The following is a 46,027-nucleotide window of genomic DNA, read 5'->3' on the forward strand; positions in this document are numbered from 1 at the left end:
GGTGCCGCCGAGCGTGAGCGCCTTGGCCAGCATCTCCTCGATGCCCTGGGCGCCGTTGAGCACCACCATGTGGTCGACGTTGCCGAACGCCTTGGAGCCGGCCTCCACGATCTGCGGCCAGTTCTCGGCGAGCTGCTGGGCGATGACGGCCTCCTGGTTCTCGCGCAGCGCCTCGGACCGGGCCCTGATCGCGTCGGCCTCGGCCAGACCCTTGGCCTTGGCGGCCTCCGCCTCCGCGAGACCCTTGGCCTTGGCCGCCTCGGCCTCCGCGAGACCCCGCGCCTTGGCGGCCTCCGCCTCGCCCAGACCGGTCGCCTTGGTCGCCGACGCGGCGGCCTCACCGCGCACCCGCACCGACTCGGCGTCGGCCGCCGCCGCCTGCTTCACCTGGGACGCCTGGGCCGCTGCGCGCAGCTCGGTCTCCCTGGCCTCCGCCTCGGCCTGGGCGATGCGCGCGTCGCGCTCGGCCTGGGACAGCGTGACGGTCTCGTACGCCTTGGCGTCGGCGGGCTTGCGAACCTGCGACTGGAGCCGCTGCTCGGCGAGCTGGGCCTCCAGCTCCGCTGCCCTGGTCTCCTGGACGACGACCTCCTGCCGCGCGGTGGCCTCCGACAGCGGTCCTGCCTGCCGGGCCTTGGCCGCCGCCTGGTCCACCTCCGCCTGGTATCCGGCCTGCTGGATCTGCGACTCGCGGACGGCGGCGGCCTTCTTGGCGGCCGCGACCTGCTCGGCCTCGGTGGCCTCCTGGTCGCGCTGGGCCTCGGCGATTCGGGCCGCCGCGGCGATCTTCGCGGCGTGCGGCTTGCCGAGGTTCGTGATGTAGCCGGTCTCGTCCTCGATCTCCTGGATCTGCAGCGAGTCGACCACCAGGCCGAGCTTGCTCATCTCGTCGGCCGCGGAGCTGCGGGTCTCGCTGGTGAGCCGCTCGCGGTTGAGGATGAGGTCCTCGACGGTCAGGTTGCCGATGATCGAGCGCAGGTGACCGGTGAACAGCTCGTGGATGGCGCCGTTCATCGAGTCCTGCTGGTCGAGGAAGCGCCGGGCGGCGTTCGCGATGCTGGTGAAGTCGTCGCCCACCTTGTAGATGATCACACCGCGCACCTGGACCGGGATGCCCTGCTGGGTCACGCAGTTGACCTGGAGGTTCGTGGCCCGGCTGTCGAGCCGCAGCCGCCGGGCCGTCTGGAAGCCGGGCAGCACGGCGGTGCCCTTGCCCGTCACGATCTTGAAGCCGAGGCTGTCGGCCAGCTCGTTCTTCGTGTGCGCACCGAGACCCGAGATGATCAGTGCCTCGTTCGGTTCGGCGACCCGCCAGATGGCCTTGAACAGGAGGATGAGGACGATGACGGCGACGACGGCCACACCGCCCACGACCAGGATCTCCGTTGACATGGGAGCCTCCGTGTGGTGGGGGGAAAGGAGTGGAGGAGGGAGCGAGTCAGACGACCGCGCGAGCGACATAGACGGTGCGCGGGGGCGAATACTCCACGACGACGACGATGGACCCCACCGGGATCTCCTCGTCCGGAATGCTCGGATAGGCGTAGAACGCCTCGACACCCCCGCGGATGGGCACCATCACCTCGCCGACAAGGCCGGGGCCGATCCTGCCCGTGACCCTGCCCTGTCTGCCGACCACCCGCGTCACCCCGTCGTTTTCACCGCTCCTGGCTGCACCGCGAATGCGCAGGTTACCCCGTATCACCGTGCCGTGACAGAGCCGTTTTCCGTTCCCAGCCCCGCCGGCCGCGCAATTCGCCCTACTTCGCACCATCACCTGGCAGAACGGGGAGATCACTCCAGAAGTTCCGTCAGGCGGGACGATCCGTACACGACTACTGGGCCGGCGCGGCGGGCTCCCTCTTCCCGGGCCGGCGGAGCCGGGTGAAGGCCCAGGAGACGTCGGGCTCCACCGCCCACCGGAACGCCCTGCGCACGGGGGACGTGCAGAGCAGGGCCGCGAGGACGATCCCGAGGACCGCCATGGCGGTCACGCCGAGCGGGTTGACGAGGACGTCGTGGAAGCGCTCGGCGACCTTCACGGCGAACCCGTGCAGCAGGTAGGCGTACATCGTGGCGCCGCCCAGGCCGGTGAACCAGGTGCGGCGGCTCGGCGCGACCGCCAGGAACGCCGCCACCAGCAGGGCGCCGGCCGCCAGCAGGGCGAGCCGGATCAGCGTGCCGGTCAGGTCGTCCACGCCGATCTGGTGGTTGGAGTGGCGCCAGCGGATCCACTCCGTCGGCACGAGCGTGTGCACGGCGAACGCGGCGGCGAGGGCCGCCGCCAGGACGGCCCCGCCCGCGATCCTCGCCCGGCGACCGCGCAGGAGGTCGAGGTGCTCCGGAGTGAGCATGAGGCCAAGCACGTAGAACGGCAGCAGGCCGAGGGTGCGGTTCATCGACAACTCGTCGGGCAGGGCGCTGGTGCCGGACAGCAGGCACAGCCCGACCGCGATCACCAGAGGGTGGCGCAACTGCTGCCAGACCGGCGTGGACAGCCGCCACAGGAACAGCGACATCAGGAACCAGGTCAGGTAGTACGGGTCGAGCAGGCTGATCTCGAGCTTGCCGTACAAGAAGAAGCGGGGCAGCGAATAGGCCACCTCGAAGATGACGTACGGCACCGCGAGGCCGCTGATGAGCTTGCGCGCCTTACCCGGAGAAAACGTGAAATTACGGGACAAATAGCCGCTGACGACGATGAAGAGCGGCATGTGGAAGAGGTAGACGAAGAAGTAGAGCGCATGCGCCGCGGGGACGTCCCGCAGATCCTCGACGAGATGCCCGGAAACGACGAGCACGATGGCCAGGAACTTGGCGTTGTCCAGCAGCGGGTCGCGGACGGCGGACCTGCCGGACGGGCGGGCGGGGGCGATCACGGTCATGCGGCCGGACCCTAGTCACCCGCCGTGAGCACCGGCGCAACCGCGGGCGAACACTCCCCGAACTCTTCCCATGCCCGCCCGGGCGGATCAGGCGGCGCGGTAGCGCGTGGCGAGCCGGTGACTCTGGCCGCCGAAGGCGGCGAGCTCGGCCCGGAAGACCGCGTCCAGGAGTCCGGCGTCCTCGACGCCGGGGGCGCAGACGGTCTCGCCCAGCTCCAGGCCGCGCAGGCTGGCCGTGACGACGTCGTCGGCGCTCATGCGGGGCACGGCGCTCAGGTCGAGGCCCTGACGCTCGTGGAACTCGGTGGCCACCACGCCGGGGCACAGCACCTGCACGGCGACTCCCGTGCCTTCGAGCTCCGCGCTCAGGGTCTGGGACATCGCGACGAGGTGGGCCAGGGTCCCGGCGTAGACGGCCCTGCGGGGCATCTGGGAGTGCGGCGCGGGACCGCTGAAGGCGATCATCCCGGCCACGTTGACCACCGCGCCCTCGCCCCGCTCCCGCATGCCCGCGACGGCGGCGCGGGTGAGCATCGTCGGGGCGACGACCTTGACGTGCACGAGTTCCCTGGCCTTGCCGGCGGGGAGCTCGTCGAGCGGCATGTAGTGCGACACCCCGGCGTTGTTCACGAGCGTGGTCAACGGCTCGGCCGCGCAGATCTCGGCGACCGTGTCGATGCCCTCGTCGGTCGACAGGTCGGCGGCCACCGTCCGCACCCCGACCTCGGGGTGCGAGGCGGCGAACTCCTCCAGGCGCTCCTTCCGCCGGCCCACGATCACCAGGTCGTGGCCGAGGGCCGCCAGCCGCTCGGCGAAGGCCCTGCCGATTCCCGAGGTGGCGCCGGTGACGAGTGCGAGCGTGCTCATGACTGCTGTTCCCTTTCCCTGCCCGGCCGCGGGGGCCGGAGTGCGGCTCTCGTGGAGCCGGGTCGTGTTCCGCATCCGTGACTCCAGGATGCGGAGACGACCGGGTGAGCAGCCAGATGACCCGTCTTCCTGGGACCGCCGATACCAGGCAGGGCGCGCTTGCGGGCGGGCAGCCGACGGCGCTTACGGGCGGACAGCCCGCCGGCGCTCCTTCAGGCGGACAGCCCGGTGGCCGCCAGGCTCGCGTCCCACAGGGCGGCGGCGAGGGCGGGGTCCGACATCCTCTCCGGCGCCCGTACGGGAGCGTTCTTGACGAAATACCGGCCCGGGTGATCGACGCCGTCGGCGTGGGTGGCGAGATGGACGATGCGCTCGGCTCCGGCCTGCGGCGGCTCGCCCATGCCCGGGAGGAGCCACACCAGCTTCATGAAGAACGTGCCCTCGGCGAACGAGGTCTTGAGCACCCCGGGGTGGAGACACGTGGCGGCCAGGCCCCGCTCGGCGAGCGACACGGTGAACAGCGCGTTGGCCTGCTTGGAGTCGCCATACTGCAGCCAGCCGTTCCAGCGCCGCCGCTCCCTCGACAGGTCGGCCGGGTCGAGGCGGCCCGTCTTCCCCGCCCGGGACGAGGTGGTGACGACCCTGGCGGACGACGCCGTGAGCCGGTCGAGCAGCAGGTTCGTCAGCAGGAACGGCGCCAGGTGGTTGACCTGCATCATCCACTCGTTGCCGTCCGCGGTGGTCCGGCGGTCGGGCGTCATCACGCCGGCGTTGTTGACCAGCACGTCTATGCGCTCGTACCGCGCCAGCAGCTCCGCCGCCAGCCCGCGCACCTCATCGAGGGAGGAGAAGTCCGCGAGGAGCGTGTCCGGACGGCTGCCGCCGGCCTGCTCCGCGCGGTCCGCGACGGCGCGGAGCTTCTCCGGGGTACGTCCGACGAGCACGATTTGGTGACCTCGCCGGGCGAGATCAAGGGCAGAAGCTGCACCGATTCCGGCACCAGCCCCAGTGATCACTGTAATCATCAGTTCCTCCCACTGCGCCAGAACTGTATCGGTGCTAGCCTTCTGTGCGATCTTCCGGAGGTGCATTCCCCCATAAATGCGGCGCGAGCCTCCAGCAATGCAGGAGTGGCTATGGGTTCGAGAAACCGGTCGATTCGGTTCAAGATCTTCTTGTTGCTGCTCCTGCCATTGCTCATGTTGAGTGCTATGTGGGGATTTGCCCTAAAACTCACGGTCGGGGACGGCCTCGTCCTCCTGAACTCCAAGACGCTGTACGACACCATTGGAGTGACCTCCACCGACCTGGGCACCCAGATCCAGGCCGAACGCGCGCTGACCGCCGGCGTCCTCAGCAGCGGCCAGACGACGTCGGCCGCGCTCACCGCCCAGCAGGCCAAGACCACCGCCGCCGCGGACAGGTTCAAGAAGTCCGCCGACGACAGGGCGACCCGCAACGCCATGAGCGACGAGCTCCTGGCGCCCATGGAGTCCCTGCTGTCCTCCCTCGAACGCCTGCCCACGATCCGGGAGGGCGTCTCGCTCGGCAGGACCGACAGGCTGACGGCCATCACCTCGTACAACACGATCATGGACGACCTGTTCGCGCTCTACGAGCGGCTCGTCTCGGTGCCCGACCTGGCCACCTTCCAGCAGGCCAGCGCCATGCAGGGGATGGGCAACGCCCACGAGATGATCACTCGTGAGGACGCCCTCGTACGCGGGGCGCTCGCCAGCGGCACGATGACGGGCGCCGAGCAGAACGCCTTCAGCGAGTGGGTCGCCACCCGGCGGTTCCTCTACGGCAAGAACCGGCCGGTCCTCAGCGGTGACATGCGGGCGCCGTACGAGCAGGTGCTCACCTCGCCGCTGTTCGAGCGGTTCACCGCCCTGGAGAACCAGATCGTCAACCAGGTGCGCTCCGGCGGCCCGCTCCCCGCGGACGCCGAGAAGTGGTCGCCGACCGTCGACCAGATGATCCTCCGGCTCGACTCGGCCCGGGTGAAGGCCTCGGACGCGCTCAACGTCTCCGCCACATCGGTCGCCACCGGGATCATGCTCCGCATCCTGGTCGCCGGCGGGCTCGGCCTCATAGTGATCGTCGCCACGATCATCTTCTCCGTCCGGTTCGGCCGCCGTCTCGCCCGCGACCTCGCCGGGCTGCGCGACGCCGCGCTCGAACTCGCCGTCTCACGGCTGCCGCAGGTCGTCGACAAGCTGCGGCGGGGCGAGGACGTCAACGTCGAGGCGGAGGCGCCCCCGATCAAGGCGACGGGCTCCAACGAGGTCGAGGACGTCGCGCGCGCGTTCAGCTCCGTCCAGCGCACGGCGGTGGAGGCCGCCGTCGGCCAGGCCGCCCTCCGCCGTGGCGTCAGCCATGTCTTCCTCAACCTGGCCCGCCGTAACCAGACCCTGCTGCACCGCCAGCTCACGCTCCTCGACACGATGCAGCGCCGTGCCGAGGACCCGGAGAGCCTGGAGGACCTCTTCCGGCTCGACCACCTGACCACCCGCATGCGCCGCCACGCGGAGAGCCTGATCATCCTGTCCGGCTCCGCGCCCGGACGGGCATGGCGCAAGCCGGTGCCGTTGATCGACGTGGTCCGCGCCGCGATCTCCGAGGTCGAGGACTACACCCGCGTCTCGACGGCCCCGATGCCGAACGTCGCCATCGCCGGCGCGACCGTGGCCGACGTGGTGCACCTGATCGCCGAGCTGCTGGAGAACGCCACGATCTTCTCGCCTCCGCAGACGAGGGTGGAGGTGCGCGGTGAGGTCGTCGCCAACGGGCTCGCGGTGGAGATCGAGGACCGCGGTCTCGGCCTGACGCCCGAGGAGTACGACGAGATCAACGCGCGGCTCGCCGACCCGCCGGAGTTCGACCTGGCGGACAGCGACCGGCTCGGGCTCTTCGTCGTCGGCCAGCTCGCCGCCCGGCACGAGATCGGGGTGGTCATGCGCGGCTCGCCGTACGGCGGGACGACCGCGATCGTGCTCATCCCCCGGACCCTGGTGGTGGAGGAAGGCTCGCCCGCGGCGCTGGCGGGTCCGCCCCCACGCGGCGCCCACGCGAAGCCCGCGCTGGCGGCCGGCGGTCACGACACCGACATCTCGCTCAACGACACGCTCCAGGCCGACCTCGGGCTGCGCGGCTCCGCCGCCGGTGAGCCCCGCGAAGGCCGCACGCTCGTCGGGGAGATCGCGAAGGACGTCCCCGACGGCGTCCTCGAAGGCGTCCCCGGAGACGCTCCCGGAGAGGCTTCCGGGAAGACGGAGGACCGGGAGGAGCGCACGGGCGCGTCCGAGCCGTCCCCGTTCTTCACGCCGGCCGCCCTGCGGACCGAGGCCGTGCCCTCCGCCACGCGCGACGACCTCTCCTCGCGGTCTCCCGGCTCCGGCTTCGAGAACCCGCGCCAGGCGGCCGTTCCCTCCGCTTCGCCCTCCGTCGTCCCGTCCGCCGAGCCGGCGACCGCCCCCACAGGGGTGGCGGCGAACGGCCTGGCGCAGCGGACGAGCAGACAACGGGCCAGAGGCCCCGTCTCCAACGGCACCCACGCCGGCCTGCCGCGCAGGGTTCGCCAGGCCAACATCGCCCCGCAGCTTCGCACCCAGTCCCAGGAGACGGGTCCGCAGACGCCGCCGCTGTCCGCCCCGACCGTGGAAGAGCGGTCGCCGGAGGAGGCCAGGGCGATGTTCAGCGCCTTCCAGCGCGGCGCGCTCAGAGGTCGGGAGGACTCCGATCAGCCGGGTGGGGCCGCACCCGGCGACCACGCACACAACATGCACGGCGAGAAGGGTGACGAATGACCGGCAAAGCGACGTCGACCGGCGAACTGAACTGGCTGCTCGACGATCTCATCGGCAGGGTCGCCGCCGTCCGCCAGGCGGTGATCCTCTCCACCGACGGTCTCGTCGTTGGGGCCTCCCAAGGGCTGAGCCGGGAGGACGCGGAGCACCTGTCCGCGGTTGCCGCCGGGTTCCAGAGCCTGGCGCGGGGGGCGGGACGACACTTCGGCGGAGGCGAGGTCAGGCAGACCATCGTGGAGATGGAGGCCGCCTTCCTGTTCGTCACGGCCGCCGGCCAGGGCACCTGCCTGGCCGTGCTGGCCGCCTCCGACGCCGACGTCGGGCACATCGCGTACGAGATGGCGATGCTGGTCAAGCGGGTGGGCCAGCACATCTCCACCAACCCGCGGCGGATCTCCCCATGAGATGGGTGGCCACATGACGGGACCCCAGTGGATGGACGAGGAGGCCGGGCCGTTGGTCCGGCCCTACGCGCTGACGGGGGGCCGGGCGCGGCACTCCGGGGCCAAGCTCGACCTGATCACCATGGTGACCAGCACGGGCTCACCGAGGGACGTCCCCGGCATTGGCCCCGAGCAGCGGCGGATCCTCGAGATCGCGCGCAGAGGCGCGTCGGTGGTGGACATCGCGTCCGACATCGACCTGCCGCTGGGCGTGGTCCGCGTCCTGATCGGGGATCTGCACGACCTCGGACTCGTCGACGTACGAGATCCGGGCAAGGTGGCGCCGCTGCCAAGCGAGCGCATTCTCAAGGAAGTGATCAATGGCCTTCGCGCCCTCTGAGGAGCCGGTCGCCCTCAAGATATTGGTGGCCGGCGGCTTCGGCGTCGGCAAGACCACGCTGGTCGGCGCGATCAGCGAGATTCGCCCCCTGCGCACCGAGGAGGTGCTGTCCGACCGCGGCGTCGACGTCGACGACATCGACGGCGTTGAAGGCAAGACGACCACGACGGTGGCCATGGACTTCGGCCGCATCACCATCAGGGAAGGACTCGTGGTCTACCTGTTCGGCACCCCCGGACAGGAGCGCTTCTGGTTCATGTGGGACGAGCTGTCCTACGGCGCGCTCGGGGCCGTCGTACTGGCCGACACCCGCAGGCTGACCGACTGCTTTCCGTCGATCGACTACTTCGAGCAGCGCGGCACGCCGTTCATCGTCGCGGTCAACTGCTTCGACGGCGCCGACCGGCACGAGCCCGAGGACGTGCGGATCGCCCTCGACCTCGACCCCGACGTCCCCGTCCTGCTCTGCGACGTACGGCGCCGCGCCTCGGCCAAGGTCGTGCTCGTCACGCTCGTGGAGCACGCGCTCAAGATGCTGACGGCCGCCCAGCGGTAGCGCCCCGCCCGGCCCTGGGGTAATCGGTGTAGCCCCGCGTGTCGCCGCCGTAGAACGTGGCGCTGTCGGCCTCGTTGACCGGGGCGTGGTTCTGCCAGCGCCACACCAGGTCGGGATTGGCGATGAAGGCCCGGCCCACGGCGACGAGGTCCGCCTGACCACTCCGCACGCGTCGGCGAGCGGTTTTCTCGTCCGTCACGGGCTCCCAGCCGTCGTTGACGATGAGCGGGCCGCCGAACCGCGTGCGGAGGTCTGCGAGCAGCAGGCTGGACGGATCGCCGATGGTGTGCAGGTACGCCAGGCCCAGCGGCGCGATCCCGTCGATCAGTGCCCCGTACGTCGCGGCCGTCTCGGCCGGATCGTCCTCGACGGCGCCGTGAAGGTTGGCCGCCGGGGAAATGCGGATCCCCACCCGCTCGCCGCCGATCGCCTCGGCCACGGCATGGGCCACCTCGATGACGAACCGGGCTCGTGCCGTGGCGGAGCCGCCGTACGCGTCGGTGCGCCGGTTGCTGGAGGGTGCGAGGAACTGGTGGAGCAGGTAGCCGTTGGCGGAGTGCAGTTCGACGCCGTCCAGGCCGGCCTCGACGGCCGAGCGCGCCGCATGCGCGTACTCGCCGATGACGGACGCCACCTCCGCCGTTTCCAGGGCGCGGGGCACCGGATGCGGCTTGAGGCCGCGCGCGGTGAAGATCTCGCCGGGCGCGGCGACGGCGCTGGGAGCGACGGTTTCGTGGCCGTCCTTGTTGTCCGGGTGGGCGATGCGCCCGGTGTGCATGATCTGGGCGACGATGCGGCCGCCTTCCTCGTGCACGGCGTCCGCGACCCTGCGCCATCCCTCGATCTGCCGGGACGTGTGCAGGCCGGGCGTGTTCAGGTAGCCCTGCCCGGCCGCGCTGGGCTGGACGCCCTCGGTGATGATCAGGCCCGCGGTCGCCCGCTGCCGATAGTAGGTCGCGGTGATGTCCCGCGGTACGCCCGCTGTCCCGGCCCGGTTGCGGGTCATGGGCGCCATGGCGATGCGGTTGTCCAGCGTCCACGTGCCGACGGTCACCGGCTCGAACAGGTCTGGCATCGAATTTTCTCCTTGTGAGTGGGATGGGTGCCGCGTAACGGGATGGACGAGCACGCGGCGAACCGAACGTCAACGGGTGGCGGAGGTACCGGTGGAGGGGACGGATCTCGTGACCATCACCGCGACGAGGACCAGGGCGAGAACGAAGAGCCCTCCCGCGGCCAGGAAGGCCGTCCGGTAGCCGTGCAGGTAACCGTCCATCGGGACGGCCTGGATCCACTGCCCGGATGCGGACCGCCGCCCGGCGAGGTAGCCGTTGAGCGCCGCGACATAGAGGGTGTTGAGCAGCGCCGGGCCGAGTGCTCCGCCGATCTGCTGGGTGGTGTTGATCGTGGCGCTGGCGACCCCGGCGTCCCGCGCCTCGACGCTGGACAGCACGATCGTGGGCAGGGCCAGGAAGAACAGGCCCAGGCCCAGGGCGGTCAGGATCTGGGGTCCCAGAACGCCGGTGAGGTAGGTCGAGGAACTGTTCAAGGTGGCCAGCCAGAGCATGCCGGCCGCGGCCACCGCGATGCCGCCCACCATCAGAGCCCTGGGACCCAGACGGGTCACCAATCCCGCCCCCAGCACCGAGGCGGCGACGATGCCGCCGCTGAAGGGGAGGAAGGCCAGTCCCGCCTGCAGCGGCGTATAGCCGAGGTCGACCTGGAGGTAGTAGGTCAGAAACAGCAGCATGCCGAACATGCCGGCGCCGGTCAACAGGGAGGCCAGGAGCGATCCCGCGCGGTCGCGGTGCCGTACGACCCGCAGGGGCAGCAGCGGGTGTGCGGCGCGCCGTTCGACGGCGACGAAGGCGGCCAGCAGGACGACCCCGGCCGCCGGCAGGGCCAGGACCGCTCCGATGTGCCGGCCCGCTCCCTCCGCGGCTTCGGTGAAGCCGTACACGAGAGCCACCAGACCACCCGTGACCAGGACGGCTCCCGGGATGTCGTAACGGCGCCGGCCCTCGGCCCGGCTCGCGCGGATGGCCGGCACCGCGGCGAGTGCCGCGACCAGGGCGATCGGAGTGTTGATGAACAGGCACCAGCGCCAGTCGGCGTACTGCGTCAACACACCGCCGAGGATCAGACCGGCCGCTCCGCCACCGCCCTGGAGGGCGCCGTAGACGCCGAACGCCTTCGCGCGCTCCCGGGGATCGGTGAAGGTCACGCTGATCAGTGACAACGCGGCCGGGGCGAGCAGGGCCGCGAACACTCCCTGAAGCGCGCGGGCGGCGAAGAGCGTCAGCCCGTTGGGGGCGAGGCCGCCGAGCACGGAGACGGCGGCGAAACCGACCAGCCCGATCAGGAAGACCCGCTTGCGGCCGGCGAAGTCCGCGATGCGGCCGCCGAGGAGCAGCAGTCCACCGAAGGCCAGCGTGTAGGCGGTGACCATCCACTGCCGGTCCGCGTCGGCGATGCCCAGCTCGCGCTGTGCGTGGGGCAGTGCGATGTTCACCACGGAGGCGTCCAGCACCACCATCAGCGTCGCCAGGGAGATCACCGTCAGGGCGGCCCAGCGGCGCGGATCGGAGTCGCGGGTGCCCGGCTGCTGCCGCGTACTACTGGAGTCGGTGGTCATCGAAAAGTCCTCACGAGTTACGGGATCGGGGCGGCTCCCGGGCCGCCTCGGCGCGAAGACCGGGCACGCAGACGGGAGCAGGCAGAGGCCCAGGGCGGCGGTCCGGCCGGCCCGCAGGCATGGTCGAGAGTGACCCGCCCCCTGCTCCCGTTGCAATTTCTCATGCCGTTTCGGCAAGCTGGTCGGCATGGACCAGCTCAAAGACGTCCTCGCCGCCGTCGGGCCGAAGCTGCGTGACCTGCGCAAACAGCGCGGTGTCACATTGGCCGACCTGTCACGGACCACCGGCATCTCGGAAAGCACGCTGTCGCGGCTGGAGAGCGGAAGCCGCCGGCCAAACCTGGAGCTACTGCTCCCCCTGGCCCACGCCTACGGCGTCCCCCTTGACGAGTTGGTCGGCGCCCCGCGCACCGGCGACCCGCGCGTGCATCTGCGCCCGGTGCACCGCCTCGGCATGACCTTCGTCCCGCTGACGCGCCGGGCCGGCGGCATGCAGGCGTACAAGCTGGTCATCCCAGCAGGTCACGACGAGGTCGAGCCCGACCTGAAGACGCACGAGGGCTATGAGTGGCTCTACGTCCTCGAAGGCCGGCTGCGACTGCTCCTCGACGACCGGGATCTGGTGCTCAAGCCCGGCGAGGTGGCCGAGTTCGACACCCACGTCCCCCACTGGCTGGGGTCGGCCGACGCGCGCCCCGTCGAACTGCTCGTCCTGTTCGGTCCGCAGGGCGAACGCGCCCACTTGCGTGCCCGTCCCGCCTGAAGCGACGTCGCGCACCGGCCGGCGCCCCGGACCGCCGCGCGCTCGATCACGGGTTTTCACCAGTGGCGGGCCTCTTGCACCAGCCGGTCCCGTACGAGGGTGACCTGGCGGCGTTCGGGCGCGCCCGCCCTCTGCGCGAGGAAGCCGGTGTTGATGGGCGGGTCGTCCGGGTCGAGGAGCGCCACGAGTTCACCGGCGCCGAGTTCGCCGGCACACAGATAGCGAGGCAGCACGGTGATCCCGGCTCCGGCGACGACGGCCGACAGCACACCGCGCAGATCGGGGACGACCACCGCGGGCGACCTGGTCAGGCGCGTACGGAAAACGTGGCGCCAATACCGGCGGAGGATGGGCACATCCTCGGCATAGGCGACCAGCGGGGCATCGTGCAGCGGCCCGGGGTCGTCGCAGCCGACAGGCCCGATCCGGTCCGCCCAGACAGGCGCGGCCACCAGCACGAACTCCTCGTCCATGAGCGGTACGGCTACCACGGTGCGGCCCCGTGGGCGGATCGCCGAGAGAACCAGGTCGAAACGCCCCGCGCGCAGGCCCTCCAGCAGGTCGTCGGCCAGCCCGGCCGTGACTCGCAGCCGCAGGCCCTGGTCGACCAGCGGTGCCAGGGCGGGCAGGACCCGCGCGCTCAGCACCTCGGCCGGACCCCCGAGATGCACCGGCTCGGAGGACTCGTCGCCGGAGCGGCCTCGTCCGGCCACCACCGCCAGTTGGTCCAGCGGGCCCGCGACCTGCGCGGCCAGTTCGTCGGCCACCGACGTGGCGGCCACTCCTCTCGGCAGCCGTTCGAACAACTGGCGATCGAGCTGTTCCTCCAGAGCGCGTACCTGACTCGTCACGGTCGGCTGGGACAGCCCCAGCAGCGCGCCCGCCGCGGTGAAGGAACCGGCGCGATACACGGCGAGGAACGTCCGCAGCAGCATCAGATCCAGGGGCCCACCTGCTGCCCGGCCTCCCACGACAGCGACTGAGGTATCGGCCTGCCTATGGCTCATAGAGCCGATGCTATTGGTTCGCTGATGTCTGCGCGGCCTACGATCCAGCTCGTTCCCGCTGACGGGCAGCAGAACACCGTCAGCTCACCCACCTCGCCTTCTGCGAGGACCGCGGAAAAGAGCACGAGTGATGGCGAAGATTCTTTTCGTGATGAGCGGTGCGCGCCACCTGACGCTGGCCGACGGCACCGAGCATCCGACCGGCTTCTGGGCCGAGGAGTTCGCGGCTCCATACCTGGCGTTCACCGCGGCCGGGCACGAGGTGATCGTCGCCACGCCCGGCGGTGTCGTGCCGACGGTCGACCAGGCGAGCCTCGCCCCCGAGGTCAACGGCGGCCAGGACGGCACGGACGCTATCGCCGCCACGCTCCGGTCCACCGAGGAGCTCCGGAGCCCGATCGCGCTGGAAGGCATCGATCCGGCCCGGTACGCCGCGGTGTTCTACCCCGGTGGGCACGGCCCGATGGAGGATCTGGCGGCCGACGCGGACTCGGCTCGCGTCCTGGCCGCCGCCATGGACGCGGACATGCCGGTGGGCCTGGTCTGCCACGGTCTGGCCGCCCTCCTGGCCACCGGGCGCCCGGACGGCACCTCGCCGTTCACCGGCTACCAGGTCACCGGCTTCACCAAGGAGGAGGAGACCCTGGCCGGGCTCGCCGACCGGGTGAAGTGGCTCCTGGAGGACCGCCTGGTCGCCCTGGGCGTGCGATTCTCCGCAGGCGAGCCCTGGGCGCCGCACGTGGTCGTCGACCGCAACGTATACACCGGGCAGAACCCCGCCTCGTCCGCGCCGCTGGCCGCCGAACTGCTCAAGACCCTCGGCTGACCCCTGCGCCGGTCCCTGCGCCGGCTCTCGTTCCGGTCCTCGGCCTCGGCGCGATGGTCGTCTCGATGATGCAGACGCTGACCGTGCCGATCCTCGGAGTCATCCGGCGAGAACCCGCGGAGCACCTCCCCACCCGGGCGTCCCCCCTGCCCGCCGAAGGCCGGTTCACGGTGTGCTTCGCCCTGGGCGCAGGCGCGTTCGTCCTCGTCGTGCTCGTGGCCCTGGCCGGGCTGACCAACGCCCGCGCCGTCGTCCGCCCACGGCACGGAACGCGACTACCAGAAAGGTGGAAGACATGGCACTGATTCTCATCACCGGCGCATCGGACGGGCTCGGCCGCGCGCTCGCCGAAGACCTCGCCGCCAGTGGGCACCGGCTGCTGCTGCACGGACGAGACGCCCGGCGGCTCGCCGAAGTGGCCGAGGCCACCGGCGGCGAGACGTTCACCGCCGACTTCTCCTCCCTCGCCGAGGTCCGGCGTCTCGCCGCGCGGATCGCCGAGGCCCACGACCGGCTGGACGTGCTCGTCAACAACGCCGGGATCGGGTTCCACGTCGAAGGGACATCCCGGCAGCTGTCGGCCGACGGGCATGAACTGCGCCTGGCGGTCAACTATCTCGCGCCGGTGCTGCTCACCCGGGAACTGCTTGGGCTGCTTCGCCGAGCCGCACCCTCCCGGGTCGTCAACGTCGCCTCGATCGGCCAGCAGCCGATCGACTTCGACGATCCGCAGCTCGAACGCGGATACACCGACGTCGCCGCCTACTGCCGCTCCAAACTCGCACTCATCTGCCACACCCGCGATCTGGCCGAGGAACTCGAGGGGAGCGGTGTCACGGTGAACAGCATTCACCCTGCCACGTACATGCCGACGGCCATGTCCAGGAGATCCGGCATGGAGGTCGTCGACGCGCTGGAGAAAGGGGTGGCCGCCACCCGGCGTCTGGTGGACGCGCCGGAACCGGCCGAGATCACCGGCCGTTACTTCGACGGCGAGAAGGAGGCGCGGGCCTCCGAAGAGGCGTACGACCCGGACTACCGCCGCCGCCTTCGCGAACTGACCCGGAAGATGGTGGCGGACGTCTGACACCCCGGCCGGACGCGCTCCTGCGGCGGCCGGGAACCGCCCCGGCGCCTCCGACGACCGCCGCTCACGATGGCGGCGGCCGCCCGGCGCCGAGCGACCCGGCGCGTTCCCGCTACTTCGCGCCGTCCTCGGACAGGGTGTGCGCGACGAGGGCGTTCGCATGACCGTGCCCCAGCCCATGCTCGGCCTTGAGCCAGGAGACGAGTTCCATGTGCTTGGTCAGCGGGGAGCTGCGGATCAGCTCCTTCCACTCGGCGATCGGCCGGCCGTACTTCTTCTCGATCGAGGGGAAATAGCTGGCGGGGCCCTTCACGGCTTCGGTCATACGATGTCCTGTCCGTCCTTAATCATGGTCAAATGCCGCGAGCGACAGTGTGCCAAACAGCGGCACGGACGGCGTACCCCCCGGAGGTCTGAGGTCGCCCGGGGAACGGCGATGACAGGAGGACGACCATGCCCGACGGATGGGCGGCCGAGGCCGTCGCCCGTTTGGACCGGGAGCGCGAAGACGCCGGCACGACGCCGCTTCGCGAGTTTCCGCTGCCTGGGGCGTGGGGCATGCGGCTGCGGCTGAAGGACGAGTCGGCGCAGCCCACCGGTGGGCTGAAGCACCGGCTGGCCCGCGCCCTGTTCGCCCAGGCGATCACCGACGGGCGGATCACCGAGGGGACCACCGTGGTCGACGCCACCGGCGGTCCCATGGCCGTCGCCGAGGCCTACTTCGCCCGGCTGCTCGGCCTGCCGTACATCGCGGTGATGCCGAAGAAGTCCTCCGGGGCGGGCGTCGAGCGGCTCGGCGGGACGTGCAGGTACGTCGACCCGCCGCTCGCGGTGTACGAGGAGGCCGCCCGCCTGTCCGGAGAGATCGGGGGTCACTACCTCGACCACTACCGGTCCGCCGCCGAGGTCGACTGGCGCGGCGCGAGCCTGGCCGACGAGCTGTTCAGGCAGCTCGGCGAGTGTCCCCGCTGGATCGTGGTCGGGGCGGGCACCGGAGCGACGTCCGCCGCGATCGGACGCCGCCTGCGGGCCGACGGCCTGGAGGGAAGGCTGGCCGTGGCCGATCCGGAGAACTCCGCCTACTTCCCCGGCTGGGCCACCGGCGCCCCCGACTACGCCACGGGCATGCCAAGCCGCATCGAGGGCGTCGGCCGGCCGCGGATGGAGCCCGCTTTCGACGCCGAGGTCGTCGACCTGGTCGTCCCCGTGCCCGACGCCGCGAGCGTGGCCGCCGCCCGGCGCGTACGGCAGGTGACCGGGCTCGCGGTCGGCGCCGCCACGGGGACGAACCTGTGGGCCGCTCTCGAACTGATCACCCGGATGCGCGACCGGGGCGAGCGCGGCGAGGTGGTCGGCGTGATCGGCGACGCGGGCGAGCGCCACCTCGCGACCTGTCACGACGACGCCTGGGCGGCGGCCAGGGGCCTCGACTGGCGGCCGTACGCCGAGCGCCTGCGCGACCTGCTCGGCGACCCCTGACACCCCCCGCGCCTGCCCGTCGGCCTCAGCGGGCGGCCCGACGGCAGAGGGGCCGCACGCCGGGCCGTGCGGCGCCCCCGCGCCCGCACGATCCGGCATGCGGCCCTTCCGGCCGGCGGTGAACACAGCTCGGCGGTGAACCCAGCTCAGTGGTGGACACAGCTCAGCGGTGGACACAGCTCAGCGGTGGACCAGGAAGTCGCGCGCGGCGCGCCGGCCACCGATCCGGCCGCCGATCCGCCCCCTGAGCGACGGCCCCCACGTGAGCTGCGCGAGCCGTACGGCGAGCACTCCGAGGACGGCCACCTCGGCGGTCAGCAGCAGCCGTTCCACCAGGCCGATCATGACGCCGTGACCGGGCAGGGCGACGTACGTGATGGCCGCCAGGCCGAGACCGGAGGCGAGCGTCAGCCACTCCAGCGGGCGGGCGGCGGCCTTCCACCGCTCGTCCCGTCCCAGGCGGCCCACCAACTGGATCGCGGCGATGGGCACGCTCACGAAGGCCGCCGCCGACAGGGCGCCGTGGATCTCCCCCTGCCAGACGGTGCCCGACGGGACCACGGCCGCGCCGATGAGCGAGACGCTCCACAGGCCGATCAGGCGGGCGGGCCAGCCGTGCACCGGGGCGTCGAGCGCGCGCATACCGGCCAGCAGCGCGAGCGAGGCCAGGCCGAGGACGGCCATGGCCGTCTCGATGACGCCGCCCTCGTCGTGGGCGGCGTACTGGCTGATCGTCATGGAGACGGGGTCCAGGGAGGAATCCCCGCTCACCTGCGCCGCCACCACGGTGACGACCGCGAGCAGGATGCCGCCGCCGGCGAGCAGGGGATAGAGCCTCTTGACCATAAGGTGAGGATCCCGCGTACAGCCCGTTTCTAACATCCGGGACAACGCGTAGATCCCCCCGAGAAGGGGTCAGGGTCGTCTCAGGGTGGGGCCCAGAATTTCGGGTGCGTCCCTTGGAGGACGCACCCGGGGCCCCACCTCTGACGTCTACTCCTGCGCGGCCTCGTGGTAGCGCTCGCGCAGGCCAGGCGTGGGGTCCGCCTCGTAGCGCTCGGTGGCGCCCGAGTCCCACAGCGGCGGCTCCGGCTCCCCCGACAGCAGCCAGGCGGCCTGCTTGGCCGCGCCGTCCGCGACGTACTCCCCGGGGGTGGGAACGAGCACCGGACGCCCGAAGACCGTCGGGGCGATGCGGCGCACCGCCTCCGACCGCGCACCGCCGCCGATGAGCAGCACCCGCTGCGGCTCGACCCCGAGAGCGTCCAGCGCGTCGGCGAGGCCGCAGAGCATGCCCTCGACCGCCGCTCTGGCCAGGTGCTCGGGGGTGGACGTGGCGAGCCTGAGCCCGTGCAGCGACCCCGTGGCGTCGGGACGGTTCGGGGTGCGCTCCCCCTCCAGGTAGGGCACGAGCACCAGCCCGTCCGCGCCCGAGGGGGCCCGCAGGGCCAGATCGCTCAGCTCCTGGGGCGTGACCCGGAGCATCCGGGCCGCCGCGTCCAGCACCCGTGCCGCGTTCAGCGTGGCGACCAGCGGCAGGTAGCGCCCGGTGGCGTCGGCGAAGCCGGCGACACCCCCGGAGGCGTCGGCGGACGGCGCCTCGGAGACGGCGAACGCCGTACCCGAGGTGCCGATGGACACGACCACGTCGCCGGGCCGCATGCCGACGCCGAGCGCCGCCCCCATGTTGTCGCCCGTGCCCGGCGCGAGCAGAGCGCCGCCCTGCTCGGCCGTCCCCGCCTGTTCCGCGGGACCGAGCACGCGGGGCAGCTCCGGCACCCTGCCCATGGCGAGTTCGAGCAGGTCGGTCCGGTATTCACCGGTCGCGGGCGACCAGTAACCGGTGCCGGAGGCGTCGCCCCGGTCCGTCGTGATCGTGTCCGGCCGGCCGGCCAGCCGCCAGGTGAGCCAGTCGTGCGGCAGGCACACCGACCGCGTACGGCCGGCGTTGTCCGGCTCGTTGCGGGCCAGCCAGCGGAGCTTGGTCACCGTGAAGGAGGCCACCGGGACGCTGCCGACGCCCTCGGCCCACGCCTTCGGGCCGCCCAGCTCGGCGACCAGGTCGGCCGCCGCCCCGGCCGAGCGGGTGTCGTTCCACAGCAGGGCCGGCCGGACCACCTCGCCGTCCTCGTCGAGGCAGACCATCCCGTGCTGCTGGGCCGCCACGCTCACCGCCGCGACGTCCGCCAGCCCTCCCGCCTGCTCGATCGCGCTCTGCAGCGCGGTCCACCAGTGCTCGGGATGGACCTCGGTGCCGTCGGGGTGGGAGGCGCGGCCCTCGCGCACGAGGGCCCCGCTCTCCGCGTCCCGGATGACGACCTTGCAGCTCTGGGTCGACGAGTCGACCCCAGCGACCAGCGTCACAGTCGTCCCTCCGCTCTCGTCGTACCGGTCAGCCGCGCACGCCGAGGAGGTGCTCCAGCGCGAGCTGGTTGAGCCGGGTGAAGTGGAAGCCGCGGGCGGCCACCTCGTCGACGTCGATCGACTCCGCGAGGAGGTCGTCGTAGGTCTCGCCCTCGGCCAGGGTCGGCTGGGCCAGCTCGGTGAGCTTGCTGGCGGCCAGCGCCTCCTGCACCTCGGGGTCGGCGCGGAAGGCCTTCGACTTCTCCTTGAGGATGAGGTAGGTCCGCATGTTCGCGGCCGCCGACTCCCAGACGTCTTCCTTGTCCTCGGTGCGCAGCGGCTTGTAGTCGAAGTGGCGCGGGCCGTCGTAGCCGCCGTTCTCCAGCAGGTCGACGAGGAAGAACGCGCTCTTCACGTCGCCGTGGCCGAAGACGAGGTCCTGGTCGTACTTCGGGCCGTGCTGGCCGTTGAGGTCGAGGTGGAACAGCTTGCCGTGCCACAGCGCCTGGGCGATGCCGTGGACGAAGTTCATCCCGGCCATCTGCTCGTGGCCGACCTCGGGGTTGAGGCCCACCATCTCGGGGTGCTCCAGCGAGTTGATGAAGGCCAGGGCGTGGCCGATCGTCGGCAGCAGGATGTCGCCGCGCGGCTCGTTCGGCTTGGGCTCGACGGCGAACCGGATGTCGTAACCCTTGTCGATCACGTACTGGCACAGGAGGTCGAAGCCCTCCTTGTAGCGGTCGAGCGCGACCCGCACGTCCTTGGCGGCGTCGGACTCGGCGCCCTCACGGCCGCCCCAGCACACGTACGTCGTGGCCCCGAGCTCGGCGGCGAGGTCGATGTTGCGAATGACCTTGCGAAGGGCGTACCGCCGGACGTCGCGGTCGTTGCTGGTGAACCCGCCGTCCTTGAAGATCGGGTGGGTGAACAGGTTGGTCGTGGCCATCGGCACCTTCATGCCGGTCTCACTGAGAGCCTTCTTGAAGCTCTCGATGGCCTTGGTCCGGTCCTGCTCCACCGCGAGGAGGTCGTCGTCGTGGAACGTCACACCGTACGCGCCGAGCTCAGCCAGGCGGTGCACGCTCTCGACCGGGTCCAGCGGGGCCCGGGTGGCGTCGCCGAACGGGTCGCGCGCCTGCCAGCCGACGGTCCACAGCCCGAACGTGAAACGGTCCTCGGGAGTGGGGGTGTACATGTCTCGCCTCCGATTTAGTCTACGTTGTGGACTAAATATCCGATGTGAGGAGCCGCATGGTCAAGGGGGTGTGTCCGTGTTCTCAACCACCGGCAGTGGAAGATGTGATGACACAGCCCGTCGGGCGTGAGGCGGGAGTCGCGTGGAGGGTGCGATGACGCGGGCGGAAACGGCGTGAGGCGGACCGCGCGCGTGCAGGAGCGCGAGAGCTGCGGGCGGTACGAGGTGGCGTGGAGGATGCGATGACGCAGGCCCTGCGGCATGACGCGATGCGCGCCCGGAACCTGGCGCTCGTCCTCGGCGCGGTCGGCGCCCGGGGATCGGTGACCCGGGCCGCCCTCGCCGAGATGACCGGCCTGACCAAGACGACCGTGTCCAAGCTCGTCGGCGACCTCATCGAGGGCGGGCTCGTGGTGGAGACCGGCGCCGTCCGGGACGGCGAGCGCGGCAGGCCCGGGGTCGAGATCCGGGTCAGCGGGCAGCACGTCGCCGCCCTCGGGCTGGAGATCAACGTCGACTACCTCGCCGTGTGCGTGGTCGACCTCGCCCGGACGGTACGGCTGCGCCGTACACAGGCTGTGGACAACCGGGCCGCGCCCCCTGTGGATGTGATCGCGCAACTTGCGGATTTGGCCTCCGCGGTTGTGGACGAATCTGTGGAGAAGGGCCTGCGGGTGGTCGGCGGCGTGCTGGCCGTGCCCGGCCCCGTGGACATGGCCAGCGGGGTCGTCCACAACGCGCCGAACCTCGGCTGGCGCGACGTGCCGCTGGCGTCGCTCCTGCGGCTCTCCTTCCCCGTACGTGTGGAGAACGAGGCCAACCTGGCCGCGCTCGGCGAGCTGTGGTTCGGGTCGGGGCTGCCGGACTTCCTGCACGTTTCGGGAGAGATCGGCATCGGGGCGGGCCTCGTGGTCCGCGGCCGGCTCTTCCGTGGTGCGCACGGCTTCGCCGGGGAGCTCGGGCACGTCGTCGTCTCCCCCGACGGCCCGCCGTGCCGCTGCGGCGGGCGGGGCTGCCTGGAACAGTACGCGGGCCAGGATGCCCTCCTGACCGCCGCCCGGGCCGCCGCCTCGATCCGTTCCGCCACCGACGCGCCCCCGGCTGCGGCGCCCGGGAGCGCACCGGCCAGGAGCGCACCGGCCAGGAGCGCACCGGCCGGGATGCCACACAAGGAGGTGTACGAATCGTCGTCTTCGTCCGAGATGCTCCTGCCCGCGCAGCAGGGCGTGTCATGGGTGCTGTCCCGGCTCCGGGAGGGTGACGAGAACGTGCGCGCCGCCTGCGAGCGGGCGGCCTGGGCGCTCGGCGTGGCTCTGTCGTCGGCGGTCAACCTCGTGGATCCCGACGCGATCGTCCTCGGCGGCATCTACGGGCCGCTCTTCCCCTGGATCGGCCACATGGTCGCCGACACGCTGAAGGACCGCCTCGGTCAGATGCGCGGCGCCGTGCCGCCCGTGGTCGTGTCGCGCCTCGGCGCCGAGGCGGCCGCCCTCGGTGCGGCCGGGCAGGTGATCGAGCAGGTCATGGCCGACCCCGCCGCGCTCCTGCACACCTGACACGAGCACCCCGGCCGGGCGCCAAAGGCCCGTAAGAACCTGTGCCGATCTTGTCCAGCCCAGGTCGCGGCCCTGCTCCGGCGGGGTATGAGGCCGCCGATCCACAGAACGGGACGGGCGACGTTCACCCTCGGCCGTCCAGCAGGAAGGCGTATCGCGATATGTCCCGCTACTGGACACGGCCCTCCGTCGACGCCGTGGTCCTCACGGCCCGGCGGCTGGCCCTGGCCGCGCTCGTGATCCCGGCGGCGGGAATCTGCGCCGCACGGCCCGCGACGGCACATGCCACCCCGCCGCCCGTACGCGAGAAGCTCGCGGCCTTCCGCGTCCACGAGCCGGGTGGAGGCGGAGGTCAGGTGATCAGAGGAGGGCGCGCGAGCGCCATCCAGAACAGGTCCGGCGCGGGCCTGTCCAACCAGAGCCTCACCGGGGCCGTCGCCCCCACCTTCATGAGGGGGCAGTCGCAGCTACCGGTGACCCAGATGCGTTCGCTCGACCTGCAGGCCGCCTTCTGCGGATCGCAGCCCACCACCTGTGTCGTGGGACAGAACAAGCCGATCCGCCGGAGGCACTGACACTTCCCCCGTCCGTGCCCCGCCATTCCGGCAGGGACCCGCTCCGCTGCCGCCGCGCTTGCCGGATGCCACCGGGCTCTCCAAAAGGCGCGTGCCGCCCGGGAGCCCACCGCGCTTCCCGGAAGGCCACCGCGCCGCCCGTGAGGCCACCGCGCCGCCCGTGAGGCCACCGCGCTTCCTGGGAGGCTTCCAGCGGGTGCTCCCCGGGAGACCGGGGCGGTCACGCACGCGGCGCTCAGCTGCTCACAGGCCCGAGGGGTCGCGGCCGAGGCTGATCTCCTCGGCGATGCGCCGCAGTTCGTCGGCGGCCAGCCGGGGTGTGCCGGGCAGTCCGGCGGCCAGCGCCGAGATCACCTGGTGATATGGCGCGCCGGCATGACGGACCGCGACCTCGTGCACCGCCCGGAACAGGACCAGGTTGTCCTCGTGCTCCCGCGTCGCCCTGTCCACGATCATGTCGTCCCCCTCCGCCGGACTCATCACCGGCACCGCTCCCCGGACCGCGCCTCGGACGGCGCCCTCCGACGCCGTGCGGTGCGCCGGTGGGCGGCTGCCCGGTGGTCACGGTACGACCTGCCACCGACAGTTTCCGGGAAACCCGCCGAGGTACAATTACTTGAGAGTTCAAGTTTTCGGGAGGACGTCATGCCGGTCCAGCGACTCAACCACGCCGTGTTGTACGTGCGGGACGTCTCCCGCAGCGTGGCCTTCTACCAGGAGGCCCTCGGGTTCCGCGTCGTCCAGGCGTTCCCCGGGGCGGCCTTCCTGCAGGCCGAGGGCTCCTCGAACGACCACGACCTCGGACTGTTCCAGATCGGGGCGCAGGCGGGGCCGTCGTCCGCCGGGCGCGCGACGGTCGGCCTCTACCACCTCGCCTGGGAGGTCGACACCCTCGCCGAGCTGCAGCGGATCGCGACCACGCTGACGGAGATGAACGCCCTGGTCGGCGCATCCGACCACTCCACCACCAAGGCCCTCTACGCCAAGGATCCGGACGGGCTGGAGTTCGAGGTGTCCTGGCTGGTGCCCGCCGACCTGCTCACCGAGGAGGTCCTCGACGGGCGCGCCCAGATCAAGCCGCTCGACCTCGCGAAGGAACTCGAGCGGTACGGCGCGCAGACGCGCGGCGGAATCGGCGTCAGCGTCTGATCCGGCACTCGTGGGCGGCCCTCTTCCCCGAGGCCGCCCACGAGTTCCGGCCGGACCCGCTGACCAGCCGTGCCCGCTGACCAGCCTTGTCCGCAGGCCCGCCTCCGGCGCTGACCGGCCTTTCGCGCCGGCCGGCTCGGCGCCGACCGGCCTCTGCCCGTCGGCCGGTCTTGCCCGCTGACCGACCTGTTCGCGCCATTTAGCGCAAACATCCTTCTCTGGACCCCCGGAAACCCATACCATGATCATGATCTGAACCGGTACAGCGAGGGACAGGACGGATCATGGCCGACAACGACCAGCACGCGGGCGACGGCCCGGCCGGACACGACCGGGCAGCTGCCAGGATCGACACGAGCAAACCGAGCGTCTCGCGGGTCTACGACGTCATGCTGGGCGGCAAGGACAACTACGCCGTCGACCGCCACGTGGCGGAGGCCGCCCTGCGGATCGCCCCCGACGCCCCGGCCGCCGCCAAGTCCAATCGGGCGTTCCTGCAGCGCGTGGTCCGCCACTTGGCGGCCGAGGCGGGCATCAGGCAGTTCCTCGACATCGGCTCGGGCCTGCCCACGCAGGGCAACGTGCACGAGGTCGCGCAGCAGGTCGCCCCGGAATCCCGGGTCGTCTACGTCGACAACGACCCCATCGTCCTGGTGCACGGCCGGGCGCTGCTGGCGAGGAACGGCAGCACCACGGTCGTCGAGGCCGACATCCGCGACCCGGAGGCGATCCTCGCCGACCCCGCCGTCACGGCGCTCATCGACTTCGGGCAACCCGTGGCCCTGCTGCTGCTCGGGATCCTCCACCACCTCAACGACCAGGAGAAGCCCGAGGACATCGCCGCCCGCCTCCGCGCGGCCCTGCCCTCCGGTAGCTACCTCGCGCTGTCCCACTTCCACAATCCCGGGCCGGCGATGCCCGAGGTGTCGGCACAGGCCGACTCGGCCGAGAAGCTGTTCAACGAGCACCTGGGCACGGGCCGGTGGCGCACCCGTGACGAGATCATGACCTTCTTCGGCGACCTGCCGCTCATCGAGCCCGGCCTGGTTCCGCTCCCCGAATGGCGGCCGAACCCCGGTGAGGTCTTCGAACCCGGCATCACTTACCACACGTTCGTCGGCGGCGTCGCGCGCAAGCCCTGAACGTTCTTGCTGCGATAAACGTGACTTGCGTCACCGCACAGCCGTACGACCGGGCGCGCATCGCCGCAGGCAGCGGGTAATACGACGGCGGAGCGGCGATCGGCCGTACGGCCACCCGGACGGTGGCCGGGTTGACATCGGTGAGCGGCGACGGTGATGCTCGGAGGTGGCTGCCCCTCTACAGGAAGGCGGCACCGACATGATGATCACCAACGGGTCGTTCGAATCGGCCCTGAGCAAGAAAACACTGCTCTACCTCGACAAGCAACTGGTCGTACGCTCCTCCGACGACGGCGACACAGGCGGCGTACGGCTGATCGGGCAGATCGACCTCACCAACGGCGACGCCATGGCCGACGCCCTGCACAAGAAGTGGGCGAGGCCGGGCACGGGAACCGTGGACGTCGCCGAGCTCCAGTTCATCGACCTCTACGGCCTGCGCGCCCTGGCCCTGCTGTCCGACGTCCCCCTGGGCCGGCCGATCCGGCTGCACAACGTCAGGCCCGGCCTGCGCAAGCTGCTCACCCTGCTCGACTGGCCCGCCTTCACCATCGGGTGACGACGCGGCCCGGCGCGGACCCCCCACCGCGCCGACCCGTGGGACCGGCGCGTTTCTCGCACTCACCCCCGCACTCCCGGGTCTCTCGCATTCCCCCCAGCACTCCCGGGTCTCTCGCACTCACCCCTGCACTCCCGGGTTCCTCAGGGTCACCTTCACACTCGCGCGTTTCTCGCAGTTACCCCCCCGCACTCGCGCGTTTCTCGCATTTCCGCGTTTCTCGCGCTCCGGATGGAGGAAAGGTATCCGAGGACGGTCACACGACCGTTCTGACCAGCGCCTGAGCCTTCGTATGGGTTCAGGCGCAATCCGTTCGTGAGTTCCCCCCGACTCGCACGAGGAGGGGTATGAGGTGTTTCCGGGCACTCCGGCAGCCCGCCACCGACGTCGGCGGCCATCCGCCGACGTGGCACAGCCGCCGCGCTCTCGCGCCGCGGTGACGAGGCGACCTGGCCCCCACCGGCTGACCCGCCGGTGCGGCCGCCCGCTCCACCCCGGACCCGGCGTCCGGGCTTCTGCCTGCTGGAGAGCCGAATGTTCCTGAACCAGGTGCTCACGACGTCCGCGGCCCTGCTGCGCGGCGTGCTGCCCGAGCCGTTCCGAGACCTGCTTCCCTGCCCGCGCGAGCTGCGTCTCTGCCCCGGCGGGCTGCACATCAACCTGCGCGGGATAGGCCGGCCCGGCTCCGAGGCGGCGGCCGGCCTGCTGGAGGAGCGGCTGGAGAGCATCCCCGGCGTCGAGCGGGCGGAGGTCAACGGCCGCATCGCCGCGGTCTTCGTCGCCTGCGCCCCCGACCAGGTCGACCAGGACAAGCTGCTGGCCGTCACGGCGGAGCTCGACGAGCAGGAGGAGCACGCCCACGAGAGCCCCGTCCGCCTCGTGGAGGAGCACCTGCTGGCGACCGTGCGGCTGACGGCCGGCGTCACCGGAATCGGGCTCATATTCCTGGGCAAGGCGATGCGGGCCCCTCAGCTCCCGGCGGCCGTGCCCGCGTTGCTGCAACTGGCCAACGGCACGCCGGCGATCCGCGAGCAGCTCGACCGCCGGCTGGGGCGCCGCCCCACCGAGGCCCTGTTCACCACCGCCAACCTCGTCACCCAGACCCTCACGCTCCGCCCCACCGCGCTGTTCGTGCAGGCCGTCGCGAACGTGGGCCGCTACATCGAGACCAGGGCCAGCCGGCACGCATGGGAGAGTCTGGAGGAGCGGCTGGCCACGTGTCCGGGGGCCTACCACCACATCAGGGCCGAGGCCCGGCGGCGGCCGGTCCCTCTGCCGCACGGGCCGATCGAGCGCTACGCCGACGTGGTCGCCCCGGTCAGCGCCGCCGCGTACGCGGTGACACGGGTGCTCGCCCGGGGCGAACGGGCCGTGTCCATCCTCGTCTCCACCACCCCGAGGGCCGCCGACCTCAGCCGGGAGGCGTTCGCGGGCGCGATCAGCCGCGCACTCGGCAAGCACGACACGGTCGTCTTCGACGCCGACTGCCTGCGCAAGATGGACCGCGTCGACACCGTCATCCTGCACGCCGACGCGCTGACGACCGGCTCGTGGACGATCGACCGGGTCGAGCCGCTGCGCGAGAAGGAGGACACCGGCGAGCTGTACTCCCGGCTCTACTCCCTCATCGACTTCTCCGACCCCGGCCGCACCGGGACCGTGGAGGGCTGGTCGGTCCGCCCGCTGCCGGACCCCGGTCCCCTGCTGTCGGACGCCGCCCTCTGGCGGTCACGCGGGCTGCGCGCGGTTGAGGTGTCCAGGGACGGTGTCCGGGTCGCCGTCGCCGGTCTCGCCCCGGAGATCGACGCCCTGGCCGTACCGGTCGTCGGCGCGGCCAAGGCGGCCGGCACGGTCCTGCTCGCGGGCGGCGACGAGGGCCTGGCGCAGCGTCTCGGGATCGGCCGCACGCTGCCGGGAGGCCCCGAGCTCGCCGGGCACGTGCACGACCTGCAGGCGGCGGGCCACTGCGTGGTCGTCGTGTCCAGGGGCGCCTGGCGCTCGCTCGCCCAGGCCGACATCGGCGTCGGGGTGATCGATCCCACGGCCGCCGAGCCCGGATGCATGGTGCCGTGGGACGGCGAGCTCGCCGGCGAGCTGCACGGCGTCCATCTGTTCCTGCGCTGCCTGCCCCGGGCGCGCGGCAACAGCGCGAACGCCGTACGGCTCGGCGCGGCCGGCGCGTGCGTCGGCACCCTGCTGGCCATCGCTGGCCCGGCCGCCACCTCCCTGCGGCGGGCGCAGCTCGCCGGCGCCGCCGTCTCGCTGGGCGCCATGGCGCTGGGCGAATGGGCTGGGCAGAACGCCGGCCGCGTCCCCACCCCGCTGCGCGCCGACGCCACCCCGTGGCACGCCATGTCCGCGCGTGAGGTGCTCTCCCGGCTCCGTTCCTCCTCGGAGGGCATCGCCGAGGAGGAGGCGGGCAAGCGCCGCGCGGAGGCCGCGCCCGAGGAGGCGGAGGGGCCGCAGTCGCTGGCCCGGGCCACGATGGAGGAGCTGGCCAACCCGCTCACGCCCGCCCTCGCCACCGGCGCGGGTATCTCGGCCCTCGTCGGCTCGGCCCTCGACGCCGTGCTGATCAGCGGGGTCATGGTCATCAACGCGTTCCTCGGCGGCGTGCAGCGATACAAGGCCGACCGGGCGCTGCACCGCCTGACCGAGTCCACCGAGGTCCTCGTACGGCTGCGCCGCCCCGGCGGCGTCGTCGAGGCGACGAAGGACGAGCTCGCGCCCGGCGACGTCATCGAGCTGCGCGCGGGGGACGCCGTGCCCGCGGACGCCCGCGTTGTCAAGGCCGTGGGACTGGAGGTGGACGAGTCCACGCTCACCGGCGAGTCCCAGCTCGTCACGAAGACGGCCGCGCCGACCGTGGCGGCGGCCATCGCCGACCGCAGCTCGATGGTCTACCAGGGGACCTCGATCGCGGCGGGCAGCGGCCGTGCGGTGGTCGTCGCGACCGGCGACATGACCGAGTCGGGGCGCAGCGCCAGGCTCGCGGGCGAGCCGAGCCCGCCGACCGGCGTCGAGCTGCGCCTGCGGGAGCTGAGCCGGCGCATCCTGCCGCTGTCGATCGCCTCGGGTGTGGTGCTGCTCCTCACCGACCTCCTGCGTGGACGACCGCTGGCCGCGGCGCTCACGCCCGCCGTCAGTCTGACGGTCGCCGCCGTGCCCGAGGGGCTCCCGTTCGTCGCCACCGTGGCGGAGCTGGCCGCCGCACGTCGGCTGTCCAGGCGCGCCGCCCTGGTGCGCAACCCGTCCACCATCGAGGCCCTGGGCCGGGTCAACGTGCTGTGCTTCGACAAGACGGGCACGCTGACCGAGGGCCGCATCAGCCTGCGGCACCTGTCGGACGGGTGGTCGGGCCGTCCGGTAGAGGAGGCGGACGCCGGGCTGCGGCGCGTCCTCGCCGCGGCCGTCCGGGCCAGCCCCAAGTCCGGCGGGGGACGGGTGATCGCCCACCCGACCGACCGCGCGGTGCTCGACGGGGCCCATCGGCTGGACGTCACGCCGGCCGAGGGGTTCGACAGCTGGGAGCGTGTGGACGAGATGCCGTTCGAGCCGGGCCGGGGCTACCACGCCGTGCTCGGCCGCACCGGGCAGGGGCACCTGCTCAGTGTGAAGGGCGCCCCCGAGATCGTGCTCACCCACTGCACCACGGTGCACCGCGAGACCGGCCCGGTCGCCTGCGACGAGACCGTACGCGCGGAGCTGGAGCGCGAGGTGGAGCGGCTGGCCCGGCAGGGCTACCGCGTGCTCGCCGTCGCGCAGCGGCCCGCCTCCGACCGGAGCGACCTCGACGAGTCGCGCATCGAGGAGCTGTGCTTCCTCGGATTCCTCGGCCTGGCCGACCCGGTCAGGCCCACGGCCGCGGAGAGCGTCAGGCGCCTCATCCGGGCCGGAGTGCGGATCGTCATGGTCACCGGCGACCATCCCAGCACCGCCGAGGCCATCGCGGTCGAACTGAACGCGCTGAACGGCCAGCGCGTCATGACCGGCCCCGAGCTGGACGAACTCGACGACGAGACGCTGACCAAGGTGCTGCCCGATGTGGCGGTCTTCGCCCGCACCACGCCCGCGCACAAGGCCAGGATCGTCACGTGCCTGCGGCGGGCCGGTGAGGTCGTCGCCGTCACCGGAGACGGCGCCAACGACGCGCCCGCCATCCGCACGGCCGACGTCGGAATCGCCCTGGGGTCCCGCGCGACGCCCGCCGCGCGGTCCGCTGCCGACCTCGTCGTCACCGACGACCGCATCGAGACGATCGTGGACGCCATCGTCGAGGGCAGGGCGATGTGGACCTCGGTGCGCGACGCGCTGAGCATCCTCCTCGGCGGCAACATCGGCGAGATCGCCTTCACCGTGGGGTCCAACCTGCTGGCCGGCGGAAGCGCGCTCAACGCCCGGCAGCTCCTGCTGGTCAACCTCCTCACCGACATGGTGCCGGCCATGGCGGTCGCCGTACGGCCGCCCGCCTCGACGGATCCGGACAAGCTGCTCGCCGAGGGCCCCGAGGCGTCGCTGGGCGCGTCGCTGACCCGCGACATCTACCTGCGCGCGGCGGTCACGACGGCGGCGGCGACGGCCGCGTGGATCCTGGGACGCATGACCGGCACCCGCGGGCGCGCGAACACCATCGGCTTGGTGGCGCTCGTGTCCGCGCAGCTCCTGCAGACGTTCGCGGGCGGCGGCCGGGACAAGATCGTCGTGCTCGCGTCGCTGTCGTCGCTGGCCGTCCTGTGGCTCATCGTCACCGTGCCGGGAGTCAGCGCCGTCTTCGGATGCCGGCCGCTCGGCCCGGCGGGCTGGGTCATCGGGCTGGGCAGCGCGGCCGCCGCCACACTGGTGGGAATGCTCGTGCAGCGCCCGGTCAGGGAGGCGACGACCCGCGCCGAGGCCGAGCGCCGGAGGGCCGCGGCCCACCTGCCCGTCCCGGCCTGATCGATCGTCAGCGGTGGCGGCGCAGGCCCTTGCCGCCGTGGCGGCGGTTCTTGCCCTCCGCACGGACGGCACCCGCGCGGCCGGCATGCGCGCGGACGGCGCGGTGCTGGCGCGCCGCGCGGCTCTTCGACTTGTGCGCGCGCGGGGCGTGGGCGCGCGGCTTGTCCGTCACCTTGAACGTCTTGAAGCCGAAGTCGGGCAGCGTGATCGGCTTGGTGGGGTCGTCCGGGATCGGGACGACGTACACGTCGTGCCGCACACCGTCCTTGCCCTTCGTGTGATAGACGGCCTGCTTCGGCTCGGCGGCCTGCCCCATCAGCGGAGCGGGACCGGCGGCGAGCGGAGCAGGACCGCCGGCGACGGGCATGGCGGCGGGCGCGTACCCCATGCCGTCAGGCCCGGAGGGGCCGTAGCCGGGGTTGTAGACCGCTGTGTCGAGCGGCGCCGCGATCGGGGTCGCGCCACCCGTGGAAGCGCCCCCGGGCGGCGCCGGGTCCGCGAAAGCGACCGGTCCGGCGATCAGGGTTGCGGCGAGGGCGGCGGCGGCGGCCGAGAAGATGATCATGAGTTTCCCCCGAGGTCACGGATCGTACGAGGAAGACCGTAGGCAGCATGTCACCGCCGATCGCGCGCCCCGCGCTCAGTGTCGGGTCAAACCTCAGAATCTCTTGACAGCGGAGCCGGGCGATCGACTCAGGGGAGCGGGCGCAGATGGACGACCTTGGTGTGGGTCATCTCGTCGAGCAGCTCGGGACCGTACCCGAAACCGTGCCCGCTGGCGCGGAGCGGCTGGGCCGCGCCGCCGGGCGCTCCGCCGAAGACGGCGTTGATCTTCACCGTGCCCACCGGCAGCTCGCGCCAGGCCCGCTGGGCGTTGGCCATCGACGGGGTGAGGACGGTGGCCGCCAGGCCGTACCGCGACTCGCGGGCCAGTTCGAGCGCCTCGTCGAACGACTCCACCACGCGCACCGCCGCGACGGGCCCGAACGTCTCCTCGCGCATGACGTCCATGTTCTCCATGCAGTCGGCCAGGACGGTCGGCGGATAGAACGCCCCCGGCCCTTCGGGCACGTATCCCCCGGTCAGCAGCCGCGCCCCCGCCTCGATCGCGCCGCGTACGTGCCGGTCCACGACGTCGCGCTGGGCCCGGTCGACGAGCGGCCCGAGCGTCGTCTCCTCGTCCGTGCCGGGCCCCAAGCGCAGCTCCTCGGCCCGCTGCACGAGTGCGGCGAGGAACTCCTCGGCGAGGTCGCGGTGGACGTAGACCCGCTCGGCCGAGGTGCAGATCTGCCCGGCATTGGCGAAGCAGCCGGTCGCCGCCTGCCCCGCGGCCCACTTCACGTCAACGCCCGCGTCCACGATCAGCGGGTCCTTGCCGCCGTTCTCCAGCAGGGTCGCGGCGCCGGAGCGCGCGGCCACGGCGGCGATGGCCCGGCCCGCGGCGGTGGAGCCGACGTGCGCGACGAGGTCGATCCCCGGGTGCGCGGCCAGGACCTCGCCCGGGTGCCGGTCGCCCGGCACCATGGTCAGCACGCCCGGCGGCAGCTCCTCCGCCATCAGCTCGGCGAGCAGCGCCCCGGTGTGCGGCGTCCGCTCCGACGGCTTGTGCACGACCGCGTTGCCGGTCACCACGGCCGCGCCGACGAGGCCGCAGGCGATGGCCACCGGGTCGTTCCACGGCGTGATCACCGCGACGACCCCGCGCGGCTCGTGGACCATGAGGTCGGTGGCGTCCCAGCCGCCCTGGAGGCTGCGGCCCCGGTGCAGCGGCCCCAGCTCGGCGTACTGCCTGAGCGTGCCGATCCCCGCCGCCACGCCGCCACGGCTGTCGCCGATCGGCTTGCCCATCTCCCTGGTCACCAGCGCGGCCAGCTCGTCCGCGCGGGCCTCGAGCCGGCCGGCCGTCCGGTGCAGGCACGCCGCCCGCTCGGCGGGAGCCGTACGGGCCCAGCCGGGCTGGGCGCGACGGGCAGAGCCGACCGCCCGCTCCACGTCCTCGGCGCACCCGGCGGGGAAGCCGCCCACCGGCTCTCCGGTCGCCGGGTCGGCGATCGTGCGGTCACGTTCGCTCGCGCTCGCCGTCCACGCGCCGTCGGTCAGCACCCAGCGATCCTTGTCCCGCACCCCGGTTCTCCTCCCGCCGATCACCCGGCCGCGAACGCTCTACCCGTGCTCGCCTCTACCCGTGCTCGCCTCTACCCCCTGGCTCGTACGGTTATCACCAGGCTTCCTAGAGTTCCCGTATGCGACGGCGGAGCAGCGCCTGAGCGCGGGGCGCGACCGGCGCCACCACCCGCCTCGGCCCGGCGGGACCGGTGCCGAGGGACCGGCACCGCGGGGGCCGCTCAGAGCGCGGTGAAGTCGGCGAAGTCGAAGCCGGGTGACACGACGCAGCTCACCAGCACGCCCTCGGCCCCCGCCGGGCGGGCCGCCTGCCAGGTGCCCGCCGGCACCACCGCCTGCGGAACCTGCCCGTTCTCCACGTCCGGACCCAGGACGACGACGTCCTCCCGGCCGGGCCGCTCGCCCGCGCCGCCGAGCACGAGCGTCAGCGGCCCTCCCCGGTGCCACAGCCACACCTCGTCGGACCGCACGGCGTGCCAGACCGACTCCTCGCCCGGCTCCAGCAGGAAGTAGATGCCCGTCGCCGTCGCCCGCGTCCCGCCGTACCCGGGAGGCTCGACGGAGGCCGCCGCCCGCCATGTCTCGCGATACCACCCGCCCTCGGGATGCGGCAGCAGGCCGAGGGCCTCGGCGACCGGGGGACGCGCCTGGATCGCCACGAACGCCCCGGTGACGTCCCGGCGCAGGAAGCGGAGGGCCGCGCCGCGGTCGTCCTCGTCCACCGCCACGACGGGATCCGTGCCGGGGAAGGCCGCGGCGGCGATCCGCAGCGCCTCCTCGTCGTCGCGGGCGGACAGTCCGGGCCCGCCGGGGTAGGCGTCGAGCGTCATCAGCAGCACGCGGCCGATCGTACGGCAGGGCGGCGCGGCTGGTCCGCGCCCAGCCGGGGCCGCCGGCGCACGTCGAGGCCGGGCGCGGAGGCGATCGCGACGGCCGGGCCGGCCGGTTAACGACCGCCGCCGCCCACCCGGCGTTACTTGATCGTTACAGAATCGGCCGCACAAAACAGCCGTTTCGCACGTTCCAAGTCAGTGCAAATCGCTGTGAAACACCCCGTGTGAGGAGTAGACCGTGAATACCCTCCGGCGGGCGGCCCACGTCACATTGACCGTCGCCGCCATCGCCGTCGCTACGGCCTGCTCGGCGGGAGGCACAACCGCTCCCGCCGCATCAGTCACTGGTGCGGCCGGCACAGCCACTCAGGCTCCGGCCACTCAGGCCCGGGACGTCAAGACGGCGGCACTCGCCCCGCGCGCGGCGTCCCAGACGGCACGCAAGACAGGAAAGCCGAAGCTCGGCATCGCCGACATCACGCCCATGGGCGAGAAGGTCGAGCGGGTCGGCGTCGGTTTCCCGATCATCGTCACCTTCGACCGCGCCGTACGCGACAGGGCGGCCGCGGAAGCGGTGCTGCAGGTCCAGGCCCAAAAGCCCGTCGAGGGCGCATGGCGCTGGGTCTCCGACCGCAAGGTCGTCTATCGCACCAAGACCTACTGGAAGCCGCACCAGAAGGTCCTGCTCACCGCCAGGCTGAGCCAGATTCCCGGCAACGAGGCCGCCAAGGACGTCTCGCGCCGCTTCGCCGTCGGCACCGCCAACATCTCGGTGGTCGACACCAAGAGGCACGTGATGAAGGTGCGCCGCGACGGGAAGCTCGCCAAGACCATCCCCATCAGCGCGGGCCGCGGCGGCCTGCCCCGCAACGGCGTCGACGTCTACCTCACGACCACCGGCGTGCACCTCGCGATGGGCAAGAAGCGGGTCGAGACCATGACCTCGTCCTGGCTCGGCGTCACCGACCCCAAGGACCCGCTCTACTACAAGCTGGAGATCCCCTGGGCGGTCCGGATCTCCGACAGCGGCGAGTATGTCCACCAGAGCGCGGGCGACTACCAGTTCCTGGGGAAGTCGAACCAGAGCCACGGCTGCGTGCGCGCCACCCCCGCGGGAGCCAAGTGGTTCTACGGCATCAGCCAGCGCGGTGACGTCATCCAGGTCACCGGCACCAAGCGCAAGCTCGACTGGCGCAACGGCTGGAGCTACTGGCAGCTGAGCTGGACCCAGTGGAAGCGCGGCAGCGCGCTGCCCGCCGGCTCGGCGTCGGCGTCCGCGACGGCCTCACCCTCGGCCTCCCCGTCCGCCGCCCAGGCCGGTCTGCAGGGATAGGCCCTCCGCTCCGCACGGCGCTCCCGCCCCCGGTCCGTACGGCCCGGGCGGGAGCGCCGCCTGCTTTCCCGCGCCCTCTCCGCCGGAAGATCGAGCATCAGGCCGTGAGGGTTCTCCAGGACTCCACGGTCGCCTCCGCGATGCTCTCCATGCGCCGGCCGTACGCCGGATATCCGTCGGGAACGATGCTGCCGTCCCTGAACGGCAACCCGCAGAAGCCGGCGCGGAAGGGCCCGGGGGATCCACCCCGAGGGAGCGGCGCATACTCCGCGAGCGGGGCCATGTCGTAGCCCGGCCGCGACCCGTGCCTGTTCCGCGCCACCTGATGCGCCGCCACGCGGAGCAACGCGTCCAGGCCCTTGTCCAGATAGAGCTGCAGCAGGCGGAACTGACCGTCGAGGTACTTGTCGTAGGCCCTGGCGGGATGCTGCAGGAGATAGGCGCAGACCACGACCGTGTGCCACCTGTACATCTCAGGATCGGCCTGCTCTTCGGCCAGGATCGCGTGGTAGTAGTCCACGCACTCGCCCAGCGGACCGGGGGTCGCGCCGCACTCACACCCACCCGTGCCGGAGCCGTCCGTCATGGCCCGCACCCTAGGCGGCCGGCGACAGCCCTGTCGACGGCATTTCGGTAGGGCTCGGGCTCTGCCCCATGGTCCCGGTCCGTGTCGGAGTACGGCGAGACGCCGTCCGCCGGCAGGCGCTCCCCGCCGGCCACGGTTCGCAGGGGTACGGCGTGGCGTTCTCGAGCGAGAGAGCACTGCTCTTGACATGACTCACGTACGCGAGAGAGCATTGCTCTCGTTGATGAGCACTAGTCTCAAGGAGATGTCGTGTCGCTGCTCTACTCGGGTCCGTCCCTGGCCGTCCTGCACGAGGAGTACGCCGCGCGGGGACGCGTCGACCCCGACGCCCAGCTGACCTCCTCGTCCCGGCTGGTCGTGGACGTACCCGCCGACCGGGTCTGGGCGGTCATGGCCGACCTGCGGGCATGGCCGTCATGGGCCTCCCGCATCCGGATCCTCGAACTCGGCGACGTGCGCCCCGGCGCGTCCTTCCGGTGGCGCCTGAACGGCGTGCCCCTGCGGTCGCGGTTCGCCGTGGTCGAACCCCAGCGGGAACTCACCTGGACGGGCACCTTCCTCGGCCGCTATCGGGCGGTCGACCGGCACGTCCTGGAACCGCTGGAGGGCGGGCGCACGAGGATCACGGTGGAAGAGTCGCTCGCCGGTCCGCTGCTGCCGCTCTTCTACCGGGAGCCCATGCTCCGGGCCAACCACGAGCGGTGGCTTTCGGATCTCGCCCGCGCCGTCGCCTGAGCCGCCCGTCCCGGCCCCGGCCGTTGAAACCAGCAAATCGCAAAATTCGGCTTTTCGGGTAATTCCATCCACCCGGAGGGCCTGTGGAAAACGTCAGCGAGAGATGTCGGGTGATGCTTTGATGAGCAGCAGTGAAACAAACGCCGGTCAAAGGGCAAAAACATGTTTAGGATGCTTATCCAGCAAATGGCGGCGCTGCTCGACGACGACGACCTGCACCTGGGCGATGACGCGCATGCGCTCGACCTGGACGACTACTGGGATGAAACGGACGATTTGGACGACGACTTCTGACGTTTCCCCTAAAATCCCCCCATAATCTAGAAAGCCCCCAAATGACGTTCACGCTTCACGACGTACGCTCTCGGACATATAAGGCGCGCGACGCCTGGTGGACCGTTTTCCTGGTGGATCCCCTGGCGGGCCGTCTGGTGGTGACGACCGCCAACCGCACGTCCATCACCCCGAACCAGATCACCTGGGGCGCGTTCGTGCTCGGCCTGGGCTCGGCCTGGTGCTTTCTCCAGGCCGAGTGGCCGTGGCTGGTCGCCGGGGCCGCCGTCTACCACGTGAGCTTCGTCCTCGACTGCATGGACGGCAAGATCGCGCGACTCAAGGGGACGGGGACGATCCTCGGCGGCTGGCTCGACTACGTCTTCGACCGGATCCGGGTGCTGGCCTGCACCGCCGCGCTCATGTGGGGGCAGTACCGCGCGACCGGGCAGGAGGTCTACCTGCTGCTCGGCATCGCCGTGGTGTTCCTCGACATGCTGCGCTACGTCGACGCGCTGCAGATCGCGAAGGTCCGGCGTCAGATGCGCCGCACGCTGCGGCACGCCTACGAGGAGTCGGTGTCCGGCGGCGCGGCCGCGCTGCCGGCGTCCCTGTTGCGCGAGGATCTCGACAACGACCCCGACGAGATCACCGTCCGGCTGACGCACGCCGTGGACCTGCAGCAGGAGTTCCGCAGCCGCTTCTCCTGGTATCCCGGCATGCGCGAGTGGCTGCGCGAGCACCGGATCCGCACGCACCTGGTCAGCGGCATCGAATTCCAGATGGCGGTGTTCATCGTCGGCCCGCTGCTCGGCGCGGTCGTCCCGGTCACGATCGGCTCGGCCGTCCTCCTGCTCCTCTTCGAGGCCCTCATCATGTACAAGCTCGTGCTGTCGTCGCGGGACCTGAACCGCGCGCTGGCCTCGATCCGCTCGTCCGCCGAACCGTCCGCCTCCGGGACGCCCGCCGGTTGAGCGTCTCGCCGCTGCTCAGACGGATAGAGGCGCCGTCGCGAGGGGTAGCGGTGGGACATGACCGAACGTGAGGAACCCGCCGGCCTGCCCGATCCCGACCACCGCCGGCCCGAAGGGCTGGACGACGTCACGGTCGACGCGCTGGGCAGGCTCAGCAAGGCGCTGGAGACGATCCACCGGGTCAGGGGCCACCTGTACTCCTTCCACCAGCTCACCGGCACGGCGGACTTCGAACTGGACAACGCCGTACGGCTGCTGCGGCAGGCCGGGCACGACAAGTGGGCCGACCGGATCGAACGCGAGCTGATCGGCCGCAACGTCATCCCCGGCCGATGGACCTTCCAGATCGTGGAGGAGTACGACGACGGCTACTACGCGGCCTTCCAGGAGCTGGAACGCCAGGCCCGCGACGAACTGGCCGGAGGACGCCGTCACCTCTACGAGGCCGAGCTGAAGCAGCAGCGGCGCACACCCGGGCAGCCCGGCCACGAGACCACCCCGTGAACCCCGCGTTCCCGCCCGGTAGTCCACGAACGTTCGCCGGGAGGAAGGGAGGGAGCGGCGGAAGGGACGGAGGCCCCGACCGGGCCCCGCGGAAATTCCGAGCCTGCGAGGAACTCTCGTGGGTGGAGCGGAGCGGGTTTCGCGAGGACCGGAGGTTGCTTCCGGCGCAGTGACCACCCTGCCAAGGTCCGTGGACACCCCACTGGTCAGTGACCGTCGCGTCCGCCGAGGAGGTGCTCCCGCCCCCACGCGCCGAGCGGCGCCAGCGCCTCGTTCAGCATGACGCCGAGCGGGGTCAGCGAGTATTCGACGTGCGGCGGCACCTCGTCGTACACCTCGCGGTGCACGATGCCGTCGGCCTCCATCTCGCGCAGGTGCGAGGCGAGCACCTTCTCGGTCACGCCGGGCAGCATCCTGCGCAGCTCACCGAAACGGCATCGGCGTTCGTTCAGCGCCCAGAGGATCGAGCTCTTCCACTTGCCGCCGATCACCTCCATCGCCGCGTCGATCCCGCATCCGGACGCTCCCGGGCGCCGCGCGGTCCGCATGGTCCACCCCCTCCTGGCTGCTCGCTCACCCCGGGGTAAGCACCCACTTCGAAGTGCGTACTTGATCGTCTCGGGGCTCGTGACCAGCCTAATCGGCATGACTCACAACACTGAGAAGCCTCCGCTGTCCCTTCTCGGGCTGGGCGCGATGGGCGGCGCGCTCGCCCGCGCCTGGCTCGCCGCCGGACATCCGCTGACCGTCTGGAACCGCACCCCGGGGCGGGCCGAGGCCCTGGAGGGCGCCCGTGTCGCCACGACCGCCGCCGAGGCCGTCGCCGCGAGCGACCTGGTGGTCGTCTGCCTGCTGGACCACGCCTCGGTCGACGACGCCCTCGCCGGCGTCGATTTGTCCGGCAAGGACCTCGTCGACCTCACCACCGGCACCCCGGAGGAGGCCCGCGCCCGAGCCCGATGGGCGCGGGAGCGCGGCGCCCGGTTCCTCGACGGCGGCGTCATGGCGGTCCCGCCCATGATCGGGGTGCCCGGCTCAGGGGCGTACGTCTTCTACAGCGGCTCCCCCGCGGTGTTCGAGGCCCACGCGGGCACGCTGGCCACGCCCGCCGCCACCGTCTACACCGGCGAGGACCCCGGGCTCGCCGCCCTCCACGATGTGGCGCTGCTCAGCGCGATGACGGGCATGTTCGCGGGGGTGACGCACGCCTTCGCGCTCGTCCGGGAGGAGATCCCCCCGAAGGCCTTCGCCGATCTCGTCGCGGGCTGGTTGCAGGCGATGGTCCCGTACGCGTACGGGGTGGCCGAGCACCTCGAGAGCGGCGACTACACGAAGGACGTCACCTCCAACCTCGCGATGATGGTCAGGGGCAATGCGACCCTGCTGCGTACGGCCGAGGAGCAGAAGGTCAGCCCCGAACTGCTCATGCCGTTCATGACGCTCATGGCGCGGCGGCTCGCGGACGGCCACACCGACGAGGGCACCACCGGGGTGATCGACCTGCTGCGGGTGCCCTGACCCCTGCTCCCTGCCCCCTGCCCCCTGCCCCCTGCCTGGGGCCGCCCACGCCGGAAGTTATCCTCGCAAGAGGATTGCGAGGTGAGGCTGTGACCGAACGCAAACCCCTCGGAGTGAGCTTCGAGTCGTGGATCGACCGGCAGATTCGCGAGGCCACCGAGCGTGGCGAGTTCGACGACCTGCCGGGCGCGGGCAAGCCCATCCCCGGCCAGGGCAAGCCGCACGACGACATGTGGTGGATCAAGCAGAAGATGCGCGCGGAGAACCTGTCGTTCCCGCTGCCGGGGACGCTGGCGCTGCGCAAGGAGGCCGAGGAGGCGCGGGCGGAGGCGCTCGGCGCGCGCACCGAGGCCGAGGCGCGCAGGATCGTCGAGGAGATGAACGACAAGATCCGCGACAGCCACCGCAAGCCCCTGTCCGGTCCGCCCGTCGTGCAGCCGCTCATCGACGTGGACGAGGTCACCGCCGAGTGGCGGGCCCTGCGTCCGGTCGCCGAGAGGAAGCCCGCCCCCGCACCCACCCCCGAGAAGCGCCGGAAGCGCTCCTTCCTCCGCTGGTTCGGGCGCCGCTGACCCGCCGGAGCCGCCGACCCCCCGGCTGCGCGACCTGACGAAAGTCAGGTGAGGACCTTCCGATCGCCCGCTGTGCCGCCCCTCCGGCCGCTCCTACCGTTCGTGACCTGCGAACGGAAAGAGCTCGGAGGGGAAACACGGTGCGGATGCGCAAGATCGCGGCGACCGCCGGCCTGGCCGGTGTGCTGCTGCTCGCGACGGGAACGGCGGCGGTGGACGCCGCGACGCGGGCGGCGACCACGGACGGACGGACGGGTCTGACCGCGGAGTCCGTCGACCGATACGTACGCGACTACATCCGGCGCACGGACCTGCCCGGCGCGGTGGTGACGGTCGTCAAGGGCGACAAGGTCGTGTACGCCGCCGGGCACGGTCACACGGCCGGCGGCGAGGCGATCACCGCGGACACGCCCATGCCGCTCGCCTCGCTGTCGAAGTCGTTCACGGCCCTCGCGGTGCTGCGCCTCGCCGACGAGGGCCGGATCGACCTCGACGCGCCGGTCCGGCGTTACCTGCCCGAGTTCACCATGGCCGATCCCCGGGCCGAGAAGATCACCGTGCGGCAGCTTCTCCAGCAGACCTCGGGCATGAGCGACCGGACCTTCCCCGAGCTGACGCTCCCCGCGCCGGACGACCTCAAGGACGCCGTCGCGATGCTCAGGACCGCGCCTCTCGCCGCCGCGCCGGGCACCAGGATGATCTACCACAACCCCAACTACGCGGTCGCGGCGCGGCTGGCCGAGGTGGTGTCGGGGACGCCGTTCGCCGAATTCATGGCCGCCACGGTGTTCACGCCGCTCGGCATGACGTCCACCCGGACGGTGGACACCACGGAGGAACTGCCCGGCGCGGGCGCCGGATACATCCGCGCGTACGGCCAGGTGATCGAGCGCGCGCACCCGAAGTGGTTCGTCAACGGCTCCTACGGGGTCGTCAGCACGGCCCACGACCTGGCCAGGTGGCTGATCACGCAGAACGGCCACGGCGGCGCCCTCCCCCGAGAGCTCGTCAGGGCCACCCAGACCCCGTCCGGCGTGGGCGGCAGCACGTACGGCATGGGGTGGTCGGCCGAGCGGACGGCCGGAGGGGCGCCGATGCTGCGGCACACGGGCTGGCTGCTCACGCACAACTCCGCGCAGACCCTCCTGCCCGGGGGCGAGTGGGGCATCGCGGTCGTCACCAACACCGGGATGATCTCCGGCGACGATGCGCTGATCATCAGCGACGGCCTGGTGGACATGATCGAGGGGCGGCCGGACGCGAAGGCCGCGCCCTTCACCACGAGCGCCGACCCCTGGCTGGCCGGCCTGTCGCTGCTGAACCTGGGCCTCGGCCTGACCGGTGTCCTGCGCTCCCGCCGCTGGGCCGCCCGCCGCGCACAAGGGCGCACCTGGCGGATGATCGCCCGGCTGGTCCCGTACGCGCTGCCGGTCGCGTTCTACCTGGGACTGGCGGAGCTGGCCGGGGTGCTGCTGAACCGGGTGGGCACGCTGGACCAGCTCACCTACGTCTGGCTGGCGCTGTACGTCTGGGCCGCCACCGGAGCGCTGGCCGCCGTCGCCGTCGTGGCCGCCCGCCTCGTCCACGCCGTACGCCTCCGGAGACAGGCCGTTGGTAACGTCCCCGTGAGCGAAACGCGCCAATCAGCGAGCACTGCCTGATAGGCCGGGTTACGGGGGAAACGTGATGATCCACGTCCTGCTGGCGGACGACGAGGCACTGATCCGCGCCGGCATCGCGAGCATCCTGGGCACGGCCGGCGACATCGAGGTGGTCGCCGAGGCGGCCGACGGGCGCGAGGCGGTCGACCTCGCCCTGCGGCACCGTCCCGCCATCTGCCTGCTCGACATCCGGATGCCGCGGCTCGACGGGCTCAAGGCCGCCGCGGAGCTGCGCCGGGTCCTCCCCGAGGTCGCCGTCGTGATGCTCACGACGTTCAACGAGGACGACTACGTGACGAGCGCGCTCGGCTCCGGCGCGTCCGGTTTCCTCCTCAAGTCGGGCGACCCACGCGAACTGATCGCGGGGGTCCGCGCCGTCGCCGCGGGTGGCGCCTATCTCTCCCCCGCCGTCACGCGGCGGGTCATCACCCGCCTCCGGGAACGCCCGCTCGGCACGGAGGCCGCCGCCCGCGCCCTCGTGGACCAGCTCGGCGACCGCGAGCGCGAGGTGCTCGCGCTGGTCGGGGCCGCCATGTCCAACGCCGAGATCGCCCGGCGTCTGCACCTCGTCGAGGGCACGGTCAAGGGGTACGTCAGCCAGATCCTCACCCGTCTCGGCCTCCGCAACCGCGTCCAGGCCGCGATCCTGGCGTACGAGGCCGGTCTCGTGCCCGAGGCTCCGCTCGACCGGAGGGCGTGAGGTGATGAGGCTGTCCCGTCTGCTCGACCTCGGGCTGTGGCTCGCGGTGTGCGCGCCGCCCGTCGCGCCGGCCCTCGACGACGGCGACGCCCGGCGGCTGGCCACGGTGGCGCTGGCCGTGCCGCTGTTCGGGGCCGCCACGGCGGTGAGCCGGAGGTGGCCGCTGGCGGCGCTCGCCATACCGGTCGCGGTGAGCCTGGCCCTGGACGCCCAGATGTTCGGCCCCCTGTCCTGGACGTGGGCGGCGCTGGTGGTCTTCGGCTATCTGGCCGGGCACCGGATGGCGAGCGCCCGCCCGGCGCTGTGGTTCTTCTCGGCCGTCGCCCTTGCCGGGCTGCCGCTGTCCGGGCTCGTCCTGCGCGACCTGTGGGGCTGGCCCACGCAGCTCATCACGCTGCTGCTCTCGGTGGTGGTGCCCTGGCTGCTCGGCCGCTGGCGCCGCCAGCACGCCGAACTGGTCCGCACGGGCTGGCTGCTCGCCGACCGGCTCGAACGCGAGCAGCAGGCCGTCGCCGACCGCGCCCGCCTGCGGGAGAGGGCGCGCATCGCGGGCGACATGCACGACTCGCTCGGTCACGACCTGACGCTCCTCGCGGTGCGCGCCGGCGCTCTGGAACTCGACCCCGGCCTCGACTCGCGGCAGCAGGCGGCCGTACGCGAACTGCGTGAGGCCGCCGCGGCCTCGACGGAGCGGCTCCGCGAGATCATCGGCGTGCTGCGCGCGGACGACGAGGACGCCGCCGCACCTCCACGTGAGGAGAGCGTCGAAACGCTCGTCGAGCGCGCCCGCGGCTCCGGCGTGCCGATCGTCGTCGAGCCTCCGGGCGACCACCCGGGTGACTGTCCGGGCGGCCTCCCGGGCGACATCGACGGACTGCCCCCGATGACCGCGCTCGCCGTGCGCCGCGTGCTCCAGGAGGCCCTGACGAACGCCGCCAAACACGCTCCCGGCGCGACCGTACGCGTCCGGCTCGCCTCCGATGACGGCGTCGTCACCCTCAGGGTGGTCAACGACCCCGCTCCCGCGGCGGCCCCGGCGGGCGTGGCCTCGGGCGGTTCCGGGCTCGTCGGGCTGGCGGAACGGGTGCGGCTGGCGGGCGGCGTCCTGCGGGCCGGCCCGGCTCCGGACGGGGGCTTCGAGGTCGCCGCCGAACTGCCCGTCACCGGGATCGGAACGACACACGAGCAGGTGCGGACAGCGGCCGGCCTCGGCACACCCGAGACCGCGGCGGCCCAGGAGCTGGACCTCGCCCGGCGGCGGGTGCGGCGGCGGCTGGCGCAGGCGGCCGGGATCCCCGTGGCCGTGCTGAGCGGGATCTTCGCGCTCCTGATCCCCCTCGGCTTCGTCAGCTCGTCGTTCTCCGTCCTCGACCCGGCGACGTACGAGGGGCTGAAGGCGGGCGAGCCGCGCGACGACCTGCGGTCCCGGCTTCCGGTGTTCACCAGGGACGGCCCGCCGGACGGCGCTCCTGCCGCACCGCGGGGCCAGGACTGCCTCTACTACACGATGAAGACCGATTCCGCCCGCGCCTACCGCCTGTGCTTCGCCCGCGACCGGCTCGTCTCGAAGACCGTCGTGCCCACGCCGTGAGTGCGCGGGTTTCAGCAAGGTCCAAGTCGGTTCCAGGAGCGCGGCGCGATCATCCTGACGTCGGCGGCGTCCCGCCGCCGATCTCAGGAACGCGGCGGACGGCCTCGGCCCCCGGTTTTTGTCGGCGGCGGCTGCCACGATGTCGGGAAACGACCAAGGGAGCCCAGGTGCCCGATCGTCTCGCCCCCTTCCGGTGGCTGGCCGCCCCGGCGACGGACAACGTGCGCAATCCGCTGGGCGACATCTTCAGCGTGTCGTTCTTCCAGGGGGTGGAGCCCGCCGACGTCGCGGCCCGTTTCGAGCCCTCGGGAACGGCGGTCCGCTCGATGACCTTGGACGAGCTCGGCGACGAGGTCGCGGAGTTCGTCGAGGAGACCGACGGCGGCGACGGCGGCGGATACGTCGGCATCACCCGGATCGGCGATTGGAGCGTTGCAATCGAACCGTGTGGCCGGCACACCGCGCTGGGCGAGAACCTGGCGCGGCTCGCCCAGGGGTGCGAGGCCGTGGCCGTCGGACGCCACGACTACGCCGAGCACGGTTTCCTGTACGCCGTGGACGGTGAGATCGTCACCGCCTTCACGCCGCACGCGCCGGTCAACCGGTGGGGCAGCGACCCGGATCGGCTGAAGGAGCCGATGCGCAGGGTCGGGCTGCCGTTGACCGCCACGACCGGCAAGGCGGCCTGGGACACCCGCTGGGACGACGCGCTGCCGAAGGCGTTCGCGCTCGCCGCCATGATCACCGGGGTGACCCTCACCCCGAACTCCTTCGACGGGCCGCTGCTGGTCGCCTCCATCACCGAGTGGGCCCAGGCCTAGTGGGGGTCCACGAACCTTGGCCGGGTCGGTCACCGGACGGGAAGGGAACTCCTGTCCCTCCACCCGATGAACATGGTGGACAGCGCACCAGACGTCTTGCCGGTGTCTTGTCGGGGGGCTCTGCTACACACGTGTCATGACCTCACCCGCCGCCCAGCGGCTCGGCATCGTGCCGTCCGCGTTCGCCGTCCAGCACCTGCCGCAGGCGACGTTTCCCGAAGACGACGACTGGATCGCACTCGTCCGCGCCCCGGAGGGCCTCACCGTGGTTCGCGAGGCCTGGCCGACGGGGTCCGGCGACCGGTGGATCGGCCTGTACGGCGGGGGCACGGGACACGAACTGGACGTGCCGGGCATGCTGGCGGCGATCGTGGGCCCCTTGGCCGAGGCGGCCATCCCGGTGTTCGTCGCCTCGACGTTCCACGCCGACCTGGTCCTCGTGCCCGAGCCGAGGATCAAGGAAGCGGTCACCGTCCTGGAGGAGGCGGGACACCGGGTGGACACCCGTCACCTGCGCGCGCCCGGCGCGTAGCGCCCGACGTCGCCTGTCATCCGGTGTCCCGGACGGCAGGCGAAGCGGACGTCCCGGCCGGGCTCAGCCGATCGGATTCCAGCCGTCGGATCCGGCCAGGTACTTCTGCGGCGTGTAGCCGGACGCCTGGGAGTCGCTCATCTGCGGGCGGTTGGAGTTCACCGTGGCGCCGGCGCCGGTGTTCCTGTACTCGAAGAAGCGGGCGTTCTTCCAGGAGTTGCCGGACATGTCGGTCCAGGGCTGCGCGACCTTGATGGTCGGGCCGAGCGACGACTCCCGATAGAGCACCTGGGCGTTGGGGCCCCACGGCCTCCCGAGCTGGGTGGTGTTTCCGGTCGCGCCCGTGATGCGGGACCGGTAGACGAGGAAGCCGTAGGTCTTGGCGGCGTCGGTCCTGGCCGCGGTGATGGGGGCGCCGCTGCTGCGCTTTTCGTAGATGTCGCAGTCGTCGAGAACCGCGGTGCCGCCGCCGAAGATGAAGTCGACGGTGCCCTCGATGTAGGAGCTCTTGACGTAGGTGCGGGCGGAGTCGTTGATCAGGAAGGTGTCCTGGTCGCCGAGCAGGCGGACGTTCGACAGGACCGCCCGGTCGGCGTTGAGATTCAGCGCGACGGCCTGCTGGTTGACGGTGCTGCCGTCCTCCACGTAGTCGTTGGAGATCGTCAGGTTGGCGAGGGCGGAGTCGTGGCCGTTCACGAACGCGGTGGCGCTGTTGAAGGTGCCGCCGTTCCCCCCGGCGTAGTGGTTGTCGACGATCACGACGTCCGCGGGCGACGAGCCCAGACCCTGCAGCGTGATGTACGGCTTGTTCGCCGGGATCGTGACGATCTCCCGGTAGGTGCCCGGCTTGATCGTGATGACCTTCCGGCTGGAGTTGCCCGAGGCCACGGCGTCGATCGCCGCCTGCACGGTCCGGTACATGCCGGTTCCGTCGGCGGCCACTGTGGGCTTCCCGCCGGTGGGCGACGGCGAAGGTGAGGGCGAGCGCGTCGGTGAGGGCGAAGGTGAGGGTGAGCGCGTGGGTGAGGCTGCGGGCGATGGGGTGGGGGACGGGGTGGTGGTGGAGCCGGTGCAGGTGACGCCGTTGAGGGTGAACGAGGCGGGCGTGGGGTTGGACCC

46 protein-coding genes (1 of these 46 only partly in view) are annotated in these 46,027 nt (G+C 71.9%); 27 read left to right on the plus strand and 19 right to left on the minus strand.

The features are described from left to right. The 5 genes from BXA11_RS18925 to BXA11_RS18945 form a co-directional block, all read right to left on the minus strand. Positions 1-1,392, minus strand: partial view of an SPFH domain-containing protein gene (locus BXA11_RS18925; protein WP_030507700.1) — the 5' portion only. Its footprint begins 117 nt before the window's first position; 1,392 of the gene's 1,509 nt are visible here — the first part of the coding sequence; the start codon lies at positions 1,390-1,392; the stop codon falls past the left edge of the window. 46 nt (positions 1,393-1,438) lie between these two features. Next, the gene (locus BXA11_RS18930) at positions 1,439-1,639 is read right to left on the minus strand and encodes a hypothetical protein (RefSeq protein ID WP_030507699.1); all 201 of its coding nucleotides are present in this window, start codon (positions 1,637-1,639) and stop codon (positions 1,439-1,441) included. 196 nt (positions 1,640-1,835) lie between these two features. Next, on the minus strand, positions 1,836-2,885 hold the full coding sequence (locus BXA11_RS18935; protein WP_076436231.1) for an acyltransferase family protein: 1,050 nt from the start codon (positions 2,883-2,885) through the stop codon (positions 1,836-1,838). A gap of 87 nt (positions 2,886-2,972) precedes the next feature. Continuing rightward, entirely contained in the window at positions 2,973-3,752 is a 780-nt protein-coding gene (locus BXA11_RS18940) for an SDR family NAD(P)-dependent oxidoreductase (protein WP_076436233.1), read from the minus strand. Between the two features lie 212 nt (positions 3,753-3,964). Beyond that, entirely contained in the window at positions 3,965-4,777 is an 813-nt protein-coding gene (locus BXA11_RS18945; RefSeq protein WP_076436236.1) for an SDR family NAD(P)-dependent oxidoreductase, read from the minus strand. 186 nt (positions 4,778-4,963) lie between these two features. On the opposite strand from BXA11_RS18945, the gene BXA11_RS18950 reads away from it, so the two are divergent. Genes BXA11_RS18950 through BXA11_RS18965 form a run of 4 tightly spaced genes read left to right on the plus strand, consistent with a single transcriptional unit; the run spans position 4,964 to position 8,900 of the window. Then, positions 4,964-7,561 (plus strand): sensor histidine kinase, encoded by a 2,598-nt coding sequence (locus BXA11_RS18950; RefSeq protein WP_076436238.1) that lies wholly within the window; start codon positions 4,964-4,966, stop codon positions 7,559-7,561. Next, positions 7,558-7,965: a roadblock/LC7 domain-containing protein gene (locus tag BXA11_RS18955; protein WP_076436241.1), complete on the plus strand. Its 408-nt coding sequence runs from the start codon at positions 7,558-7,560 to the stop codon at positions 7,963-7,965. The genes BXA11_RS18950 and BXA11_RS18955 overlap by 4 nt, the downstream gene beginning before the upstream one ends. A 13-nt stretch (positions 7,966-7,978) precedes the next feature. Further along, positions 7,979-8,344: a DUF742 domain-containing protein gene (locus tag BXA11_RS18960; RefSeq protein WP_081903487.1), complete on the plus strand. Its 366-nt coding sequence runs from the start codon at positions 7,979-7,981 to the stop codon at positions 8,342-8,344. Next, positions 8,325-8,900: a GTP-binding protein gene (locus BXA11_RS18965; protein ID WP_030507692.1), complete on the plus strand. Its 576-nt coding sequence runs from the start codon at positions 8,325-8,327 to the stop codon at positions 8,898-8,900. The genes BXA11_RS18960 and BXA11_RS18965 overlap by 20 nt, the downstream gene beginning before the upstream one ends. Here the strand turns inward: BXA11_RS18965 and BXA11_RS18970 are convergent. Next, positions 8,872-9,975: an alkene reductase gene (locus tag BXA11_RS18970; RefSeq protein WP_076436243.1), complete on the minus strand. Its 1,104-nt coding sequence runs from the start codon at positions 9,973-9,975 to the stop codon at positions 8,872-8,874. The two genes, BXA11_RS18965 and BXA11_RS18970, sit on opposite strands and share 29 nt — an antisense overlap. A 69-nt stretch (positions 9,976-10,044) precedes the next feature. Beyond that, complete coding sequence (locus tag BXA11_RS18975; RefSeq protein WP_076436246.1) at positions 10,045-11,535, minus strand: MFS transporter; 1,491 nt, start codon at positions 11,533-11,535, stop codon at positions 10,045-10,047. A gap of 187 nt (positions 11,536-11,722) precedes the next feature. Between BXA11_RS18975 and BXA11_RS18980 the strand changes: the two genes are divergently transcribed. Next, positions 11,723-12,298: a helix-turn-helix domain-containing protein gene (locus BXA11_RS18980; protein WP_076436249.1), complete on the plus strand. Its 576-nt coding sequence runs from the start codon at positions 11,723-11,725 to the stop codon at positions 12,296-12,298. Between the two features lie 56 nt (positions 12,299-12,354). Here the strand turns inward: BXA11_RS18980 and BXA11_RS18985 are convergent, their stop codons facing one another. Beyond that, positions 12,355-13,233 carry a LysR family transcriptional regulator gene (locus BXA11_RS18985; RefSeq protein ID WP_239104883.1) on the minus strand — a complete coding sequence of 293 codons (879 nt, stop codon included), beginning with the start codon at positions 13,231-13,233 and terminating at the stop codon, positions 12,355-12,357. Between the two features lie 202 nt (positions 13,234-13,435). Here BXA11_RS18985 and BXA11_RS18990 point away from each other — a divergent pair, with 202 nt between their 5' ends. From BXA11_RS18990 to BXA11_RS19000, 3 genes are all read left to right on the plus strand, one after another. Next, positions 13,436-14,131 carry a type 1 glutamine amidotransferase domain-containing protein gene (locus BXA11_RS18990; RefSeq protein WP_076436255.1) on the plus strand — a complete coding sequence of 232 codons (696 nt, stop codon included), beginning with the start codon at positions 13,436-13,438 and terminating at the stop codon, positions 14,129-14,131. Between the two features lie 65 nt (positions 14,132-14,196). Then, a complete protein-coding gene (locus BXA11_RS18995; protein ID WP_143734391.1) occupies positions 14,197-14,436 on the plus strand; it encodes a hypothetical protein in 240 nt (79 codons plus the stop codon). Next, positions 14,427-15,218 carry an SDR family NAD(P)-dependent oxidoreductase gene (locus tag BXA11_RS19000; RefSeq protein ID WP_076436259.1) on the plus strand — a complete coding sequence of 264 codons (792 nt, stop codon included), beginning with the start codon at positions 14,427-14,429 and terminating at the stop codon, positions 15,216-15,218. The genes BXA11_RS18995 and BXA11_RS19000 overlap by 10 nt, the downstream gene beginning before the upstream one ends. 112 nt (positions 15,219-15,330) lie before the next feature. Here the strand turns inward: BXA11_RS19000 and BXA11_RS19005 are convergent, their stop codons facing one another. Further along, a complete protein-coding gene (locus BXA11_RS19005) occupies positions 15,331-15,543 on the minus strand; it encodes a DUF4287 domain-containing protein (RefSeq protein ID WP_030507686.1) in 213 nt (70 codons plus the stop codon). A gap of 128 nt (positions 15,544-15,671) precedes the next feature. On the opposite strand from BXA11_RS19005, the gene BXA11_RS19010 reads away from it, so the two are divergent. Further along, the gene (locus BXA11_RS19010; protein ID WP_076436262.1) at positions 15,672-16,697 is read left to right on the plus strand and encodes a pyridoxal-phosphate dependent enzyme; all 1,026 of its coding nucleotides are present in this window, start codon (positions 15,672-15,674) and stop codon (positions 16,695-16,697) included. Positions 16,698-16,877: 180 nt separating this feature from the next. Here the strand turns inward: BXA11_RS19010 and BXA11_RS19015 are convergent, their stop codons facing one another. The 3 genes from BXA11_RS19015 to xylA form a co-directional block, all read right to left on the minus strand. Further along, complete coding sequence (locus BXA11_RS19015) at positions 16,878-17,543, minus strand: DUF998 domain-containing protein (protein ID WP_076436265.1); 666 nt, start codon at positions 17,541-17,543, stop codon at positions 16,878-16,880. A 147-nt stretch (positions 17,544-17,690) separates the two neighbouring features. Beyond that, positions 17,691-19,061 carry a xylulokinase gene (xylB, locus tag BXA11_RS19020; RefSeq protein WP_076436267.1) on the minus strand — a complete coding sequence of 457 codons (1,371 nt, stop codon included), beginning with the start codon at positions 19,059-19,061 and terminating at the stop codon, positions 17,691-17,693. Between the two features lie 28 nt (positions 19,062-19,089). Next, positions 19,090-20,235 (minus strand): xylose isomerase, encoded by a 1,146-nt coding sequence (xylA, locus tag BXA11_RS19025; RefSeq protein WP_076436270.1) that lies wholly within the window; start codon positions 20,233-20,235, stop codon positions 19,090-19,092. Between the two features lie 242 nt (positions 20,236-20,477). Here xylA and BXA11_RS19030 point away from each other — a divergent pair, with 242 nt between their 5' ends. Continuing rightward, positions 20,478-21,791 carry an ROK family transcriptional regulator gene (locus BXA11_RS19030; protein WP_076436273.1) on the plus strand — a complete coding sequence of 438 codons (1,314 nt, stop codon included), beginning with the start codon at positions 20,478-20,480 and terminating at the stop codon, positions 21,789-21,791. Between the two features lie 161 nt (positions 21,792-21,952). Further along, positions 21,953-22,366, plus strand: coding sequence for a hypothetical protein (locus tag BXA11_RS19035; RefSeq protein WP_076436275.1), 414 nt, complete (start codon positions 21,953-21,955; stop codon positions 22,364-22,366). 243 nt (positions 22,367-22,609) lie between these two features. Here the strand turns inward: BXA11_RS19035 and BXA11_RS19040 are convergent, their stop codons facing one another. After that, positions 22,610-22,846: a hypothetical protein gene (locus BXA11_RS19040; protein WP_239104884.1), complete on the minus strand. Its 237-nt coding sequence runs from the start codon at positions 22,844-22,846 to the stop codon at positions 22,610-22,612. Between the two features lie 165 nt (positions 22,847-23,011). Between BXA11_RS19040 and BXA11_RS19045 the strand changes: the two genes are divergently transcribed. The 4 genes from BXA11_RS19045 (at position 23,012) to BXA11_RS19060 (ending at position 30,151) form a co-directional block, all read left to right on the plus strand. Further along, a complete protein-coding gene (locus BXA11_RS19045; protein ID WP_030507678.1) occupies positions 23,012-23,515 on the plus strand; it encodes a VOC family protein in 504 nt (167 codons plus the stop codon). Between the two features lie 284 nt (positions 23,516-23,799). Then, complete coding sequence (locus tag BXA11_RS19050; protein ID WP_030507677.1) at positions 23,800-24,657, plus strand: SAM-dependent methyltransferase; 858 nt, start codon at positions 23,800-23,802, stop codon at positions 24,655-24,657. 199 nt (positions 24,658-24,856) lie between these two features. Further along, complete coding sequence (locus BXA11_RS19055) at positions 24,857-25,216, plus strand: STAS domain-containing protein (RefSeq protein ID WP_076436278.1); 360 nt, start codon at positions 24,857-24,859, stop codon at positions 25,214-25,216. Between the two features lie 534 nt (positions 25,217-25,750). After that, a complete protein-coding gene (locus BXA11_RS19060; protein ID WP_076436280.1) occupies positions 25,751-30,151 on the plus strand; it encodes a cation-translocating P-type ATPase in 4,401 nt (1,466 codons plus the stop codon). A 7-nt stretch (positions 30,152-30,158) separates the two neighbouring features. Here the strand turns inward: BXA11_RS19060 and BXA11_RS19065 are convergent, their stop codons facing one another. The 3 genes from BXA11_RS19065 to BXA11_RS19075 all read right to left on the minus strand — a co-directional run bounded on the left by BXA11_RS19065 (position 30,159) and on the right by BXA11_RS19075 (position 33,105). Further along, on the minus strand, positions 30,159-30,716 hold the full coding sequence (locus tag BXA11_RS19065) for a hypothetical protein (protein ID WP_076436283.1): 558 nt from the start codon (positions 30,714-30,716) through the stop codon (positions 30,159-30,161). Positions 30,717-30,844: 128 nt separating this feature from the next. Further along, positions 30,845-32,275, minus strand: a complete 1,431-nt coding sequence (locus BXA11_RS19070; RefSeq protein ID WP_239104885.1) for an aldehyde dehydrogenase family protein — start codon at positions 32,273-32,275, stop codon at positions 30,845-30,847. 221 nt (positions 32,276-32,496) lie between these two features. Then, positions 32,497-33,105, minus strand: coding sequence for a cupin domain-containing protein (locus BXA11_RS19075; RefSeq protein ID WP_083744385.1), 609 nt, complete (start codon positions 33,103-33,105; stop codon positions 32,497-32,499). 241 nt (positions 33,106-33,346) lie between these two features. On the opposite strand from BXA11_RS19075, the gene BXA11_RS19080 reads away from it, so the two are divergent. Further along, complete coding sequence (locus BXA11_RS19080) at positions 33,347-34,441, plus strand: L,D-transpeptidase (RefSeq protein WP_083744375.1); 1,095 nt, start codon at positions 33,347-33,349, stop codon at positions 34,439-34,441. Positions 34,442-34,538: 97 nt separating this feature from the next. On the opposite strand, the gene BXA11_RS42225 is transcribed toward BXA11_RS19080, so the two are convergent. Beyond that, entirely contained in the window at positions 34,539-35,027 is a 489-nt protein-coding gene (locus BXA11_RS42225; protein WP_076436289.1) for a DUF5946 family protein, read from the minus strand. 249 nt (positions 35,028-35,276) lie between these two features. On the opposite strand from BXA11_RS42225, the gene BXA11_RS19090 reads away from it, so the two are divergent. From BXA11_RS19090 to BXA11_RS19100, 4 genes are all read left to right on the plus strand, one after another. Beyond that, entirely contained in the window at positions 35,277-35,762 is a 486-nt protein-coding gene (locus BXA11_RS19090) for an SRPBCC domain-containing protein (protein ID WP_076436291.1), read from the plus strand. A gap of 171 nt (positions 35,763-35,933) precedes the next feature. Further along, positions 35,934-36,056 carry a hypothetical protein gene (locus BXA11_RS45395; protein ID WP_275409683.1) on the plus strand — a complete coding sequence of 41 codons (123 nt, stop codon included), beginning with the start codon at positions 35,934-35,936 and terminating at the stop codon, positions 36,054-36,056. Positions 36,057-36,097: 41 nt separating this feature from the next. Next, complete coding sequence (locus BXA11_RS19095) at positions 36,098-37,009, plus strand: CDP-alcohol phosphatidyltransferase family protein (protein ID WP_030507666.1); 912 nt, start codon at positions 36,098-36,100, stop codon at positions 37,007-37,009. 57 nt (positions 37,010-37,066) lie between these two features. Beyond that, positions 37,067-37,513: a hypothetical protein gene (locus BXA11_RS19100; protein WP_051761632.1), complete on the plus strand. Its 447-nt coding sequence runs from the start codon at positions 37,067-37,069 to the stop codon at positions 37,511-37,513. A gap of 206 nt (positions 37,514-37,719) precedes the next feature. On the opposite strand, the gene BXA11_RS19105 is transcribed toward BXA11_RS19100, so the two are convergent. Further along, entirely contained in the window at positions 37,720-38,061 is a 342-nt protein-coding gene (locus tag BXA11_RS19105; protein ID WP_076436293.1) for a winged helix-turn-helix transcriptional regulator, read from the minus strand. 97 nt (positions 38,062-38,158) lie between these two features. Between BXA11_RS19105 and BXA11_RS19110 the strand changes: the two genes are divergently transcribed. The 7 genes from BXA11_RS19110 (at position 38,159) to BXA11_RS19140 (ending at position 44,908) form a co-directional block, all read left to right on the plus strand. Beyond that, complete coding sequence (locus tag BXA11_RS19110; RefSeq protein WP_076436295.1) at positions 38,159-39,031, plus strand: NAD(P)-dependent oxidoreductase; 873 nt, start codon at positions 38,159-38,161, stop codon at positions 39,029-39,031. An 89-nt stretch (positions 39,032-39,120) separates the two neighbouring features. Then, positions 39,121-39,603, plus strand: a complete 483-nt coding sequence (locus BXA11_RS19115) for a DnaJ family domain-containing protein (protein ID WP_076436297.1) — start codon at positions 39,121-39,123, stop codon at positions 39,601-39,603. A gap of 146 nt (positions 39,604-39,749) precedes the next feature. After that, positions 39,750-41,264 carry a serine hydrolase domain-containing protein gene (locus tag BXA11_RS19120; RefSeq protein WP_076436299.1) on the plus strand — a complete coding sequence of 505 codons (1,515 nt, stop codon included), beginning with the start codon at positions 39,750-39,752 and terminating at the stop codon, positions 41,262-41,264. A gap of 25 nt (positions 41,265-41,289) precedes the next feature. Beyond that, positions 41,290-41,964, plus strand: a complete 675-nt coding sequence (locus BXA11_RS19125) for a response regulator (RefSeq protein WP_076436301.1) — start codon at positions 41,290-41,292, stop codon at positions 41,962-41,964. Positions 41,965-41,968: 4 nt separating this feature from the next. Further along, a complete protein-coding gene (locus BXA11_RS19130; protein ID WP_076436379.1) occupies positions 41,969-43,555 on the plus strand; it encodes a sensor histidine kinase in 1,587 nt (528 codons plus the stop codon). A 167-nt stretch (positions 43,556-43,722) separates the two neighbouring features. After that, a complete protein-coding gene (locus BXA11_RS19135) occupies positions 43,723-44,376 on the plus strand; it encodes a DUF6461 domain-containing protein (protein ID WP_076436304.1) in 654 nt (217 codons plus the stop codon). A gap of 136 nt (positions 44,377-44,512) precedes the next feature. Beyond that, on the plus strand, positions 44,513-44,908 hold the full coding sequence (locus BXA11_RS19140) for an ACT domain-containing protein (RefSeq protein ID WP_076436306.1): 396 nt from the start codon (positions 44,513-44,515) through the stop codon (positions 44,906-44,908). 63 nt (positions 44,909-44,971) lie between these two features. Here the strand turns inward: BXA11_RS19140 and BXA11_RS19145 are convergent, their stop codons facing one another. Beyond that, positions 44,972-45,850, minus strand: a complete 879-nt coding sequence (locus tag BXA11_RS19145) for a pectinesterase family protein (protein ID WP_051761630.1) — start codon at positions 45,848-45,850, stop codon at positions 44,972-44,974. Between the last annotated feature and the right edge of the window lie 177 nt (positions 45,851-46,027).

It is taken from the genome of Microbispora rosea (assembly GCF_900156315.1).
Lineage (GTDB): Bacteria > Actinomycetota > Actinomycetes > Streptosporangiales > Streptosporangiaceae > Microbispora > Microbispora rosea.

Excerpts from the sequence above, each read along its gene's own strand:
- BXA11_RS19010 (WP_076436262.1), top strand. The coding sequence starts at position 15,672 with ATGCCCGACGGATGGGCGGCCGAGGCCGTCGCCCGTTTGGACCGGGAG.
- BXA11_RS19120 (WP_076436299.1), top strand. The coding sequence starts at position 39,750 with ATGCGCAAGATCGCGGCGACCGCCGGCCTGGCCGGTGTGCTGCTGCTC.
- xylA (WP_076436270.1), bottom strand. The coding sequence starts at position 20,235 with ATGTACACCCCCACTCCCGAGGACCGTTTCACGTTCGGGCTGTGGACC.
- BXA11_RS19035 (WP_076436275.1), top strand. The coding sequence starts at position 21,953 with ATGTCCCGCTACTGGACACGGCCCTCCGTCGACGCCGTGGTCCTCACG.
- BXA11_RS18950 (WP_076436238.1), top strand. The coding sequence starts at position 4,964 with ATGTGGGGATTTGCCCTAAAACTCACGGTCGGGGACGGCCTCGTCCTC.
- BXA11_RS19110 (WP_076436295.1), top strand. The coding sequence starts at position 38,159 with ATGACTCACAACACTGAGAAGCCTCCGCTGTCCCTTCTCGGGCTGGGC.
- BXA11_RS19065 (WP_076436283.1), bottom strand. The coding sequence starts at position 30,716 with ATGATCATCTTCTCGGCCGCCGCCGCCGCCCTCGCCGCAACCCTGATC.
- BXA11_RS18990 (WP_076436255.1), top strand. The coding sequence starts at position 13,436 with ATGGCGAAGATTCTTTTCGTGATGAGCGGTGCGCGCCACCTGACGCTG.
- BXA11_RS19045 (WP_030507678.1), top strand. The coding sequence starts at position 23,012 with ATGCCGGTCCAGCGACTCAACCACGCCGTGTTGTACGTGCGGGACGTC.
- BXA11_RS19105 (WP_076436293.1), bottom strand. The coding sequence starts at position 38,061 with ATGCGGACCGCGCGGCGCCCGGGAGCGTCCGGATGCGGGATCGACGCG.
- BXA11_RS19060 (WP_076436280.1), top strand. The coding sequence starts at position 25,751 with ATGTTCCTGAACCAGGTGCTCACGACGTCCGCGGCCCTGCTGCGCGGC.
- BXA11_RS42225 (WP_076436289.1), bottom strand. The coding sequence starts at position 35,027 with ATGACGGACGGCTCCGGCACGGGTGGGTGTGAGTGCGGCGCGACCCCC.
- BXA11_RS19040 (WP_239104884.1), bottom strand. The coding sequence starts at position 22,846 with ATGAGTCCGGCGGAGGGGGACGACATGATCGTGGACAGGGCGACGCGG.
- BXA11_RS19100 (WP_051761632.1), top strand. The coding sequence starts at position 37,067 with ATGACCGAACGTGAGGAACCCGCCGGCCTGCCCGATCCCGACCACCGC.
- BXA11_RS19140 (WP_076436306.1), top strand. The coding sequence starts at position 44,513 with ATGACCTCACCCGCCGCCCAGCGGCTCGGCATCGTGCCGTCCGCGTTC.
- BXA11_RS18935 (WP_076436231.1), bottom strand. The coding sequence starts at position 2,885 with ATGACCGTGATCGCCCCCGCCCGCCCGTCCGGCAGGTCCGCCGTCCGC.
- BXA11_RS18985 (WP_239104883.1), bottom strand. The coding sequence starts at position 13,233 with ATGCTGCTGCGGACGTTCCTCGCCGTGTATCGCGCCGGTTCCTTCACC.
- BXA11_RS19005 (WP_030507686.1), bottom strand. The coding sequence starts at position 15,543 with ATGACCGAAGCCGTGAAGGGCCCCGCCAGCTATTTCCCCTCGATCGAG.
- BXA11_RS19050 (WP_030507677.1), top strand. The coding sequence starts at position 23,800 with ATGGCCGACAACGACCAGCACGCGGGCGACGGCCCGGCCGGACACGAC.
- BXA11_RS19130 (WP_076436379.1), top strand. The coding sequence starts at position 41,969 with ATGAGGCTGTCCCGTCTGCTCGACCTCGGGCTGTGGCTCGCGGTGTGC.
- BXA11_RS18965 (WP_030507692.1), top strand. The coding sequence starts at position 8,325 with ATGGCCTTCGCGCCCTCTGAGGAGCCGGTCGCCCTCAAGATATTGGTG.
- BXA11_RS18995 (WP_143734391.1), top strand. The coding sequence starts at position 14,197 with ATGATGCAGACGCTGACCGTGCCGATCCTCGGAGTCATCCGGCGAGAA.
- BXA11_RS18940 (WP_076436233.1), bottom strand. The coding sequence starts at position 3,752 with ATGAGCACGCTCGCACTCGTCACCGGCGCCACCTCGGGAATCGGCAGG.
- BXA11_RS18980 (WP_076436249.1), top strand. The coding sequence starts at position 11,723 with ATGGACCAGCTCAAAGACGTCCTCGCCGCCGTCGGGCCGAAGCTGCGT.
- BXA11_RS19125 (WP_076436301.1), top strand. The coding sequence starts at position 41,290 with ATGATCCACGTCCTGCTGGCGGACGACGAGGCACTGATCCGCGCCGGC.
- BXA11_RS19030 (WP_076436273.1), top strand. The coding sequence starts at position 20,478 with ATGACGCAGGCCCTGCGGCATGACGCGATGCGCGCCCGGAACCTGGCG.
- BXA11_RS19055 (WP_076436278.1), top strand. The coding sequence starts at position 24,857 with ATGATGATCACCAACGGGTCGTTCGAATCGGCCCTGAGCAAGAAAACA.
- BXA11_RS18970 (WP_076436243.1), bottom strand. The coding sequence starts at position 9,975 with ATGCCAGACCTGTTCGAGCCGGTGACCGTCGGCACGTGGACGCTGGAC.
- BXA11_RS18955 (WP_076436241.1), top strand. The coding sequence starts at position 7,558 with ATGACCGGCAAAGCGACGTCGACCGGCGAACTGAACTGGCTGCTCGAC.
- BXA11_RS45395 (WP_275409683.1), top strand. The coding sequence starts at position 35,934 with ATGCTTATCCAGCAAATGGCGGCGCTGCTCGACGACGACGACCTGCAC.
- BXA11_RS19095 (WP_030507666.1), top strand. The coding sequence starts at position 36,098 with ATGACGTTCACGCTTCACGACGTACGCTCTCGGACATATAAGGCGCGC.
- BXA11_RS18960 (WP_081903487.1), top strand. The coding sequence starts at position 7,979 with ATGACGGGACCCCAGTGGATGGACGAGGAGGCCGGGCCGTTGGTCCGG.
- BXA11_RS19075 (WP_083744385.1), bottom strand. The coding sequence starts at position 33,105 with ATGACGCTCGACGCCTACCCCGGCGGGCCCGGACTGTCCGCCCGCGAC.
- BXA11_RS19000 (WP_076436259.1), top strand. The coding sequence starts at position 14,427 with ATGGCACTGATTCTCATCACCGGCGCATCGGACGGGCTCGGCCGCGCG.
- BXA11_RS19015 (WP_076436265.1), bottom strand. The coding sequence starts at position 17,543 with ATGGTCAAGAGGCTCTATCCCCTGCTCGCCGGCGGCGGCATCCTGCTC.
- BXA11_RS18975 (WP_076436246.1), bottom strand. The coding sequence starts at position 11,535 with ATGACCACCGACTCCAGTAGTACGCGGCAGCAGCCGGGCACCCGCGAC.
- BXA11_RS18945 (WP_076436236.1), bottom strand. The coding sequence starts at position 4,777 with ATGATTACAGTGATCACTGGGGCTGGTGCCGGAATCGGTGCAGCTTCT.